This window comes from Bacillus sp. EU55 (assembly GCF_038005925.1).
GTDB classification, from domain to species: Bacteria; Bacillota; Bacilli; order Bacillales; family Bacillaceae; genus Bacillus; species Bacillus velezensis.
In genome coordinates, this window is sequence record NZ_JBBOUE010000001.1 from 3,842,422 (window position 1) to 3,898,635 (window position 56,214).

General features: G+C 46.7%; 65 protein-coding genes and 1 pseudogene (2 of these 66 cut by a window edge). 12 read left to right on the plus strand and 54 right to left on the minus strand.

All coding sequences use genetic code 11. The features are described 5' to 3' along the window. On the minus strand, positions 1 to 263 hold the 5' portion of the coding sequence (locus NYE50_RS19600) for a VanZ family protein (protein ID WP_015418403.1). 160 nt of this gene lie to the left of the window's left edge; only the first 263 of its 423 coding nucleotides appear in the window; its start codon is at positions 261 to 263; its stop codon lies off the left edge, out of view. A 91-nt stretch (positions 264 to 354) separates the two neighbouring features. Then, complete coding sequence (locus tag NYE50_RS19605) at positions 355 to 1,224, minus strand: M23 family metallopeptidase (RefSeq protein ID WP_022553911.1); 870 nt, start codon at positions 1,222 to 1,224, stop codon at positions 355 to 357. Between the two features lie 138 nt (positions 1,225 to 1,362). On the opposite strand from NYE50_RS19605, the gene NYE50_RS19610 reads away from it, so the two are divergent. Together NYE50_RS19610 and NYE50_RS19615 are read left to right on the plus strand one after the other, a co-directional pair. Beyond that, a complete protein-coding gene (locus tag NYE50_RS19610; protein ID WP_089072492.1) occupies positions 1,363 to 1,854 on the plus strand; it encodes a GNAT family N-acetyltransferase in 492 nt (163 codons plus the stop codon). Next, the gene (locus tag NYE50_RS19615) at positions 1,851 to 2,300 is read left to right on the plus strand and encodes a DUF5362 family protein (protein ID WP_007407573.1); all 450 of its coding nucleotides are present in this window, start codon (positions 1,851 to 1,853) and stop codon (positions 2,298 to 2,300) included. Before NYE50_RS19610 ends, NYE50_RS19615 begins: the two co-directional genes overlap by 4 nt. 31 nt (positions 2,301 to 2,331) lie before the next feature. Here the strand turns inward: NYE50_RS19615 and NYE50_RS19620 are convergent, their stop codons facing one another. Beyond that, on the minus strand, positions 2,332 to 2,769 hold the full coding sequence (locus NYE50_RS19620) for a DUF5392 family protein (RefSeq protein ID WP_159353534.1): 438 nt from the start codon (positions 2,767 to 2,769) through the stop codon (positions 2,332 to 2,334). Between the two features lie 220 nt (positions 2,770 to 2,989). Here NYE50_RS19620 and cls (NYE50_RS19625) point away from each other — a divergent pair, with 220 nt between their 5' ends. From cls (NYE50_RS19625) to xynA, 3 genes are all read left to right on the plus strand, one after another. Beyond that, the gene (gene cls, locus NYE50_RS19625) at positions 2,990 to 4,438 is read left to right on the plus strand and encodes a cardiolipin synthase (protein ID WP_003151210.1); all 1,449 of its coding nucleotides are present in this window, start codon (positions 2,990 to 2,992) and stop codon (positions 4,436 to 4,438) included. Positions 4,439 to 4,573: 135 nt separating this feature from the next. Further along, positions 4,574 to 4,960, plus strand: a complete 387-nt coding sequence (locus NYE50_RS19630) for a DUF5362 family protein (RefSeq protein WP_022553912.1) — start codon at positions 4,574 to 4,576, stop codon at positions 4,958 to 4,960. A 442-nt stretch (positions 4,961 to 5,402) separates the two neighbouring features. After that, positions 5,403 to 6,044 (plus strand): endo-1,4-beta-xylanase XynA, encoded by a 642-nt coding sequence (gene xynA / locus NYE50_RS19635; RefSeq protein ID WP_007407578.1) that lies wholly within the window; start codon positions 5,403 to 5,405, stop codon positions 6,042 to 6,044. Between the two features lie 330 nt (positions 6,045 to 6,374). On the opposite strand, the gene NYE50_RS19640 is transcribed toward xynA, so the two are convergent. From NYE50_RS19640 to NYE50_RS19715, 16 genes are all read right to left on the minus strand, one after another. Beyond that, positions 6,375 to 6,779 carry an Rrf2 family transcriptional regulator gene (locus tag NYE50_RS19640; protein WP_014419089.1) on the minus strand — a complete coding sequence of 135 codons (405 nt, stop codon included), beginning with the start codon at positions 6,777 to 6,779 and terminating at the stop codon, positions 6,375 to 6,377. 141 nt (positions 6,780 to 6,920) lie between these two features. Then, the gene (gene ureC, locus NYE50_RS19645) at positions 6,921 to 8,630 is read right to left on the minus strand and encodes an urease subunit alpha (protein WP_115941132.1); all 1,710 of its coding nucleotides are present in this window, start codon (positions 8,628 to 8,630) and stop codon (positions 6,921 to 6,923) included. Beyond that, positions 8,627 to 9,001 (minus strand): urease subunit beta, encoded by a 375-nt coding sequence (gene ureB / locus NYE50_RS19650; RefSeq protein ID WP_061861619.1) that lies wholly within the window; start codon positions 8,999 to 9,001, stop codon positions 8,627 to 8,629. Before ureB ends, ureC begins: the two co-directional genes overlap by 4 nt. After that, positions 8,998 to 9,315, minus strand: coding sequence for an urease subunit gamma (ureA, locus tag NYE50_RS19655; protein ID WP_003151198.1), 318 nt, complete (start codon positions 9,313 to 9,315; stop codon positions 8,998 to 9,000). Before ureA ends, ureB begins: the two co-directional genes overlap by 4 nt. Positions 9,316 to 9,668: 353 nt before the next feature. Further along, on the minus strand, positions 9,669 to 9,857 hold the full coding sequence (locus tag NYE50_RS19660) for a CsbD family protein (protein ID WP_032863869.1): 189 nt from the start codon (positions 9,855 to 9,857) through the stop codon (positions 9,669 to 9,671). Between the two features lie 74 nt (positions 9,858 to 9,931). Next, on the minus strand, positions 9,932 to 10,411 hold the full coding sequence (locus NYE50_RS19665) for a hypothetical protein (RefSeq protein ID WP_007407583.1): 480 nt from the start codon (positions 10,409 to 10,411) through the stop codon (positions 9,932 to 9,934). A gap of 121 nt (positions 10,412 to 10,532) precedes the next feature. Beyond that, the gene (locus NYE50_RS19670) at positions 10,533 to 11,663 is read right to left on the minus strand and encodes a response regulator aspartate phosphatase (protein WP_017418744.1); all 1,131 of its coding nucleotides are present in this window, start codon (positions 11,661 to 11,663) and stop codon (positions 10,533 to 10,535) included. Between the two features lie 190 nt (positions 11,664 to 11,853). After that, complete coding sequence (moaA, locus tag NYE50_RS19675; protein ID WP_172869783.1) at positions 11,854 to 12,879, minus strand: GTP 3',8-cyclase MoaA; 1,026 nt, start codon at positions 12,877 to 12,879, stop codon at positions 11,854 to 11,856. A gap of 17 nt (positions 12,880 to 12,896) precedes the next feature. Further along, positions 12,897 to 13,685 (minus strand): formate dehydrogenase accessory sulfurtransferase FdhD, encoded by a 789-nt coding sequence (fdhD, locus tag NYE50_RS19680; protein ID WP_007407586.1) that lies wholly within the window; start codon positions 13,683 to 13,685, stop codon positions 12,897 to 12,899. Positions 13,686 to 13,779: 94 nt separating this feature from the next. Continuing rightward, the gene (locus NYE50_RS19685) at positions 13,780 to 13,944 is read right to left on the minus strand and encodes a hypothetical protein (protein ID WP_007407587.1); all 165 of its coding nucleotides are present in this window, start codon (positions 13,942 to 13,944) and stop codon (positions 13,780 to 13,782) included. A gap of 86 nt (positions 13,945 to 14,030) precedes the next feature. Beyond that, positions 14,031 to 14,711 (minus strand): VWA domain-containing protein, encoded by a 681-nt coding sequence (locus NYE50_RS19690; protein WP_015240755.1) that lies wholly within the window; start codon positions 14,709 to 14,711, stop codon positions 14,031 to 14,033. A gap of 309 nt (positions 14,712 to 15,020) precedes the next feature. Next, positions 15,021 to 15,707, minus strand: coding sequence for a VWA domain-containing protein (locus NYE50_RS19695; protein ID WP_007407590.1), 687 nt, complete (start codon positions 15,705 to 15,707; stop codon positions 15,021 to 15,023). Positions 15,708 to 15,972: 265 nt separating this feature from the next. Continuing rightward, positions 15,973 to 17,004, minus strand: coding sequence for a stage II sporulation protein D (gene spoIID / locus NYE50_RS19700; protein WP_159353535.1), 1,032 nt, complete (start codon positions 17,002 to 17,004; stop codon positions 15,973 to 15,975). A 199-nt stretch (positions 17,005 to 17,203) separates the two neighbouring features. Beyond that, positions 17,204 to 18,514 (minus strand): UDP-N-acetylglucosamine 1-carboxyvinyltransferase, encoded by a 1,311-nt coding sequence (gene murA / locus NYE50_RS19705; protein WP_159353536.1) that lies wholly within the window; start codon positions 18,512 to 18,514, stop codon positions 17,204 to 17,206. Between the two features lie 33 nt (positions 18,515 to 18,547). Then, positions 18,548 to 19,288: a YwmB family TATA-box binding protein gene (locus NYE50_RS19710; protein WP_032875952.1), complete on the minus strand. Its 741-nt coding sequence runs from the start codon at positions 19,286 to 19,288 to the stop codon at positions 18,548 to 18,550. A 141-nt stretch (positions 19,289 to 19,429) separates the two neighbouring features. Continuing rightward, the gene (locus NYE50_RS19715; protein ID WP_007614366.1) at positions 19,430 to 19,660 is read right to left on the minus strand and encodes a DUF1146 family protein; all 231 of its coding nucleotides are present in this window, start codon (positions 19,658 to 19,660) and stop codon (positions 19,430 to 19,432) included. A gap of 172 nt (positions 19,661 to 19,832) precedes the next feature. On the opposite strand from NYE50_RS19715, the gene NYE50_RS19720 reads away from it, so the two are divergent. Next, positions 19,833 to 20,303, plus strand: a complete 471-nt coding sequence (locus NYE50_RS19720; protein WP_014419098.1) for a hypothetical protein — start codon at positions 19,833 to 19,835, stop codon at positions 20,301 to 20,303. Between the two features lie 44 nt (positions 20,304 to 20,347). Here NYE50_RS19720 and NYE50_RS19725 read toward each other — a convergent pair whose 3' ends face one another. From NYE50_RS19725 to spoIIR, 18 genes are all read right to left on the minus strand, one after another. After that, the gene (locus NYE50_RS19725) at positions 20,348 to 20,746 is read right to left on the minus strand and encodes a F0F1 ATP synthase subunit epsilon (protein ID WP_013353907.1); all 399 of its coding nucleotides are present in this window, start codon (positions 20,744 to 20,746) and stop codon (positions 20,348 to 20,350) included. 23 nt (positions 20,747 to 20,769) lie between these two features. After that, complete coding sequence (gene atpD / locus NYE50_RS19730; RefSeq protein ID WP_016937646.1) at positions 20,770 to 22,191, minus strand: F0F1 ATP synthase subunit beta; 1,422 nt, start codon at positions 22,189 to 22,191, stop codon at positions 20,770 to 20,772. A gap of 25 nt (positions 22,192 to 22,216) precedes the next feature. Next, on the minus strand, positions 22,217 to 23,080 hold the full coding sequence (gene atpG, locus NYE50_RS19735) for an ATP synthase F1 subunit gamma (RefSeq protein WP_003151172.1): 864 nt from the start codon (positions 23,078 to 23,080) through the stop codon (positions 22,217 to 22,219). Between the two features lie 75 nt (positions 23,081 to 23,155). Next, complete coding sequence (gene atpA / locus NYE50_RS19740) at positions 23,156 to 24,664, minus strand: F0F1 ATP synthase subunit alpha (RefSeq protein ID WP_224988323.1); 1,509 nt, start codon at positions 24,662 to 24,664, stop codon at positions 23,156 to 23,158. A gap of 16 nt (positions 24,665 to 24,680) precedes the next feature. Then, complete coding sequence (locus NYE50_RS19745; protein ID WP_003151169.1) at positions 24,681 to 25,226, minus strand: F0F1 ATP synthase subunit delta; 546 nt, start codon at positions 25,224 to 25,226, stop codon at positions 24,681 to 24,683. After that, complete coding sequence (atpF, locus tag NYE50_RS19750) at positions 25,223 to 25,735, minus strand: F0F1 ATP synthase subunit B (protein ID WP_003151168.1); 513 nt, start codon at positions 25,733 to 25,735, stop codon at positions 25,223 to 25,225. Before atpF ends, NYE50_RS19745 begins: the two co-directional genes overlap by 4 nt. Before the next feature lie 142 nt (positions 25,736 to 25,877). Further along, on the minus strand, positions 25,878 to 26,090 hold the full coding sequence (gene atpE, locus NYE50_RS19755; protein WP_003151167.1) for a F0F1 ATP synthase subunit C: 213 nt from the start codon (positions 26,088 to 26,090) through the stop codon (positions 25,878 to 25,880). A gap of 45 nt (positions 26,091 to 26,135) precedes the next feature. After that, positions 26,136 to 26,870: a F0F1 ATP synthase subunit A gene (gene atpB / locus NYE50_RS19760; RefSeq protein ID WP_014419099.1), complete on the minus strand. Its 735-nt coding sequence runs from the start codon at positions 26,868 to 26,870 to the stop codon at positions 26,136 to 26,138. 7 nt (positions 26,871 to 26,877) lie between these two features. Then, entirely contained in the window at positions 26,878 to 27,261 is a 384-nt protein-coding gene (gene atpI / locus NYE50_RS19765) for an ATP synthase subunit I (RefSeq protein WP_003151155.1), read from the minus strand. 419 nt (positions 27,262 to 27,680) lie between these two features. After that, complete coding sequence (gene upp, locus NYE50_RS19770) at positions 27,681 to 28,310, minus strand: uracil phosphoribosyltransferase (protein ID WP_014419100.1); 630 nt, start codon at positions 28,308 to 28,310, stop codon at positions 27,681 to 27,683. A 134-nt stretch (positions 28,311 to 28,444) separates the two neighbouring features. Then, positions 28,445 to 29,692 carry a serine hydroxymethyltransferase gene (gene glyA, locus NYE50_RS19775; protein WP_060964057.1) on the minus strand — a complete coding sequence of 416 codons (1,248 nt, stop codon included), beginning with the start codon at positions 29,690 to 29,692 and terminating at the stop codon, positions 28,445 to 28,447. Between the two features lie 147 nt (positions 29,693 to 29,839). Next, positions 29,840 to 30,382 (minus strand): TIGR01440 family protein, encoded by a 543-nt coding sequence (locus tag NYE50_RS19780; RefSeq protein WP_224988325.1) that lies wholly within the window; start codon positions 30,380 to 30,382, stop codon positions 29,840 to 29,842. 13 nt (positions 30,383 to 30,395) lie between these two features. Continuing rightward, positions 30,396 to 30,845, minus strand: a complete 450-nt coding sequence (gene rpiB / locus NYE50_RS19785; protein ID WP_016937637.1) for a ribose 5-phosphate isomerase B — start codon at positions 30,843 to 30,845, stop codon at positions 30,396 to 30,398. A gap of 133 nt (positions 30,846 to 30,978) precedes the next feature. Continuing rightward, a complete protein-coding gene (locus NYE50_RS19790) occupies positions 30,979 to 31,434 on the minus strand; it encodes a low molecular weight protein arginine phosphatase (protein WP_003151148.1) in 456 nt (151 codons plus the stop codon). Between the two features lie 73 nt (positions 31,435 to 31,507). Beyond that, positions 31,508 to 32,065 (minus strand): manganese efflux pump MntP, encoded by a 558-nt coding sequence (locus tag NYE50_RS19795; RefSeq protein ID WP_015418417.1) that lies wholly within the window; start codon positions 32,063 to 32,065, stop codon positions 31,508 to 31,510. A 68-nt stretch (positions 32,066 to 32,133) separates the two neighbouring features. Further along, positions 32,134 to 33,174, minus strand: a complete 1,041-nt coding sequence (locus NYE50_RS19800; RefSeq protein ID WP_110124401.1) for an L-threonylcarbamoyladenylate synthase — start codon at positions 33,172 to 33,174, stop codon at positions 32,134 to 32,136. A gap of 156 nt (positions 33,175 to 33,330) precedes the next feature. Beyond that, entirely contained in the window at positions 33,331 to 33,774 is a 444-nt protein-coding gene (locus NYE50_RS19805; protein ID WP_224988327.1) for a hypothetical protein, read from the minus strand. A gap of 70 nt (positions 33,775 to 33,844) precedes the next feature. Further along, entirely contained in the window at positions 33,845 to 34,525 is a 681-nt protein-coding gene (gene spoIIR, locus NYE50_RS19810; protein ID WP_224988329.1) for a stage II sporulation protein R, read from the minus strand. A gap of 159 nt (positions 34,526 to 34,684) precedes the next feature. Between spoIIR and NYE50_RS19815 the strand changes: the two genes are divergently transcribed. Beyond that, complete coding sequence (locus NYE50_RS19815) at positions 34,685 to 35,059, plus strand: UPF0715 family protein (RefSeq protein WP_003151143.1); 375 nt, start codon at positions 34,685 to 34,687, stop codon at positions 35,057 to 35,059. Here NYE50_RS19815 and NYE50_RS19820 read toward each other — a convergent pair. From NYE50_RS19820 to prfA, 3 genes are all read right to left on the minus strand, one after another. Next, positions 35,046 to 35,324, minus strand: coding sequence for a DUF5316 family protein (locus NYE50_RS19820; RefSeq protein WP_060562578.1), 279 nt, complete (start codon positions 35,322 to 35,324; stop codon positions 35,046 to 35,048). The two genes, NYE50_RS19815 and NYE50_RS19820, sit on opposite strands and share 14 nt — an antisense overlap. Before the next feature lie 70 nt (positions 35,325 to 35,394). Continuing rightward, positions 35,395 to 36,255 carry a peptide chain release factor N(5)-glutamine methyltransferase gene (gene prmC, locus NYE50_RS19825; protein WP_015240760.1) on the minus strand — a complete coding sequence of 287 codons (861 nt, stop codon included), beginning with the start codon at positions 36,253 to 36,255 and terminating at the stop codon, positions 35,395 to 35,397. Position 36,256: 1 nt separating this feature from the next. Continuing rightward, on the minus strand, positions 36,257 to 37,327 hold the full coding sequence (gene prfA, locus NYE50_RS19830; protein WP_003151139.1) for a peptide chain release factor 1: 1,071 nt from the start codon (positions 37,325 to 37,327) through the stop codon (positions 36,257 to 36,259). Between the two features lie 111 nt (positions 37,328 to 37,438). On the opposite strand from prfA, the gene gloA2 reads away from it, so the two are divergent. Further along, positions 37,439 to 37,822, plus strand: coding sequence for an SMU1112c/YaeR family gloxylase I-like metalloprotein (gene gloA2, locus NYE50_RS19835; RefSeq protein ID WP_007614387.1), 384 nt, complete (start codon positions 37,439 to 37,441; stop codon positions 37,820 to 37,822). A gap of 110 nt (positions 37,823 to 37,932) precedes the next feature. After that, a complete protein-coding gene (racA, locus tag NYE50_RS19840) occupies positions 37,933 to 38,496 on the plus strand; it encodes a chromosome-anchoring protein RacA (protein ID WP_159353540.1) in 564 nt (187 codons plus the stop codon). A gap of 33 nt (positions 38,497 to 38,529) precedes the next feature. Here racA and NYE50_RS19845 read toward each other — a convergent pair whose 3' ends face one another. The 11 genes and pseudogenes from NYE50_RS19845 to spo0F form a co-directional block, all read right to left on the minus strand. Then, entirely contained in the window at positions 38,530 to 39,486 is a 957-nt protein-coding gene (locus tag NYE50_RS19845; RefSeq protein ID WP_060562433.1) for an AEC family transporter, read from the minus strand. Positions 39,487 to 39,565: 79 nt separating this feature from the next. Continuing rightward, on the minus strand, positions 39,566 to 41,263 hold the full coding sequence (gene malS / locus NYE50_RS19850) for an oxaloacetate-decarboxylating malate dehydrogenase (RefSeq protein WP_021494804.1): 1,698 nt from the start codon (positions 41,261 to 41,263) through the stop codon (positions 39,566 to 39,568). 283 nt (positions 41,264 to 41,546) lie between these two features. Then, positions 41,547 to 42,131: a thymidine kinase gene (locus tag NYE50_RS19855; RefSeq protein WP_007614390.1), complete on the minus strand. Its 585-nt coding sequence runs from the start codon at positions 42,129 to 42,131 to the stop codon at positions 41,547 to 41,549. Positions 42,132 to 42,213: 82 nt separating this feature from the next. Further along, positions 42,214 to 42,414, minus strand: a complete 201-nt coding sequence (gene rpmE / locus NYE50_RS19860) for a 50S ribosomal protein L31 (RefSeq protein ID WP_003151132.1) — start codon at positions 42,412 to 42,414, stop codon at positions 42,214 to 42,216. Between the two features lie 122 nt (positions 42,415 to 42,536). Continuing rightward, on the minus strand, positions 42,537 to 43,823 hold the full coding sequence (gene rho, locus NYE50_RS19865; protein ID WP_003151107.1) for a transcription termination factor Rho: 1,287 nt from the start codon (positions 43,821 to 43,823) through the stop codon (positions 42,537 to 42,539). Continuing rightward, positions 43,820 to 44,028: pseudogene (locus NYE50_RS22015) on the minus strand (hypothetical protein). Before NYE50_RS22015 ends, rho begins: the two are co-directional and overlap by 4 nt. Before the next feature lie 201 nt (positions 44,029 to 44,229). Then, a complete protein-coding gene (gene glpX / locus NYE50_RS19875; protein WP_003151105.1) occupies positions 44,230 to 45,195 on the minus strand; it encodes a class II fructose-bisphosphatase in 966 nt (321 codons plus the stop codon). Positions 45,196 to 45,228: 33 nt separating this feature from the next. Next, a complete protein-coding gene (locus NYE50_RS19880; RefSeq protein ID WP_007407612.1) occupies positions 45,229 to 46,518 on the minus strand; it encodes a UDP-N-acetylglucosamine 1-carboxyvinyltransferase in 1,290 nt (429 codons plus the stop codon). A gap of 308 nt (positions 46,519 to 46,826) precedes the next feature. Continuing rightward, positions 46,827 to 47,465: a fructose-6-phosphate aldolase gene (gene fsa / locus NYE50_RS19885; protein WP_003151103.1), complete on the minus strand. Its 639-nt coding sequence runs from the start codon at positions 47,463 to 47,465 to the stop codon at positions 46,827 to 46,829. A gap of 118 nt (positions 47,466 to 47,583) precedes the next feature. Continuing rightward, a complete protein-coding gene (locus tag NYE50_RS19890; RefSeq protein ID WP_003151102.1) occupies positions 47,584 to 48,441 on the minus strand; it encodes a class II fructose-bisphosphate aldolase in 858 nt (285 codons plus the stop codon). A gap of 175 nt (positions 48,442 to 48,616) precedes the next feature. Beyond that, complete coding sequence (gene spo0F, locus NYE50_RS19895) at positions 48,617 to 48,991, minus strand: sporulation initiation phosphotransferase Spo0F (protein ID WP_012118670.1); 375 nt, start codon at positions 48,989 to 48,991, stop codon at positions 48,617 to 48,619. A gap of 164 nt (positions 48,992 to 49,155) precedes the next feature. Here spo0F and NYE50_RS19900 point away from each other — a divergent pair, with 164 nt between their 5' ends. Next, on the plus strand, positions 49,156 to 49,677 hold the full coding sequence (locus NYE50_RS19900) for a DUF2529 domain-containing protein (RefSeq protein WP_014419112.1): 522 nt from the start codon (positions 49,156 to 49,158) through the stop codon (positions 49,675 to 49,677). Between the two features lie 47 nt (positions 49,678 to 49,724). Here the strand turns inward: NYE50_RS19900 and pyrG are convergent, their stop codons facing one another. The 3 genes from pyrG to NYE50_RS19915 all read right to left on the minus strand — a co-directional run bounded on the left by pyrG (position 49,725) and on the right by NYE50_RS19915 (position 54,430). After that, positions 49,725 to 51,332 (minus strand): glutamine hydrolyzing CTP synthase, encoded by a 1,608-nt coding sequence (gene pyrG / locus NYE50_RS19905; protein WP_003151098.1) that lies wholly within the window; start codon positions 51,330 to 51,332, stop codon positions 49,725 to 49,727. 240 nt (positions 51,333 to 51,572) lie between these two features. Then, positions 51,573 to 52,094 carry a DNA-directed RNA polymerase subunit delta gene (rpoE, locus tag NYE50_RS19910; protein WP_159353542.1) on the minus strand — a complete coding sequence of 174 codons (522 nt, stop codon included), beginning with the start codon at positions 52,092 to 52,094 and terminating at the stop codon, positions 51,573 to 51,575. A 227-nt stretch (positions 52,095 to 52,321) separates the two neighbouring features. Next, a complete protein-coding gene (locus tag NYE50_RS19915; RefSeq protein ID WP_159353543.1) occupies positions 52,322 to 54,430 on the minus strand; it encodes a heterodisulfide reductase-related iron-sulfur binding cluster in 2,109 nt (702 codons plus the stop codon). Positions 54,431 to 54,568: 138 nt separating this feature from the next. On the opposite strand from NYE50_RS19915, the gene cls (NYE50_RS19920) reads away from it, so the two are divergent. After that, the gene (gene cls, locus NYE50_RS19920) at positions 54,569 to 55,768 is read left to right on the plus strand and encodes a cardiolipin synthase (protein WP_060964038.1); all 1,200 of its coding nucleotides are present in this window, start codon (positions 54,569 to 54,571) and stop codon (positions 55,766 to 55,768) included. A gap of 12 nt (positions 55,769 to 55,780) precedes the next feature. Continuing rightward, positions 55,781 to 56,214 carry the beginning of a UV DNA damage repair endonuclease UvsE gene (gene uvsE, locus NYE50_RS19925; protein WP_159353544.1) on the plus strand. The gene runs 529 nt beyond the window's last position, so 434 of the gene's 963 nt are visible here — the first part of the coding sequence; its start codon is at positions 55,781 to 55,783; its stop codon lies off the right edge, out of view.

The window sequence follows — 56,214 nt, forward strand, 5'->3', positions numbered from 1 at the left end:
TACAGCACCGCCCTCTTCATGCGCCTGCGCTCTCTGAAAAACAAATAGGCGAGCACAAAAAATGAAAACGCGTGCCCGAGCTTTTGAATCGCCGCTTCCGGTATGGCGAGCTCCGCCATATCGAACACAAAGAAACCGGACACATCCGGATGGGGCGTGAAACGGAAGGACACCGTCTGCGACACAACCATATCGTGAAAGCTTTCAGTCAAAGCAGAAACGAAAACAAAGACGAGCCACCCGGCCGCCAGACATTTATTCATTCAGCATCTCCTTCGTTTTCTACTAGTATAAAGGCACATGCGGCAATATGAAAAGCGCCTATCAGAGCTGATAGGCGCTTTGGGATCAAGATTACTTGCCCGAATCTTTCATTGAGCCGTCATCTTTACCATCTGTCTTGTCTTTTGTGCCGTCCTCTTTGTCACCCGGTTTTTCTTCGGTTTCTTTTTTAGGCGTCACATCTTTTTTCTCGGAAGACTGCTGAATTGACCCTTCCGTTTCTTCTGTCAAAGCGTTTTTCTCTTCAGCCGCCGCTTTTTCAATAGATGTTACCGGCTTGTCCATAAAATTGAGCGGGTTCATCGCTACGCCGTCCTTGCGGATTTCAAAGTGCACGTGATTTCCGCTTTCTTCACTGTAAAGGTTTTTTCCGGATTTACCGATGACCTGGTTCTGCTTTACTTTGTCGCCCTGATCGACGCTGACTTCAGATAAAGACTGATAGACAGTAGACAGGCCGTCTGAGTGTTCAATTTCAACCACATGCCCCAGTACCGGGTCTTTAGCAGCTTTAACAACCGTACCGCTCAGAGAAGCAGAAACATCAAATGATTTTCCGTCTTTCTCAGCTAAGTCAATTCCTTTACTGAGGCTGTACGTGTTATTATAGTTAACAAGTGCTGCTTCTTTCTCTTTTTTTGCGGCATCAGTTTCATAAAACTTTTTCACAACAGAAACATTTTCAGAATGAGCAGCCGGCATTGCGACGTTTTCCATTGACTTGCCTACTTCGACGGCATCGTCTTTGCCGCTGTCATACGCGGAGTTTCCGCCGTTGTTCGTCAGATTGTCCTTCACATCATTCGAAACGGATTGATACCAAAGGACAGCTGTTAAAATGACGGCCGCACTGACTAAGTAGATTGCAGGGAATATCCAGCGTTTGCGAAAAAACCGCTGAAGTTTTTTGACTTGAGAAGTTTTCTTTTCTTCCTCTCTCATTTGTTCATCACCTCAGCAACATTCTGAACACTTTTCTGAAAATATATACACATCCATAAAAAACTTTTTTGGAAATAGTATGTGCAGATTGCACTTATTTATGTAATGAAATGTGAAGGGAGATCCCGGAATATGAATTTGACCCTGCGCAAAGCCGTATTGGAGGATTTAGATGCGGTGGTGGCCATTTACAACTCGACGATTGCCTCACGGATGGTAACGGCTGATACGGAAGAAGTGACGCCCGAAGACCGGATGGATTGGTTTCTGCGGCACACGGACCGGCGCCCGCTGATGGTCGCGGAAGATGAAACCGGCAAAGTGGCGGCCTGGATCAGCTTTGAAACGTTTTACGGCCGTCCGGCCTATGACAAAACGGCGGAGATCAGCATCTATCTGCATCAGGATTGCCGCGGCAAAGGAGCAGGAAGCTTTCTGCTGAAAGAAGCCCTGGCACTCGCTCCGGCAATCGGCATCCGCAGCCTGATGGCTTTTATCTTCGGACATAATGTGCCGAGCATTAAGCTGTTTGAAAAATTCGGTTTTACCGAATGGGGCGTATTCCCGGGTATCGCCGAAATGGACGGAAAACGATATGACTTGAACATTTTAGGGAGAGAACTGTCATGATCACCATCGATAAAGACAAAGACGAAAACCAGCCGCTCAATAAAAAAGCCCGTTCCCTTGCCGACATCGCCAAATGGGGAAAGATCACCGCCGTGTTTCTGATCATCACAGGCTCTCTTTCCGCTCTGTCAGCCATTGTGACGCTGCTCGGAGCCATTCCGGGGGTTCTGCTCATCATTTCCGGCGTCATGCTGATGCGCTCGGCAAAAGCGGCGGCCGCCCTTCAGGAAGGACTAGAAGAAAACGCGGAAGAAAATATGCTTGCACATTACGCGTCATTTATCAAAATGCAGTTTTTTTACGCGGCTTCCAGTGTGGTATTGGGCATTCTCGCTTTTATTTTAGTCGTCATTTTCGCTGTCATCGGAATTATCGCTTATCACAGCACTGATACGTATGACACGCCTGATTCATATTACTATGAGAACGACCCTGTGTTTGAATGACAAAAAGAGCTGATCGCGCGTCAGCTCTTTTTTAATAAAGCATTTCTTTTTTCCGGTCTTCTTCCGTTAAAAATTCAATAAAGCTCTTCATCGCAGACGGCTCCTCGGCAATCAGCCGGGTATAGGCGCTTTTCCGTTCCTCGGACAGAATATCGCTTTTTCTGATTCTGTTCAGCATATAAAGGCGGATCGTTTTTTGCACCTGTTTCCGCTGATAGCCGGCTTCCTTAAAAAACGCAAGACCCAGAGCCGCAAGGAGGGCAAAAATGCCGGCCGATACGAAAGCTCCTCTCCCGGAAGGGGCCTGAATCAAAAGCGATGCCAGATGAAACAGACTAAAAGCGGCGAGCGGGAAAGCAAGAAAACGGTAAATGATGCTTTTTTTCATCAGCGGCGCGATGGCGATTTGTATTTTCTGAATTTCTTTTTTTATGAATCCCGGCAATTGTTCCGCATGCTCCAGCTTCATGCCCTCTCCCCTTTGCTGTCATTTTTGTCTTCTTTTTCATATATGCATATTTTACCGCACCCGGAACTTTCTTTGAAAGAAAACTGCATTCATCTTTGATTCCGGCTCTTTATTCTTTCAAAATGTCAATGTTATAATTTGAAATGGGAATCAGATTGCTGCACTTGTCGGAATACTAATGGGCACAGTCTTGATAAATATGATATAGCGGGGTTGCAAAGTGAGCATTTCATTTATTTTATTCGGATTTTTTTTCGTTTTAAATATACTTTTGGCCGTCATCATGATTTTTAAAGAAAGACGCGATGCCAGCGCTTCATGGGCTTGGCTCTTGGTTCTTTTTTTTATTCCCATTTTAGGGTTTATTTTATACCTGTTATTCGGCCATAACCTGAGACGCAAGCATCTGTTTCAATGGGAAGACCGTAAAAAAATCGGGATAGAAAAGCTGCTGAAGTTTCAGCTGAAAGATCTGAAGTCGAGGCAATTCCAATTTAACAACCGAGCGACTGTGGATAATAAAGACCTCATCTATATGCTTGTTATGAACAACCACGCAGTCTTTACAGAGGATAATTCGGTGGAGATTTTGACGGACGGGCGCGATAAGTTCAAACGCTTAATGAAGGACATTTCCAACGCAAAAGATCACATTCACCTTCAATACTATATTTATAAAGGTGATGAACTGGGAAAAAAATTGCGCGATGCCTTAGTAAAAAAAGCACGGGAAGGCGTAAAAGTCAGAGTGTTATATGATGAACTCGGTTCAAGATCACTCAGAAAAAAATTCTTCAAACCGCTGCGGGACGCCGGCGGCCATGTGGAAGTCTTTTTTCCTTCCAGGCTTCGTCCGATTAATTTGCGGCTCAATTATCGGAATCACCGCAAGCTCGTCATCATTGACGGCGAAACCGGCTATGTCGGCGGCTTTAACGTCGGAGATGAATATCTCGGCCTGAATCCGAAATTCGGCTACTGGCGCGATACGCACCTCAGGCTTCAAGGCACGGCGGTACACGCCATTCAGACACGGTTTATCCTCGATTGGAACCAAGCCTCCCATCATCATACGCTCACATACGTTCCGAATCATTTTCCGGAATGCGAGCCGAAGGGCAATGTCGGGATGCAGATTGTCACGAGCGGACCGGACTCAGAATGGGAACAAATTAAAAACGGCTATATCAAGATGATCTCAACGGCCAAACGGTCGATCCTGATTCAGACGCCTTACTTTATTCCTGACTCAAGTCTTTTAGATGCCCTCAGGATCGCCTGTCTGTCAGGCATCGACGTCAAAATCATGATTCCGAACAAGCCGGATCACGCTTTCGTTTACTGGGCGACTTTATCTTACATCGGCGATCTTTTGAAAGCCGGAGCCTCAGTCTACATTTACGATAACGGCTTTATTCATGCAAAAACGATTGTCGTCGATGATGAGACGGCTTCCGTCGGTACGGCGAATATCGACGTCAGAAGCTTCAGACTTAATTTTGAAGTCAACGCCTTTATTTATGACGTCACCATCGCGAAAAAACTCATTTCCTCATTTAAAGAAGATCTGCTCGTCTCCAGAAAATATACGTATGAAGAATATCAGGAGCGTTCGCTGCGGATCCGCATTAAAGAATCGATTTCAAGACTTCTGTCGCCGATTTTGTAATTCCCGGGGTGTTTCTCGGGAATTTTCTGATATAAAAACGGACACGGCACGAAAAAACACATTTTATATTCAAAAGAATGACCGAATAGTGTATAAATGAAAAGTGAGTATTTTTTTGTAAAGGAGTGCCATAGTTTGAAACCTGAATCAGTGAATCGTTCGCTTATTTCTATTTCGAAGTGGGGAAAAGCGACAGGTATTTTATTTATTATTATAGGCGCGTTTGCGGCGCTTTCGGGCGCGTTTTTCTTTTTAATCGGAGCCATTCCCGGCGTTTTGCAGATCATTGCCGGCATTTTTCTGATGCGCTCGGCAAATGAAGCGGGACAGATGGCGGAGCAGTTCAATGAACTGACAGAGGAACATATGCTGGAGAATTATGCAAAGTTCGTGAAAATGCAGGGGATCTACCTGATTGTGACGGTCGGCTTGTCCGTTCTCGGCATCGTTCTTTTCGTTATCCTCATGACGCTCGGCATCGTGGACGACGCGTTTAATAATATTGATGCCAATACATATTAAAAAGAAAATCCCGGCGCATCCGCCCGGGATTTTTTCTTATTCCGCTTCTTCGGTAACGGTAAAGTTTTTCTGCTTTGGATTTTCCAATAACGCTGTCTGCAGATATTTTTTCGGACATTCCGGCTTCAGCTCAAAAAAGTTTTTTCAAATAAAACTTTTCCTCAGAGTTTCAACTGAAATCACTCAATTGTTCGACTGTTCCTGATCAGGTTTAGAAGCAAGAATTGTGATTCTGCAAAATAAGGATAAAAGCCATGGCGGAACAAGACCGCTTATAATACATTTTTTGGGTCTTTGTAATTAAATTACAATTGTTCTTAATATTCACTCATGTATTCATGCTATTATATTGAAAGGAACGATCAAAAGCGTTGGCGTTCGTTAAATATTTACGAGTGCTGCCTCATGTCAAAGTCAGAAAAAATAGTATAGGAGGTAACATATGTTTAAGTTTAAAAAGAAATTCTTAGTTGGATTAACGGCAGCTTTCATGAGTATCAGCATGTTTTCGGCAACCGCCTCTGCAGCCGGCACAGATTACTGGCAAAATTGGACTGATGGGGGCGGAACAGTCAACGCAGTCAATGGATCTGGCGGGAATTACAGTGTTAATTGGTCTAATACCGGAAATTTCGTTGTTGGTAAAGGCTGGACTACAGGCTCGCCATTTAGAACAATAAACTATAATGCCGGAGTCTGGGCGCCGAATGGCAATGGATATTTGACTTTATATGGCTGGACGAGAGCACCTCTCATCGAATATTATGTAGTGGATTCATGGGGTACTTACAGACCTACCGGAACGTATAAAGGTACTGTAAAGAGTGATGGAGGTACATATGACATATATACAACGACACGTTATAACGCACCTTCCATTGATGGCGATAACACTACTTTTACGCAGTACTGGAGTGTTCGCCAGTCGAAGAGACCGACCGGAAGCAACGCTGCAATCACTTTCAGCAATCATGTTAACGCATGGAAGAGCCATGGAATGAATCTGGGCAGTAATTGGGCTTATCAAGTCTTAGCGACAGAAGGATATAAAAGCAGCGGAAGTTCTAATGTAACAGTGTGGTAACAGCTCATCTTTAATTAGGGGCAGCTAACGGGCTGCTGATCGTTCCTAGAGACATTTTATAATGATTGTGAAGAGGCGAACGGTTTTGGCATTGCTGGAGGCAGGATATCATTTTTTGTTTAACTTGCTCACAGCTGACACCTTCACATAAGCCTTAAGCAAAATAAAAATATCCCGGTAACCGCCTCCTTTAGTTTCGGAGGATTTTTTCATTAAACAGATCGCAATCCCGCATCCAGGCTTGTCTGAATATGGAGCCAATACCGTGATTTCCTCATTACCTCTTGTAACCATTTTTGTTACACCGATAGCGGGATGAACCATCTCTTTTTAACAAAAGAGATGATTCATTACATCATAAAGGGACTTGCTCGCAAGTTCATTCTCCATTGCCCGCTGTACGCTTCCGAACGTCTCATCGAGCGCGCGCTGCATATTTTTGCCGACCGGACAGTCGGGGTTCGGATTGTCGTGAACCGCAAAAAGCTCTTCCTTATTCTGCACAGCCCTGTAAACCTCTAAGAGGGTGATCTCCGACGGATCTTTTTTCAGGCTGGCTCCCGGAACACCCGCCCGGGATGTCAGAATACCCGCTTTTTTCAGCTGGCTGATCGTTCTCCGCACGACGACGGGATTGGTGTTTACGCTGCCCGCAATCATGTCCGATGACGCCCGTTCATCCGTTGAGATCAGCGATAGAATGTGAATGGCCACAGCAAGACGGCTGTTAATCATGTTTTTCACCACCGTTGTAACCGTAATAGTTACATTTCATTTGTTTGTCAACTACTAATATACACTAAAACGGGCGGCAGGATGAAATCAAGTTGGCAATAGAGGTGTAAACAGGCCGGCGGGAAACCGGCCTGAGAGGGATTAAAATAAGAAATAACGCTGTCCGAGCGGAACATAGCTGACGGGCTGGCATGCCAGCTCTTCTCCGTCGGCGAACACCTGATAGGTTTTCGGATCGACTTGTATATTCGGCATCGCGTCATTCAGCTTCATGTCGAGCTTACTCAGCTTACGGATATTCCGTACGGGAGAAATCATTTTTTCAAGGCCGAGCTTTTCCGGCACACTGTTTGCGATACCGGCCTGGGACATAAATGTAATAGAGGTATTTCGGTTTGCTTTACCGTATGATGCGTACATCTGCCGCATAAACACGGGCTCAGGCGTCGGAATGGAAGCATTCGGATCTCCCATTTGGGCGCGGGCGATCATGCCGCCTTTGAGCACAAGTTCAGGTTTGACGCCGAAGAAAACCGGGTCCCATAGTACGAGGTCGGCGAGCTTTCCTTTTTCAACGGAACCGACTTCATGGCTCAGGCCGTGAGTGACGGCCGGGTTGATCGTGTATTTGGCGATATAGCGTTTGGCGCGCACATTGTCATTGCCGTTTTCTCCTGATAGAGCGCCGCGCTGCTTTTTCATTTTATCGGCCACCTGCCATGTCCGGATAATCACTTCTCCCACCCTGCCCATCGCCTGCGAGTCAGATGACGTCATGCTGATCGCGCCGATATCGTGCAGAATATCCTCCGCCGCAATGGTGGCCGCTCTGATGCGTGAATGACTGAACGCCACGTCTTCAGGCACTTTTGAATCTAAATGATGGCAGACCATCATCATATCAAGATGCTCGTCCATCGTGTTGACGGTATACGGAATCGTCGGCGTCGTAGAGGACGGCAGGATATTGGCGTAAGATGCGAGTTTCATAATATCCGGTGCGTGGCCTCCGCCGGCTCCCTCTATGTGATATGTATGGATAACCCGGTCGCCGATCGCATCAAGCGTATTTTCTAAAAAGCCCGCTTCATTTATCGTGTCTGTATGGATCGCCACCTGAATGTCCGCCTCATCCGCCGCTTCCATGCAAGCTTTAATGGCGCTTGGCGTTGATCCCCAATCTTCATGCAGCTTCAGGCCGATCGCGCCTGCTTCCACCTGCTCGATCAGCGGCGCTTTATCGGATGCATTCCCTTTTCCTAAGAAACCGACGTTGATCGGAAACTCCTCGGCCGCTTCCAGCATTCTCGACATGTACCATGCACCGGATGTACAAGTCGTCGCTTTACTTCCCGTCGCAGGACCCGTTCCGCCGCCGAGAAGCGTGGTCACGCCTGAAGAAAGCGCGACTTCCATCTGCTGCGGGCAGATAAAGTGGATATGCGTATCCACCCCGCCGGCCGTTACGATTTTCCCTTCGCCGGAAATGACTTCTGTTCCGGCACCGATAATCATGTGCGGGTCCACCCCATCCATAATATCCGGGTTGCCGCTTTTCCCGACGCCGACAATCCGGCCGTCCTTCACCCCGATATCCGCCTTGACGATCCCGGTATAATCCAGAATGACGGCGTTTGTAATAACCAGATCAAGCGCTCCGTCTTTCCCGGTGATACGCCCGTTCTGCCCCATGCCGTCCCGGATTGTTTTCCCTCCGCCGAAAATCATTTCTTCACCGTAATTCGTGAAATCTTTTTCGACTTCAATCCATAAATCCGTATCTCCGAGTCTGACTTTGTCTCCCGTTGTCGGTCCGAATAGTTCTGCGTATTGCTCACGTGACATTTTCATCGGATCGCCTCCTCCATCCATCCGGCTTTTTTAAGATTTGACAGAGTCTTCTCTTTTCCCCGCTCATCCATATACGTATCGGCCATGCCGTTGAGACCTCTGACCGTTTTTCGCCCTCCGATTTCCACGAGCGTGACGGTTTTCTTTTCTCCCGGTTCAAAACGGACAGATGTGCCTGACGGGATATCAAGGCGCATGCCGATTGCTTTGTCCCGATTGAAGGAAAGGGCGCCGTTGGCTTCGGCAAAATGAAAATGCGATCCTACCTGCACTGACCGCGTTCCGTTATTGGTGACTGACACCTCCAGCGTCTTCCGGCCTTCGTTAATGGTGATGGTCCCCTTTGCGACTTGAATCGCTCCCGGCTTCATGACTTCACCTCCGCTTTGATCGGCTGATGAACGGTGACAAGCTTAACCCCGTCCGGGAACGTCGCTTCCACCTGAATGCTGTCCAGCATTTCCGCAACGCCTTCCATAACGTCTTTTTCCGTCAATACATTGCGGCCGGATTCCATCAGCTCAGCAACGCTTTTTCCGTCTCTCGCGCCTTCCATCAGATAACAGGTCAAATATGCGGCGGCTTCGGGATAATTCAGCAGAACGCCGCGCGCCTTCCGCTGCTTAGCGAGCTCTCCCGCCGTAAAAATAAGCAATTTTTCTTGTTCAACCGGTGTCAGTTTCATCTGTATTCCCCCTTAGTGATAGTCAAACACAATCCGCATGGTCATACCGAAACGATGCAGGCGGCCGTCACCCCCTTCACCTCATGAAATGTTAAGTGATAAAAGTTATTCGACGGTGAACGGCCCGATTCCTTTTGCAGAAATTACCGATTTCTGATTTTTTTCTTCAACAAACGTTTAATTAAATGTGAAGAAAGGTTACATTCTATGTGAATATTATAAAGAAATTACCGGTGAATTTATAGAATATTTAAAAATTTAGTGAATATTAACCAAATGAACTGGAATTTTTGTCATTTCTCATAACAAAAAGCCCAAAATATTTTGGGCTTTTGCTGTGTTTCACTATCAAATTAATCATCACTGAGTTTATCTTTCGTTTTACCGACACCCTTTTGCAGGCTGCCTTTCGCTTTGTCTTTTTTACCTTCCGCTTTTAAGTCGGACTTGTCTGCCATGTCGCCTGCTTTGTCCTTTGCTTCCCCTTTCACTTTGTTCATGCCGCCTTTTACTTTGTCTTTTAAACCGTTATCTTGACTCATGATCTCTTCAGCTCCTTTTTTGTTATGTGTACTTGTTTTCTTCCCTTTCAGCCTGAACACAAACATGTAAACTCTCAATTATTGATTTCACAGCGTTCCCCGTAGCGGAGCACTTTGTAAACGGCCAATCCGTCTGACAGCTTATTATCCCCGTATTGCACCGGCAGAAGGGCAAAGAAAACATAATAAGTTGAAAAATAGACAAATTGGTAAAAAAATAAGTTTGGCTCGAGGACATCTTTTATGATCAGCAGATTTATTAAAAAGATAGAAGCGAGATTAAACAGACAGCCTCCGGAATAGACGAGCGCGCTCGTCAGGCGGTTATCTATCCGCAATTCGCCGAACTTGCAGAAAGAATCTATGAAGTAGATACGCCGAACCTGAATCGGCCCTACTTTTAAAAGACGTTTCCCCATTCCGATATCCAATGATGCCTTGCCTCCGAACAGCATGGCCATAAAGCTGTGTCCCGACACATGGATGACAGACACCATCGGCAGAATGATGAGAAATGATACGAAAAACTTTATCATATCATTGAATCCGAACAACAAATCCCTCCTTCCCCTTGTACTTTTTTCTCTCTTTTGCGATTTTTCCGTTTTTTTCTATGGTCAAACGTTATGATGTGCATAAAAAAATAACCATCTGCTGATCAGATGGTTAAGAAAATTATATATCGTATAAACACTGTTCTTTTTGAATGTTTTCTCTCATGCGAATCGCTTTTTCATAAAAATACGCCGCTTCTTTATATTGCCCATGTCCGCTTGTGTAAATGGCGGCCTCCAAGGCGAAATCTTCAATATACACATACAGCGATTTTTCATTCATATAGTCAAACACTTCATGGATTAAATCCATATTGAGTGACTCCAAATAAAGCGCTTGTAAAAACTTATACTTCTCTAAACTGAATCGGTCGCCCCGTTCTTTCGCGATCATGACCCCTCTTTCATAATAGGTAAGGGCCGCTTGGTCATCATGCAGCCTGAAAAGGGTGTGCGTTAAGCTGAACAGTGCCTTCGGAAGCTGTTCAAGCTGATGCTCTTCAAAAACGGGAACCGCTTTTCTAAAGTACCGGGCCGCTTCATCCAGATCGCGCTTTTCAGAATAACAATTCCCCAGATTGTAAAGCGAAGACCCGATCAGGCGGGGCTGTCCTTCAAGCAAAGAAAGGCGGAGGGCTTCGTCTAAATGCTCAAGCGCTTTGTCGTAGTTTTTGCAGTCGATGTAGTTTCCTGAGATGACGAAATGGCATTGAATTCTCCGCACTCTGTAGAAATCGTGTTTCATATACGTATCCAGCGCCTGAATCCCGTGATTCATGGAAAAATGAGTCTGCTTCATGACATAAAACACTTCAGACATCTTGAAATGGAATTCCGCCCTCTCTATATCATCCTCGACAAATGAAAGGAGTTTTTCCGCTTTCCGGTAAAAAGAAATAGCCGCAACATAGTTATTGTGATCGAATTCATACATCCCTCTGAACAAATGGAAATAATACTCAGACAGTCCCGATATGCTGTCCGTGCTTTCGATCGTCTTTTGCAGCTCGCTGTACTGAATCTGTGATTGTTCGGTGCATTCCGGCTTGACGTAATCAAGCATAATATGATGGCGGTAGCTGATCAGCTGATAATATAACAGCAGCAGCTGGTCTTCCTCCATACGTTGTATATCCTCATCAATTTCCTCTTTCAGCTTTATGGCATCAGCCGCTTGAAACGCTAAAATGTGCTTGTACCATTTGTTGATCTTAACTCCAACTTGAGATGACGGAATCTCGTATGCGGTCATGCCCCTTTCACAACCTTTTCTAATTTCTATTGGTTATATTTTAACATATTGTATGGCTTTGGAATTGCATAACTTGATTGTCCTGCATCAAAATTCCTATCATATATTTCGGCTGTCACCGGTATTTTTTGAACAGACCGCTCTCATATTGTGAATAAAAAAGCCTGCCCTTGTCCGGGCAAGCTTTTCTTCATCCGCCTATATAAGACATTTCCACTTTCTTTTTCCCATCCGTTTTAGAAAGCGTGCGGTCAATTGAATACTGATCCGTGCGATTTCTCCAGACAGAAGCGATGGATTCCGTCAATTCGTCATCGGTCAGACCGCCGCGCACGAGCTTCCGAACATCATAGCCGCTTGACGCAAACAGGCACGTAAACAGCTCGCCTCTCGCCGACAGGCGCGCTCTGTTGCAGGAGGCGCAGAATGCATCCGAGACGGAGGAAATTACGCCGATTTCGCCGGAACCGTCAAGATAGCGGAACCTGGAAGCGACCTCTCCTTTATAATTCGCTTCTATCGGCTCCGTCGGCATGTGCTGGTTGATCAGATCAATAATCTCGGCCTTCGTGATCACGTCTTTTTTATTCCATTGATTCGTATTGCCTACATCCATAAATTCAATAAACCGGAGAATATGACCCTTTTCTTTAAAATAGCGGGCCATCGGCAGGATATCTTTTTCATTGACGCCCTTTTGAACAACCATGTTGATTTTCACACCGAGTCCGGCCGCTTTTGCCGCCTCAATGCCCTCAAGCACCTTGTTCACCGAAACCCCGCGGCCGTTAATGGCCTTAAACCGCTCATCCTCTAAAGAATCGAGGCTGACTGTCACGCGATGCAGCCCCGCCTGCTTCAGTTTTTCCGCATACACGGGAAGAAGAGAGCCGTTTGTCGTCATCGCGATATCTTTAAGTCCGGGGATGCGCGCAAGTTTTTTGATCAATTCAGGCATATCTTTTCTCATGAGCGGCTCTCCGCCCGTCAGCCTGATTTTTTCAACGCCGAAGCGGCCGACAAACAGCTTCGCAAGCCGCTCAAGCTCCTCGAAGGAGAGCAATTCCGTCTTTTGTAAAAATGGATAATCCGGTCCGAATAATTCGGCTGGCATACAGTACGTGCATCTGAAGTTGCAGCGGTCGGTTACAGAGATACGAAGATCCCTGAGCGGCCTTTCCCTTTTGTCTGTCACCCGGCGCGTTTCTGTATTCATAAGCCCAAGACCCCTTTCTATTGTTCAACCCGTTCAGGATGTGTGTATACGTTAAATGATCCGTTTCTGACAAAACCTATCGCGGTTATGTTCAGCTCTTCCGCCATTTGCAGCGCGAGCTCCGTCGGCGCCGATTTTGAAATGACAATCGACACGCCGATTTTTGCGGCTTTTAATAAAACCTCTGAGGAAATCCGGCCGCTGAAGACGATCAGCTTGTCACGGACCGGCATTCCGTTTTTCAAACAGCAGCCGTACAGCTTATCCAGCGCGTTGTGGCGCCCGATGTCCGTCCTCATGAAGAGCAGCTTTTCCGTATCGCACAGCGCTGCATTATGGACGCCGCCCGTTTCCTGGAAGGTGCCGCTTCCTCTTTGCATCTCCTTCATCAGGCGAAGGCACGTCTCAGGAGTTATGGTGATACGGCTGACGGCGGTTTTGGCCGTTTTCACATCCTGCTGAAAGTAAAAATGGCGGCCTTTCCCGCAGCATGAACCGATGACCCTCTTCGTATAGTCTTTTTGCTCAAGCACTCCGGGATTCGTCAGTTCAACATATGCAAACCCGAGACTTTCATCTATAGTAAAGCTTTTGATTTCTTTTTCAAAACGAATGACGCCTTCTGATGCGAGAAATCCGATGACGAGTTCCTCTAAATGGTCAGGCGTGCAGACGAGCGTAACAAATTCCTGCCCGTTCACCATGACGGTCAGCGGATACTCTGAAACCATCCGATCTGCCGTCTTTGTTAATACCCCTTTTTCATAGCGGTATATGTCTCTTACCGCTGTTGTTTTTTCATCCACTGTTTTCCCCTCCGCAGTATCCTTCTCTTTTATTCTTCCACAATCCCTGTATTTTGTCGAATTTGCGGTTTAAAAAAAGAGCCCTCTTCGGACTCTATGTTTCATTGCGATGATGTCTGCTCAGAATGGTGAATAAAATAACTGCGGCGATAATGGCCAATATACTGACGAATATGAAGGCGGCAAGCTTCAGAAAAATTCCCATCAGAACAAAAACGACTGCCGCCAGCACTAATATAATGCCTGCTCCTTTTAACAACAGCGTTCATCTCCTTTTATCCGTATCATTCCCGCGGTTTTTGTTTTCTAAACAAAAAAGACGCCGCGCGGGCGTCCTTTTTTAACCTATTCTTTTGCTAAATCCTTTGCAGCGTCTTCCCAAGCCTGTTTGAACTCGTCCGCGCTGTCAGCTGAGACATATGTGCCGCCTCCCGCTTCCGCCGCTTTTTCAAGGCTTTCGCTTCCTTTCATGCCGAAGTTGAAGCCGATGATATTGACGATCGTGTTGACGTTCGCTTTACGGAGCTTTTGAATTTCGGCCTGAGGATTACCGCCGCATGTTTCTTCACCGTCTGTGATCAGATATACGACGTTTTTCCCCGCGGCGCCGGCCCGCTCAAATTCTTCACGCGTATCAGAAAGCGCTTTCGCAATCGGTGTCCAGCCGGTCGGTTTAATCTTGCTGAGTGATTGCTCAAATGGAGTCACGGCGTACGGCTGAAGGCCGTATAACGTTTCTGTCGCATTACATGATACGGCTTTGCCTGAGTTTTTATTATTCCCCTTATGTCCGAATACCCGAAGCATCAGATTCGTGTCTTCAGGAAGAACTTCCGCAAAAGAAGTGACAGACTCTTTCGCAACATCTATTTTACGCTCTCCCCCTGTTTTTTGTATCATGCTTCCGCTTGCATCAAACAGCACGGCAACGTTTGTTTCTTCGTGCTTTTTCTCAGCTGCAAAAACAGGTGATCCGAGTGAAAGCGTCAAAAGTCCGACAATCCCCGCAGTGAACATTTTTTTCATTTCCTTCATTCCTCTCCGTTTGTTTTTGGCCGATGGGCCCCCGGCTCTTCTCTATGCTAGATGACGAGTATGCAAAAAGATATAGGGCGGGATTCCTTTTGTATAAGCGGCTGTACGCCGTTAAAAATGAACAGAATTATGCGCATCATCCTAAAAAGATTGCATAAATGATGACAGATTTAATGCCTTTTTCGCCCTTTTTGTAATATAAGTCCGGAATCTGATTCTTTTTACAGTTTTCTCTTCATCTTTTCTTGAAATTTTTGTTAAATAAAAATAAAAAAAAGGGCCGATAAACGGCACCTTTTCTTATTCCGCTAATGAACTCGCTGCCATTGTAAAGATGCGGTTCATATCCTTTTGGCTGTGAGCTTCGTAATATTTTCCTCCGCCCGCTTTGGCAATCTCGTGAAGCTGGCCGTTGAAGCCTTCCTTAAAGTCAAAGCCGATCACGTTGACTTTAATATGCTGTTTGCGGAGTTCTTTCGCTGTCTTAACAGGATCTCCTCCGCATGTCTCCTCGCCGTCCGTCAACAGGAAAACGGATTTACTGCCAAGTTTGTGCAAACCGGTAAAGGAAGCCTTCGCATCCTCTAATGCTTTTGCAATCGGTGTCCAGCCCGTAGGCCCGATTCCGTTAAGAGAGTTAAGGAAGCTCTGTCTGTCAAACCTTTGGAATCCGTACACACCGCGAATGGATTCACAAGATTGAACCTTTCCGGAGTTTTTATTATTGCCTTCCGAACCGAAAACCGTCATTCTGACCTGTGATTTAGATTTAATTTGATCCGCAAAACGGACAATTTCTTCTTTTGCCATGTTGTATTTAGAAACACCGTCAATCCGTTTTGCCATACTGCCGCTCGCATCAAGTAAAATGGCGGTATTGTTTTTAAATGAAAGAGTCTTCTCGTTTGCATTCTCGGCAGCAAAAGCAGGAGATGCAGCAGTCAGCATCAATCCGAGCATGAGTATGAGTGAAAATGTTTTTTTCATTGCTTTTTCCCCTTTTCAATAGATTTACGTTCAACGCCGAACAATATTTATCGTAAATGAGATGAAAAGGGAAATAAATAGGACGGCGTTCCTCATTATTTTTGCGTATATTCACATAGAAGCGGCATTTTTATCAGTGATTTACACCCGGCGCTCAGCCTTCAATCGACATTTGTCAGCCTTTAGGCTTTCGTTATATGAGTCTGTTGGTTGCTTTACCGTTTATGGAATAGTTTTCAAAAAAAACAGACGCTCATGAAAGCGTCTATTTTTTCGCCATATATTTGTTTAAAAATGAATCTGCTTCGGAAATGTCCACTCCCTGATAATAATGCTTGACGATGTCTGCCACGGATTTCCCCTGCTGCGCCATGTAATTGGCCCCGTACTGGCTCATGCCGACGCCGTGGCCGAATCCTTTTGTCGTAATGGTGATGCTGCCGCCGTTTCGTTTCCATTCAAAGTCGGCAGAACGGAGTCCGAGTTTTTCCCGGATGTCTCTTCCCTTCAGCTTTTTACCGTTGATGAAGGCCGTCGCCACTTGATGGCCCGGCGTTCTGGCTGTAATCTGTCCCACTGTGTTTTGTCCCGAGAGCTGTACGCCGAGCTTTTGCTGAAACTCCGGCACACTGAAGGTCTGGGTGGCGAGATATTTCGGCGATTGCTTATCCCACGGACTTTTCACGCTTTTTAAATAAGGAATGGCGCTTGTCCAATAGGCTTCCGCATTTTCCGTATACCCGTTGCTCGTAGAGAAGAAAGATGCCTCAATCGGCTTGTTGTCGTACGTTAAAATCTTTCCTTGCGTGCCGGCGACCGCGTTTGTGATTTTCTTGAGGTTGTGTGCGTACTTAGAACCCCATTCTTTTTTCAGCTGGCTTTTGCTTTGATAGACTTGGAACATTTGCGTATCATCCACCAGTGATCCTTTCGGCGCCTGAACGGCTGAGTCAGCGACCATCAGTCTGACGATGAATGTCCGGGCGGCGAGCGCCTGGGCTTTTAAGGCCTCCGGTTTAAAATCTGCGGGCATTTCGGAAGCCACGACACCGATCACGTACTCTTCAAGCGGAATGTTTTCTACAGAATGATTGGATGTCCGATAAACCGGAATGGATACAGGTGATTCTTTCAATGTTTCTGCTCCTTTTGTTTCTCGTGTGGTGTGTGCTGTTTTGTGTCCGGGCTCTCTGTTTACGGCTGCGCCTTTTTCTGCCTGAAACGGAAGGACGAGAATGGTGGGGACTAGAAGAATAAGTATACACAGCCCGGATAGTAGACATACAATCGGTTTCATATATCAGCTGCCTCCTGCTTGGGATTCGACTCTACTTCATCTTATGGGCAGGGACAAGCTAATATGACTTCCTTTTGGACAGAATCTTTATTCCATTTTTCACGCGAAAAACGTATTCTTTTTTGGAAATCAGAGCATAATAATGATGATAAACCATAAAAAAACAGTATGCCAGATTGACATACTGTTTTTACAGCCATTATGCGTTTAGGTCAGTTACGACTTCTTTGCTTTCTTGTTCAGCGGCCGTTTCATCAACGACACGCTCGATGTCAGCGCCGAGAGCCGCAAGTTTTTGATGGAAATTCACATAACCGCGATCCAAGTGCTTCAGTTCCGTGACGCGTGTATGACCTTCAGCCACTAATCCCGCAAGAATCAGCGCCGCGCCCGCACGCAGGTCCGTAGCGGCAACTTCTGCGCCTTGCAGCTGTACAGGACCGTTAATGATCACAGAACGTCCTTCAATTTTAATGTCGCCATTCATCCGGCGGAATTCTTCAGCATGCATAAAACGGTTTTCAAACACAGTTTCAGTAATCATGCTTGTTCCGCTCGCACGGAGAAGCAGCGCCATCATTTGCGACTGCATATCAGTCGGGAATCCTGGGTGAGGCATCGTTTTAATGTCGATCGGCTTCAGCTGGGCAGGAGCGATGACACGAAGGCCTTCTCCTTCATCCGTAATTTTGACTCCCATTTCTTCCATCTTCGCAATTAAAGACGTAAGATGCTCTGGAACCGCACCTTTGACTAATACATTTCCTTCCGTGATAGCCGCAGCCACCATGAAAGTACCCGCTTCAATACGGTCAGGAATGATGTTGTGTCTTACGCCGTGAAGTTTTTCGACACCTTCAATTTTAATGGTGCCTGTGCCGGCTCCGCGGATTTTTCCGCCCATCGCATTGATATAGTTCGCTAAGTCAACGATTTCAGGCTCTTTTGCCACGTTTTCAAGCGTTGTTGTTCCTTCAGCTAAAGCAGCTGCCATAATCAAGTTTTCTGTCGCACCCACACTTGGGAAATCTAAATAGATTTTTGCGCCCTGCAGACGGCCTTCCACTTCTGCTTCAATAAAGCCGTTGCCTACTTTGATTTTTGCACCCATTGCTTCAAAGCCTTTTAAATGCTGATCAATCGGTCTTGAGCCGATTGCGCAGCCGCCCGGAAGCGCTACTCTTGAATGACCCGTACGGGCTAACAGAGGGCCCATAACAAGCACTGACGCGCGCATTTTACGCACATATTCAAAAGGTGCTTCTGTTTCTAAAGCGTAAGAAGCGTTTACGGTAACTTCATTATTCTCAAAATGCACATCTGCTCCTAAATGACGCAACACTTCGTTGATTGTATATACATCGGAGAGCGTAGGTACATCACATATTACGCTTTTTTCTTCACTTGCTAATAAAGATGCAGCGATAACTGGTAAAACGGCATTTTTTGCTCCTTCAACTTTCACTGTGCCGTTTAACTTCTGACCGCCGCGGACGATGATTTTTTCCAAGGTATTCCCCTCCGCGTCCCTATATTCTCTATATTAATATTCAGTCGTCACGATTGGTGTGCCAACCGTAACGGTATGTTTTTCGCCCATTCCCGCACTTCTAAGCGCAACTTGCACATTCATCTTATGTTTCGATGTCATGATGTAATCTGTCCACTTATATGTAAATGCAGAAACAGAAACGAAATGAGGCTCAACTACATGTTCAACTGGACTTGCTTCAAATTCTTTCATGAGCTGTTCTGCTTTTTTTTGCAAAACAATACTCATATTATCATTTAAATGACCCTTTAGACAAGTAAAAATAAATACTTTATTTTGAAATATGTCGTGTGCCTGCCGTTCAAACTGTTCATATGTATCATTCCAGTTTTTCGGTTGCTCCGGGCTCATTTGCTCATATAATAAATACGAAGTTGGGTTCTGGTTTTTGAGGGTAGTGACGAGCTGCAGTTTAAAAGTTGTGTGATTTTTTTTGTCAGAATACGTGCCGACGGCCTTTACGATTTTATCTTCCCGCGCGGATTCCCAATGATATTGCGGATACTGCGTCTTCAGTTCTTTTACCTTGTCATCAAATTCACTCAGTGACAGGTTCAGATTTTTTTTCGCATGAAGCGTCCATTCATCTACAGTGACCTGCTGCCGCTCCATTCCTTCGGCAATCTGGGCGAGCGGAGACAGCTCACTTGCATGAATGGAATGAAATACCGCTATTAAGGCGCTTAAAAAAACAAAAAATAAGATGATGCGGCCTGCTCTTTTTTTCTTCATACCGATCTCTCCCCCTTACTCCCATTTTTGCCGGAGCCGGGGAAAGCAATACATGGAAAACTTCGTCAAAACTCGCCAAGCGGGTGAAGAAAAATTGGTGTCTCACCCAGCGATTCCCTTCATTTCAACAGACGAAACATCTTAAAATAAGTATGGAAGCTGTTTCGAATAGGTAAGATAATCTAAAAAGAAGTCAGCGACTGCCGTACCGATCGCAATGGTAAGAAGAATGATCAGCAGCCTCGCCTGCACTATTTTTCCTTTTCGGATCAGCGGATCAAAGTTGACGGCCTGAAGCGCCCACCATGTCACCGCAATGCATACCAGGTGAACCAGGATGCTGATTGCGGCCTGCTGCCCCAATACATTCACAAATCCCATCTCCTTTCACTTTTTCCGCCCCTCATATCCTCTCTTATTATATAAGAAGAAGAGAGAAAGATGATCATTTTTACATCAGAATTTTTATCCAAAATTAGGGGCAATCCCCGCTTAAATGTCCGTTCTCCGGCATGATATACTTTTTTGGAAAGGAGATGGGAATATGAATCATTCCTTTTTTCATCCGGAAAAGCAGTATGGAGAAACACTTCCCGTATTTGACCACGAGTGGGAAGCGATAGCATTCTACTATGATTATAGACAGTCTCAAACAGAGGAACTGAAAGAATTATGTCAGTTTTTCAACATTTCTCTTGATTATTCACGCGGCAGCCTGCTGGAAGTGGAAGCTCTTTACTTCCGCAGCATAAAAGAGCTGCTTTTGGCGGATTGGAACCTGCCGATTGACGAATTTGAGAAAATGCTCAGCGTGTATGTCATCGATTGCGCCATCCGACACCATGACGATGCCGAATGGGTCGTCAAACCTTATCCGTATACGGACGGCGCCTATACGACGGGTGTGCGGAGAGGAAACAAAACGTGGCACACCGACAACTGCTGCGAACATTTATATCTGCAAAAAGAAGAGGATCATCCGCTTATCGGCGTCTATGAATCTCTTATGCGTTAATATAGAAAAAGAATCCTTCTCAGACAGCCGAGAAGGATTCTTTTTTAGTTTCCTGCAACATCCAATCTGTTTACAGCCCGCTGTAACGCAAGCTCAGCCCGACGAATGTCAGTATCATCTGATCGTTTGTTCAAACGGTCTTCCGCCCGCTTTTTCGCAGCAAGGGCGCGCTCTTTATCAATGCTGTCCGCAGTTTCAGCGGCTTGTGCAAGGATAGTGACCTGATCAGGACGGACTTCTAAAAATCCGCCGCTGACAGCCGCCAAGTCGGTCTGTCCGTCTTTTTTAAGACGGACAGCGCCGATTTTAAGCGGAGCCACGGTCGGAATATGGCCCGGCAAGATACCGAGATCACCGCTCTCGGCTCTTACGCTTACCATTTCAATATCAGCATCATATACTGGGCCGTCGGGAGTAACGATATTGACTTTAACGGTCTTCATGCTTTTACCCTCCTAGGACCAGATTAAACTTCTACACCCATCTCTTTTGCATTCTCAATAACTTCTTCAATGCGTCCCACAAGACGGAATGCATCTTCCGGAAGATGGTCATATTTACCGGAAAGGATTTCTTTAAAGCCTTTAACTGTTTCTTTAACAGGCACGTAAGAACCCTTTTGTCCCGTAAACTGCTCAGCTACGTGGAAGTTTTGAGAAAGGAAGAACTGGATACGGCGTGCGCGGTGAACGACAAGCTTGTCTTCTTCACCCAATTCATCCATACCGAGAATTGCGATAATATCCTGCAGTTCTTTGTAACGCTGAAGCGTTGACTGAACTTCACGCGCCACCGCATAATGCTCTTCTCCGACAATTTCCGGAGCAAGCGCGCGGGAAGTGGAAGCCAGCGGATCAACCGCAGGGTAGATACCCATTTCAGTTAATTTACGCTCAAGGTTAGTCGTTGCATCCAAGTGAGCGAACGTCGTCGCCGGAGCCGGGTCAGTGTAGTCATCGGCAGGCACGTAGATCGCCTGGATAGATGTAACTGAACCAACGTTTGTAGACGTAATACGCTCTTGAAGCTGACCCATTTCTGTCGCAAGCGTCGGCTGATAACCAACCGCAGAAGGCATACGGCCGAGAAGCGCGGAAACCTCTGAACCCGCTTGTGTGAAACGGAAAATGTTATCGATAAAGAACAGTACGTCCTGTCCTTGTTTATCACGGAAATGTTCAGCCATTGTAAGACCAGTCAGTGCTACACGCATACGTGCGCCCGGCGGCTCGTTCATTTGTCCGAAGACCATGGCTGTTTTCTTGATAACGCCTGAATCGCTCATTTCGTAGAAAAGGTCGTTCCCTTCACGAGTACGCTCTCCTACACCGGCGAATACGGAAATACCGCCGTGCTCTTGCGCGATGTTGTTGATTAATTCCTGGATTAATACGGTTTTACCTACACCGGCACCACCGAACAATCCGATTTTACCGCCCTTGATGTAAGGAGCGAGCAGGTCAACGACCTTAATTCCCGTTTCAAGAATTTCAACCTCAGTTGAAAGCTGATCGAATGAAGGAGCTGATCTGTGGATCGGGTCCTTTTGAGCATCCGCAGGCAGCGGTTCATTTAAATCAATTTTATCTCCCAGTACGTTAAATACGCGTCCGAGAGTCACATCACCGACAGGAACGGAAATCGGCGCACCTGTATCAACAGCTTCCATTCCGCGCTGAATTCCGTCCGTAGATGCCATGGCAATTGTACGGACTGTATCATCGCCTAAATGAAGAGCAACCTCTAGCGTTAGGTCGATGCCTACTTCATTTTCGCCTGTAGCTGGCTGTGAAACTTTAATCGCATTATAAATCGCAGGCAAGTGGCCGTCCTCGAAACGTACGTCGACAACCGGTCCAAGCACCTGACTTACGCGTCCTTTCTTCATCGCTATCCCTCCTGACAAAATCTTTCTATTCTAAAGCGGCTGCACCGCCGACAATTTCGGTAATTTCTTGTGTAATCGCCGCTTGACGCGCGCGGTTATATGAAAGCGAAAGTGAATCAATGAGTTCTTTCGCATTATCAGTCGCATTTTTCATTGCTGTCATTCTCGCAGCGTGTTCACTTGCTTTACTGTCAAGAAGCGCGCCGTAAATTAAGCTTTCCGCATATTGAGGAAGCAGCACTTCGAGCACCTCTTCTTCATCCGGTTCGAACTCGTAAGAAGCCGTGCGCTTCCCGCCGCTCGTTCCGAAATCCGTTAAAGGCAGCACTTTTTTCTCCGTCACTTCCTGTGAAATCGCACTGACGAAATGGTTATACACCAAATGCAGTTCATCAAAAGCGCCGTCGATAAACATTTGAACCGTCTGACGGGTCAAATCTTTAATCTGAGCAAAAGTGACCTCGTCGCCAAGCCCCACTAACTCAGACAAAATCGGCATTTCCCGTTTTTTGAAGAAATCGCGGCCGACTCTGCCGATTGCAATCACCGTGTATTCATCTTTAGACTGATGGCGTTCTTGAATGGTGCGGTAAGCGTTTCGCAAAACCGAACTGTTAAACGCACCCGCAAGCCCGCGGTCAGACGTAATGACGAGATACGCCGTCTTTTTCACTTCTCTTGAGACAAGCATCGGGTGTTTCGCGTTTTTCGCGCCTTTTCCGACGTTAAACACAACCTCCTGGATCTTATCCATATACGGAGCAAATGACTTCGCGTTGGTTTCCGCACGGTTCAGCTTCGCAGCGGATACCATCTGCATGGCTTTTGTAATCTGGCTTGTTTTTTTCGTTGACGTGATCCTTGACTTAATATCGCGTAATGAGGCCAAAGATTTCACCACCTTTATTCTTCATTTGCGTAAAAAGAGAGAAAAAGAGAACCTTTTTCTCTCATCTTCTAAGGGTTAGTTGCTTGGTGCAAATGTGCGTTTGAAGCCTTCGATTGCAGCTTTGAAGTCTTCATCAGCAGGAAGGTTTCCTGTTTCCGCAATGCCGTCAAGCAGATCTTTATGGTTTTGATCAAGGTACATGTAGTACTCTTCTTCAAAACGTCTGATATCCGCAACCGGAATATCATCAAGATATCCTTTTGTCAGCGCATAAAGAATGGCTACCTGTTTTTCAACCGGAAGCGGTTTATTCAAGTCTTGCTTCAGCACTTCAACTGTACGCGCACCGCGGTTCAGTTTCGCCTGAGTCGCCTGGTCAAGATCAGATCCGAATTGGGCGAACGCTTCAAGTTCACGGTATGAAGCCAGGTCAAGACGCAATGTTCCCGCTACCTTTTTCATCGCTTTGATTTGGGCTGATCCGCCGACACGGGATACGGATAATCCGGCATTGATCGCAGGACGCACGCCTGAGAAGAATAGGTCGGATTGAAGGAAAATCTGTCCGTCAGTAATGGAAATGACGTTTGTCGGGATATAAGCGGAGATATCTCCAGCTTGTGTTTCGACGAACGGCAGCGCCGTAATTGATCCTGCGCCTTTTGCGTCACTCAGCTTGGCTGCGCGCTCAAGCAGACGGGAGTGAAGATAGAATACATCCCCAGGGAATGCTTCACGGCCCGGCGGACGGCGAAGAAGCAATGACAGCTCACGGTAAGCGGCCGCTTGTTTAGATAAATCATCATATACGACGAGAACGTGCTTGCCGTTGTACATGAATTCTTCACCCATTGTCACCCCTGCATACGGTGCAAGGTACAGAAGCGGAGCCGGCTGTGAAGCGGACGCCGTCACGACAATCGTGTAATCAAGCGCGCCATGCTTACGAAGTGTTTCCACTACGCCGCGCACTGTAGATTCTTTCTGGCCGATCGCTACGTACACACAGATCATGTCTTGATCTTTTTGGTTTAAGATTGTATCAATCGCAACAGATGTTTTACCTGTCTGACGGTCACCGATAATCAGCTCACGCTGTCCGCGGCCGATCGGAATTAACGCGTCGATCGCTTTGATACCCGTTTGCAGCGGCTCATGTACCGATTTACGGTCCATTACGCCTGGAGCCTGGCTTTCGATCGGACGTGTTTTGCTTGTCAGAATCGGACCCAGTCCGTCTACCGGCTGTCCGAGCGGGTTGACGATACGTCCGATTAATTCTTCACCTACAGGAACTTCCATGATGCGGCCCGTTCTTTTGACCTCATCACCTTCACGGATATCTCTGTAAGGTCCTAAGATAACGATACCTACGTTGGATTCTTCAAGGTTTTGAGCCATACCCAAAACGCCGTTTGAAAACTCAACAAGTTCACCGGCCATACAATTGTCAAGGCCGTGCACACGCGCAATACCGTCTCCGACTTGGATGACTGTACCTACGTCATGAACTTCAATTTCAGATTGGTAATTTTGAATTTGCTGCTTTATCAGCGTGCTAATCTCTTCAGCTTTGATGCTCACTTAGGTTTCACCCCTTCTATCGATTTCCTCCGGCAAGTTGACGTTCCATGCGCTCAAGCTTTCCGCTCACGCTTCCGTCATAAATCCGGTTTCCAATGCGGACTTTAATGCCGCCTATTAAATCCGTCTGCACTTCATTTCTGATTCTGAGCGAAGCGATTCCGGCTTTTTTTGCAAACACTTGAGACAATGATAACATTTCCGCTTCTGACAGCGGTTTTACTGAATAAACAACCGCGTCCTCTGTCTGACGGGCCTGATTGGCAAGTTTGATAAACTCGTCTGTGAGATCAGGCACAATCGAAGACCGGCGGCGGTCAATCAGAAGAAAAATCGTATGCAGCACAGACTCAGACAGTGCGCCGAACGATTGCTGAATCAGCTCTTTTTTCTTAGCGGCCGATACCTTCGGATGGCTTAACACTTCCTGTAATCCGGCTTCGTTCCGGAACACTTCTTTTAGTACGGTAAGCTCTTCTTCGATTTCATTGATTTGAGAAGTCTCAACGGCAATGTCGAAAAGCGCTGACGCGTATCGTTTAGAGACAGCAGATCCACTCATCGGCTTTCTCCTACCTCTTTAAGATAGTCCTGAATCAGTTGTTCCTGGGCTTGTTCATCAAGCTCTTTTTCAATCACTTTCGATGCGATTAAGACAGAAAGTGATGCGACTTGCTCGCGAAGTGCGGAAACCGCTTGTTCTTTTTCTTTGACAATTTCGGTTCTCGCCGCTTCTTTCAATCTTTCAGACTCGGCACGTGCAGCCTGAATAATGTCTTCCTTCTGCTTTTCACCCAGTTTTTTCGCATTTTCAATGAGTGATTGTGATTCCTGTTTCGCTTCTTTTAAAAGAACGCGCTGCTCTTCAATCAGCTTCTGCGCTTCTTTATTTCTTTCTTCAGCGGACGTAATTTCGCCGGCGATATGATCTTCACGCTGTTTCATTATATTTAATAGCGGTCCAAGAGCGAATTTCTTGAGAAGCGCTAATAAAACTAACATAGCTAACAATTGGAATAGGATATCTCCGCCGTTAAACGACAGTCCTAATTCAAGAGGTAATTGAGACATCTACTACGGCAACTCCCTTCTGCAGGTTTTCTCTGCTGATAAAAAGCCGTTTCGGTACGGCCTGCTTATCAGACATAAAGCAATGGCGAAGGTTCTCTTAGAGTGATCTTCGCCATTTTTAGTTCATATAAGGCTTTTTTGCTTAGCCAAAGAACGCTAAGAACGCGATAACGACAGCGATAATCGGAAGGGCCTCAACCAATGCGATACCCATGAACATAAGAGTTCTAAGTTCTTTTCCTGCTTCCGGCTGACGGGCGATTCCCTCTACCGTACGTGAAACGATCAGACCGTTACCAATACCTGCACCAAGTGCACCTAAACCGATTGCAATTGCAGCTGCTATTAAATTCATGAAAAAGTTCCTCCTTTAAAATGTTATCCGAATGGATATATGATTTTAATGATCATGACTGATTTTGTGTGACATGTACACCATCGTCAGCATCGTAAAGATAAATGCCTGGATGGTCCCGATGAACAAGCTGAACGCCTGCCATGCAAGCATCGGAAGAATGGCTCCGACTGTGCCGACCAAACCGAGAAAGAAGCTGTTTGAGTAGAAATTCGTCGCCAGATTCGCAAGCAGGCCAAGAAGAATTTCCCCGGCGAAAATGTTACCGTAAAGACGAAGTCCGAGTGTCAGCGTATTCGCAAACTCCTCAATGATCTTCATCGGGAACATAAGCGGAACCGGTCTGAGGTAATCCTTAGAGTATTCCTTCAAACCTTTCATCTTCACGCCGTAATAGTGCGTTAACGACACAACCATAACGGCTAGAGTCAGAGTAATAGCCGGATCGGCCGTCGGTGATTTCCACCAAAGCTCGTGTCCGACCGTTACAGAAAACGGCAGCCCCAGCATATTTGATACAAATATGTACATCAGCAAGGTTACACCAAGCGCCAAGAAGTTAGCCCCTGTTTTTAAATCCATTGTACTGCCTATAATATTGCGGACAAAATCAACAATCCATTCCATGAAGTTCTGGGCTTTTCCCGGACGTATAGACAGCGTTCTCGTAGTAAGAATCGCAATCAGCAGCACAATCACACTTGCCACAGTAATCATCAGAATGTTTGTCAGATTAAAAGTAAGACCAAACAAATCAATAGTTCTGTAATCGTGATTCAATGGGTTTTCACCTCTCTTCCATTGATGAACGTTTGAGCTGAATAATGGAATCTATCATAATGACGGGATAAATTGTCATTAATCCAATAATCACACTTGCCACACTGACTTTATCGGGATATTTAAAGGCGACAGCCATCGCAAGTATCGCATTGCACCAACGCGCTGCGCTCCCGAGTGATCGTATGGACTTTCCTTTCGCCACGGCCTTGTCAAAAGCATTCATTCTTCTGGTCAAGAGCCACAAATTAAACAAACTGAAAACAGTTCCCAAAAAGAGGCCTAAAAAAACAGTTTTATACGCCGTAAGACCATATCCCAGCAAATAGATTGCTAAGATCACAAATACATATCTCCGTTGTCTGCTGAATGTAAGATTGGGATCGTCCATCAACTATCTGTCTCCTGATGAAAATGTAATATAATTCCTGGATACGGCAAAACATGCGGTTAACCCTTTGCAGAAGGCCTTTTTTGTCCGCAAAACGGCCTGTTCGAAAAAACCACTCATCCTCCTGATGCCACGGGATGCTGTTTCATTCGCTTAGATAAATCCTCATATAACGGGTTTTTTGGAGGATTTAAAATGAGGATGGATACTAGAAATGAAAGGAATGAAAACCTTCTCATAATACCCTCGTTTAGCATACAATAGCCCCTAACATGTGTCAATCTGTTTAAAGTTAAAAAACTTTTTATACCGGAAGCATACACAGAATGTTCACAAATTCACCTATAAATGTATGAACTCTGCCCATTCAGCAAATATCTGGATAAAAAAAAGAAAACCCCTGAATGAGGTTTTCCGATTTATTTGGTTCCGTACAGTCTGTCACCCGCGTCACCGAGGCCCGGAACGATATAGCCTTTTTCATTCAGTTTTTCATCAAGGGCGGCGATATAAATATCAACGTCAGAATGATGTTTCATCAGCTCTTCCACGCCTTCCGGAGCCGCTACAAGACACATAAAACGAATGTTTCTCGCGCCGCGCTTTTTCAGGCTGTTTATCGCTTCCACCGCAGAGCCTCCCGTAGCAAGCATCGGATCCACGACAATAAATTCGCGTTCTTCTACATCAGAAGGAAGCTTGACATAGTATTCCACCGGTTTTAAGGTTTCCGGATCACGGTATAATCCGACATGTCCCACTTTAGCGGCCGGGATTAATTTCAGCATGCCGTCAACCATTCCGAGACCCGCTCTCAGGATCGGCACGATACCGAGTTTCTTCCCTGAAATCACTTTGGATGTCGCTGTTTGAACAGGTGTTTTCACTTCCACTTCTTTAAGAGGAAGATCACGTGTAATTTCAAACGCCATCAGTGATGCGACTTCGTCCACAAGGTCTCTGAAATCCTTTGTGCCTGTATTTTCATTCCGAATATATGTCAGCTTATGCTGGATTAAAGGATGATCAAATACGTAAACCTTTCCCATACTGTGTTCAGCTCCTTTTTTGTTGTCCGAGTGACTTTTTCACACTTCTATTGATTCTACAGAAAAAGACAAACAGTTTCAAGAAAATCATAAAAAAACCCGCCGGATTAAGGTTCCGGCGGATTTCTTCCTTATTAATAGTCCAGTTCTTTATATAAAGGAAACTTTTCAGTCAAGGCAGATACGCGCTGTCTTGCTTCTTCAAGCTTTGCTTCGTCTTCATGATTTTTCAGCGCAAGGCCGATGATGGCGCCGACTTCTTCAAGTGCGTCACCGTCAAATCCGCGGCTTGTCACAGCTGCCGTACCGAGACGGATTCCGCTTGTGACAAACGGTTTTTCCGGATCATAAGGGATCGCGTTTTTATTAGATGTAATACCGATTTCATCAAGAACATGTTCAGCGACTTTTCCAGTCAGACCGAGAGAACGGAGGTCGACAAGCACGAGGTGGTTATCCGTTCCGCCTGATACGAGCTGAATGCCCTCTTTGGTCAGAGATTCAGCAAGACGCTTCGCGTTCGAGATGACGTTTTGCGCATATGTTTTGAAATCATCTTCAAGCACTTCCCCGAAAGAAACGGCTTTGGCCGCGATGACATGCATAAGCGGTCCGCCTTGGATGCCCGGGAAAATGGATTTATCAATCTTTTTGCCGAACTCTTCACGGCAAAGGATCATTCCTCCGCGCGGTCCGCGAAGTGTTTTGTGAGTCGTTGTCGTTACAAAGTCAGCGTAAGGAACCGGATTCGGATGAAGGCCGGCCGCGACAAGACCCGCGATATGCGCCATGTCGACCATGAAGTAAGCGCCGACTTCATCAGCGATTTCGCGGAATTTTTTAAAGTCGATCGTGCGGGGATACGCGCTCGCTCCGGCAACGATCAGTTTCGGCTTATGCGCCAGCGCTTTTTCACGCACATCTTCATAATCTATATATTGCGTGTCTTTATCGACACCGTATTCAACAAAGTTGTATTGAACGCCGCTGAAATTAACCGGGCTTCCGTGTGTTAAGTGGCCGCCGTGGGAGAGGTTCATCCCGAGCACCGTGTCGCCGTGCTCTAAAATCGTGAAGTAAACAGCCATGTTCGCCTGAGCGCCTGAGTGCGGCTGAACGTTTACATGCTCGGCTCCGAAAATCTCTTTCGCGCGGTCGCGGGCGATGTCCTCAACGACATCAACGTGCTCACAGCCGCCGTAGTAGCGTTTGCCGGGGTAGCCTTCAGCATATTTGTTTGTTAAAACAGAGCCTTGTGCTTCCATTACCGCTTCCGTCACGAAGTTTTCAGAAGCAATTAATTCGATATTAGTCTGTTGACGCTTACGCTCATTTTTAATGGCGTTAAACACTTGTTGATCTTGTGCAGGTAAATGTTTCATCAGCGAAATCCTCTCCTATCCGTTTCCTGTTCTTTATTTTTACCACCCTTATTGTACATGGTTTTTCAGGTGAATGTAACAGCTTATTTAAAAAAATCACAATATTTAATTGGAAAACACGAACATTATATAGGAAAAGTATTTTCATCATTCGCATTCATAAACGGCGCGAATTCCGCCGATCAGCTTCGGCCTTGTCCGGGCCATCGTCACATGCGCTTCTCCGAGCTCACGGCTTGATATCCGGACAGGGACGGCAACGGGTTTTAAATGCATGCCGATGAACGTATCACCGATGTCAATTCCGGCGTCAGCCTGAATCGATTCAGCGAGCACGGGAGACTGCATCTGCCGGTATGCATATGAAGCCATCGCTCCGCCCGCTTTCGGGACGGGGACGGCTGAAACGAGGGGGAGCCTGAACCGCTCGGCCGTTTCCGCCTCAATGACAAGCGCCCTGTTTAAATGCTCGCAGCATTGAAAAGCAAGATGAACACCCGTTTTTTCCTTGAACCGGGCAAGTCCGCCGTAAATCAATTCAGCCCAATCGCCGCTCCCCGCGGTGCCGATCCGGCTTCCGGCGGCTTCACTCGTACTGCACCCGATGACCAGCAGACTGCCGTCCTTAAGTCCGGCCTGCTCTTGAAATTCAGTCAGCATGTCCGTCCATTTTCGCTTCATCTCTTCCATTGTCCAGCACCTCTTACAGATTTTTTTCTTCGTAATCTGCGATTTTGCCGATCCGCCGTTCGTGGCGGCCGCCCGTAAATTCAGTCGTCAGCCAGATTTTTGCGATTTCGCGCGCCAGACCCGGGCCGATGACGCGTTCCCCCATCGCAAGAACATTCGTATCATTGTGTTCCCGCGTCGCTTTTGCGCTGAAGGTGTCATGCGCAAGCGCACAGCGTATCCCTTTTACCTTGTTTGCGGAAATGCTCATGCCGATGCCTGTGCCGCAAATTAAAATTCCCCTGTCAACTTCACCGTTCACCACTTTTTCCGCTACCGGAAAAGCGTAGTCAGAATAATCAACAGAACCGCTGCCGCATTCACAGCCCATATCAATGTATTCAATCTGCAATTCATCCAAAAGACTTTTTATTTCTTCGCGGATATGGACGCCGCCGTGATCTGACGCAATAGCTACTTTCATTCATTTACCTCCTAGGTGTGGCTGGGCGAAGACAGCCCAGTGTGCATGTCCTTTTTATTACGAAATCCGTTGATTTCATTCTACTCTTTCACATTCGTTTTGCAAATGACCTGTTTGCAGATTTTCTGACAGATTACTTACTTTTTCCGTCAAGCAATTGATCAGCCAAAAGGGTCAGCAGCTCCTCCAGTTCGTCCCGCGTCTGTTTATAAACATCAAGCGGACCGCCGAACGGGTCAGAGATATCGCCGTTTTCCCCCGTTACGTATTCTTTAATGGTAAAGACTTTGCCCTGACTGTTTTGATATCGGCCTTCAATCAGCTGTTTATGCTGTTCAGTCATCGCCAGCACCAGATCAGCCGTCTCGATATGTTCTTCCGATAAGGGAGATGAACTGTGATTGAGAGCGATCCGTTTTTCAAACAGCGCTTCTACGGCATGGGCCGACGCTTTTCCGTGCGGAGACGCGAATACGCCGGCCGAGCTTACGCTGACGTCCAGCCCTTTCGTTTCTGCAATGGATTTAAAAAGAGCCTCAGCCATAGGACTGCGGCACGTATTGCCTGTACATACAAAGATTATTTTCATGTCCGTCACCTCTTACTGCCTATTATAAATGAAGAAAAAAGAAACGGCATCTTCGTTTCTTTTTTTACGTATCTTATATCGGTAAAAGCAGTTTCAGCCCGAATCCGATCAAAATGGCTCCGCCAAGCGCTTCGCTGTAGGAGCCGAGCCACGACTGCACCTTTCTTCCAGCCAAAAGGCCCGCCCATGTTAAAACGGTGCTGAAGACACCGAACAGCGTAACGGCCAGAAACGGATTGGAGCCGTTCATCCCGAGACTGAGCCCGACAGAAAAGCTGTCCAGACTGACGCCGACCGCAAACAGCAACAGTCCCGAGCCTGCCGGAGATATGAGCGGCCCGTCTGATTGTTTAAACGCGGCGATGATCATCTGCACCCCTAAAATGAAGAGAAGAGATCCGCCGATGTAAACGGCGAGCATCCCCAGAAAACCGGACAGCAGATGCCCGGCCGCCATTCCCGCAAGCGGCATCATGACATGAAACAGCCCGATGACAACCCCTATATGAAAAATCTGTTTTTTCTTCAGCTGAATCATTCCCATCCCGAGCCCGACGGAAAAGGCATCCGTCCCCAAAGCAAATGCCATGATGCTTAAGGAGACAAGTTCCCCGATGAATAGATTCGACATGAAATAAAAACCCCCTTGGACGTGCCCGCTTGTTTAGCTTATGCATGTCCGATAAAGGGTAGAACAAGTTAATGGATAACGGTGCCGCCTGCGGCTTTCATCAGCCTGTTCATAATGGCGAGCCCCACTCCGGTATCCGGAAAGGACTCAGAAATAATCATGTCCACTTCCGCTTCATCAAAGCTGCGGAGCGCATCGTATAAGGCGGACGCCACTGTTTCAAGGTCGGCGCGTCTGCCGCAGACCTTGATATAATCAGCCTGGTAACTATCGGCGTTCTCTTCTGTTGTCAGAATGCCGATTCGTTTCCCCCGGCTTTTATATGTGTCTGCCAGTTCTTGAATTCTCCGGGCGCCGCCGTCGGCAATAGCCATCGGTGCAGAAGGCGCGTAATGTGTATATTTCATACCCGGAGAAATAGGAACCTCATCTTCTTCGGTCAGCCCTTTATCCACAAGAACCGGACCGGCGGCGGATTCAATCTGCTCTTTTGTCACGCCGCCCGGACGAAGCAGCACGGGCTGTTTCCCCGTACAGGACAGAACGGTTGATTCCACTCCGATTCCCGTCGCGCCGCCGTCCACAATACCGGCAATGCGGCCGTTTAAATCATGAGCTACATGCTCGGCCTTCGTCGGGCTCGGTTTTCCTGATAAATTGGCGCTCGGCGCTGCGATCGGCAGTCCGGCCGAGCTGATGAGGGCTAATGCTGCCGGATGATCAGGCATTCTGACCGCTACCGTCTCAAGTCCCGCGGTGACACGGGGTGACAGCACACCGGGCTTACACGGCAGGACAAGGGTCAGCGCCCCCGGCCAGAATAGCTTCATAAGCTTTTTCGCCGTCTCAGGAATATGGCTGATAAAACGATCAAGCTGGCTGATATGGGATATATGCACAATCAGCGGATTATCGCTCGGCCTTCCTTTCGCCTCATATATTTTCGTCACGGCTTCCGTATTTTCAGCGTTAGCGCCCAGTCCGTAAACGGTTTCTGTCGGAAAAGCCACAACCTCATTCTGCCGGAGCAATTCCGCGGCTTGTGTAATCTGGGGATCGGTTGTGGATAATTCGCGCGAACAATCCACAAACCATCTTCTTGTTTTCATGTATAACCAAACTCCTTATTTTAAAGCGGTAAAACTTTATTTTCTCTCGTGTATTCCTTTTGAAAGTATAAAAGATGTCCTTTAATAAAACAAGTGTTATCCACAAACTGTGGACAACACTTTTTAATAAGTGGATAACCTTGTGTATAAGTTAGATCAGGCAGAGGTTTTCACCATTAAAAACGAACCTTCTGTGCATAACGAATTGCGGAAATGTTCGGACGTATACAGTTCATCAGACGCATCGGCGCACGCTTCAAATCCCATCACATTCAGAAACTCAGCAGATGAGGGCTGATTGGCGACTAAGTAGACATCTTGAATCTCATGTTTTTTGCACAGCACATCCATACTTTGAAACAGTGTAACGATATGGCTTTGATTCAGCCTGTCCGACATGACGAGTGAACGGAGAAGCCCTTTTCCGCCGCTGAATTTTTCGATCCCGAGACAGGCGGCAATCTTTTTTTCACTGTCTTCCAGCACGATAAACCGGCTGATCTGCTGATCGATTTCCGCATGTGCCGTATCAGCCTTTTTCAAAAAGGCCTCCAGCGCCTCCGTATCTTGATCTCTTGCCACTCTCAGCTGATAAAACATATATTTCCCTCCGTTTCGATCAACTCTTTCTTCCAATCTATGAATCGAATCCGGATTTATGCCTTTTGCTTCAGGAAAATAGATCTGAAATCCAATCGACGAGGAAAAACTTCACTTCGGTATCATCGTCATCTTTCTTTTCTTTCTTCGCTTTATCAGCCTTTGCTTTTACGTCATCCAGCACTTTTTTAGTCTGTTTCTGCGTTTCTTCCTGCTTCTGTCCGCCCTCTTCCTGATCTTTCACCGCTTCGCCGTTTGAGAAATCAAGGAAGCACAGCGGCGGAAACAAGACGCACCACCAGTTGGCGCCCTCGCCATTGCCGAGTGTAATTAAAATCGCTTCATATTTTCCGGCCGGATAGACCATATTGCCGTAGAGCTTTGTCGGAAACGAGATTTTATTGAATTGAACTGAAACGGATTGATGCGCACCCTTTTCTTTCATCGTTTGTTTGGCGATTTCTTTAATTTCAGGAAGCTTCGAACGAATGAGCCGCCGCGCTTCTTCAATGGAAGTGATATCTTTCACCCAGTCCGTGATTTGCTTGTTTACAGCATCTCTGATCTGGCGCTTGAGCTTTTGATCCTCATCGTTATCACTGTTGGCCAAAATCCTGAGCCGGATCGCTTCATCCGGTATGACGACGGGCTCATCGGCTGATGCCCGCGCCGTTTCTTCTTTTGTCAAACCCGCAAGCGCTCCTGATAATAAAAGAAAAATATATATGCAGATCATCATCGTCTGTTTCATCGGTCCCCACCGTTCCTCTCCGTGCTTTTTTATCTAGTCCCATTATGGACATGACGGAAAAGGTTTAAACCGGCGAAAAGAAAAAAATCTAGCAAGCTGATAATCTGCATTGACAGATTCAAAATATGGTACGATATTATTTTGATAGGAGGTTTTCAGATGAAATATAATTACACCGTGCTGCTGTCGGCGGCATGTATGTCTGTCATTTATTCTATTTTGTATGTTCATCAATTCATTATCGCGGCTTTCATTTCGATGGCGTTTTATTTTTTGTTTCCTTATTTGATTTTTGCGCTGCCGCTTCAATACTTTCTGAATAAAAAGCCGAAGAGATTTCATCCGCTGTATTTTCTTTATTATTTAGGGGTGTCATTCATTGCAAACGGGATCATCTTCGGTCTTTTGCAGCCGTCAGGCCAATCTCTGTTTTCTAATTCAGCCTTTTATATCTTTGCGGTTTTAACAGCCGTCGTCTATTGGGTATGGGATTCCGTATTGCTGCAAAGACAAAATCCGGCTACAGAAGCGTAATCAGCAGACAGCCGGCTGAAGGGAGAGCGGTGCAAAAGAAAACGGCGGCCATCTTTAAACGGGCGTGCCGTCCTTCTTCTGTTTCAGAATGATAATTGGCCCGCTGCTCCGCTCCGCTTACGGCCAGCCCGGAAACGATGACCGCTGTGACGATAAGAACAGCCGTAACGGCGCCGAAAATGATATCAATGCCAAACGGCAGAACAAACCCCGCCGCATAAGCTGCGGCGGCGAGTATACATCCGAAGGCGAACGCTTTTTTCAAGGCGGATGCCCCTTTCATTTTCTTTCCATTGTAACAAAAGCCCGCCGTGTGCGTCACCGGCAGGCTTTTTTCATGATGTGATGACCGCGGATACGGTTCTGTCTTTTCCATTGATGTCCTGTACGACTTCCACTTCCGCATTCGGAAAGGAATGACGGAACAGGTCTTTCACGGCTTTCCCCTGATTATATCCGATTTCAAAGACGACAAGCGCTTTATCTTTCATGACAAGAGGCAGCTCCTCCATAAACCGCTTGTAGAATTTCAAACCGTCACCGCCGTCCGTAAGAGCATGAAGCGGCTCATGGAAACGGACGATATCCGACAAATCCGCCATTTCTTCTTCAGAAATATACGGCGGATTGGAAACAATAATATCCGCTTTTTTCCCTGATGAAATAAAAGGAGTTAACAGATCTCCCTGCAAAAAACAGACGTCCGCTCCGAGGTTTTGCGCATTTCTTTCCGCCACCTGCAGCGCTTCTTTTGAAATATCCGAAGCCGATACTGAAAAATGTCCGCATTCAAGGGCGAGCGTCACCGCAATGGCACCGCTCCCCGTACCGATATCAATGACGTTCAGTCGTTCTGCCTCGGAAAATGCCCGCTTCTGTCTGTCCAGCAGATGAAAGACGACTTCTTCCGTTTCCGGACGCGGAATGAGAACATCGTCATTCACAAAAAATTCCCTGCCGTAAAACTGTTCTTTCCCGATAATATATTGAATCGGAATACCTTCTTTATGCATCTCCACGTGCCGTCTGAATCGATAAAGCTCGTCCTCGCCGACGGGCTCCTGCAGACTTGCGAGAAGCTTGCTCCGATCCATTCCGGTATCATTTAACAGCAGCAGCTCGGCCGCGTTTTTTTCTCTTCCCGCTTCGGTTAAATAAGAAGAAGCCCAGCTTAGGGCTTCAAAAACGGTCTTCATCTTAATTTTCCGCCTGCTGGAGCTTGCTTGACTGGTCTTCTACGATTAACGCTTCAACCACTTCATCAAGCTTGCCTTCCAGGATTTGATCCAGCTTTTGAATCGTCAGGCCGATGCGGTGATCCGTCACACGGTTTTGCGGGAAATTGTATGTGCGGATACGCTCGGAACGGTCGCCTGAACCGACGGCTGATTTACGGGTCTGATCATATTCAGCCTGAGCTTCCTGCTGGAATTTGTCATAGATTCTGGCGCGGAGCACCTTCATCGCTTTTTCTTTGTTTTTAATCTGAGATTTTTCATCCTGACAGGATACGACGACACCGGTCGGTAAATGCGTCAGGCGTACGGCCGACATCGTCGTGTTTACGCTTTGTCCGCCCGGTCCGCTTGATGCGAATGTATCGACGCGGATGTCTTTTTCGTGGATGTCCACTTCTACTTCTTCCGCTTCAGGAAGACACGCCACCGTCGCCGTGGATGTATGAATACGGCCGCCTGATTCCGTTTCCGGAACACGCTGTACGCGGTGCGCGCCATTTTCATACTTCAGCTTGGAGTATGCGCCTTTTCCCGTAATCATAAAGATGATTTCTTTGTAACCGCCCGTTCCGGTCACGTTTGCTTCCATGACTTCAGTCTTCCAGCCTTGGATTTCGGCGTAACGGGAGTACATTCTGTAGAGATTTCCCGCAAACAGCGCGGCTTCTTCTCCTCCCGCTGCTCCGCGGATCTCCATGATTACGTTTTTGTCATCGTTCGGGTCTTTCGGGATGAGGAGCACTTTCAAACGCTCTGATAAGGTTTCCGTCTCTCCCTGCAGTTCGGAGATTTCTTCCTTCACCATTTCTCTCATATCGGCATCAAGCTTTTCCTCAAGCATCGCTTTCGCATCGGCAAGCTGTTCTGATGCGTCTCTGTATTGTCTATAGACTTCAACGGTTTCTTGTATATCAGATTGCTCTTTCGAATATTCTCTAAGCTTTTTCGGATCGTTGACCACTTCCGGATCACTTAAAAGCTCATTTAATTTTTCGTATCGTTGTTCAATTGACTGTAAACGGTCTAACACGGTCTTCACCTCTGTTTTCCTGTGCGTAACATTCTCATTATAGTATAGGGCTTATCGCCAGTCAAAAGCAATTCGCCTCTGTTATACTGAAGCAAAAAAGGAGGGGCGGATATGCTGAAATCCATCCACCATATAGCAATCATATGCTCTGATTATGAAAAGTCGAAAGCTTTTTACACCGAGATTCTCGGTTTCGGCATTATAAAAGAAACATACCGAAAGGATCGCGGATCTTATAAACTTGATCTGGCGCTGGACGGCGCGTACGCGATTGAATTGTTTTCCTTTCCCGATCCGCCCGAACGGCCGACCAGACCGGAAGCCGCGGGTCTCCGGCATCTCGCCTTCACCGTAAACGATCTTGAAGCAGCCGTCAGGGAGTTAAAGGAAAAGGGCGTCGGCACAGAACCGATCAGAACCGATCCGCTGACGGGGAAACGGTTTACCTTTTTCTTCGATCCCGACAAGCTTCCGCTTGAATTGTATGAAGCGTAACGTTTTTTGAAGAAATGCCGCTTTCTTTGGCGAATTCCTTCTTGTTTTGTCTAACATGAAGGGAACGCCGCCTCATGGTCGAATACCTAGCAAAAAGGAGGTATGTGATCATGAATACAAACATGGCCGCGAAAGAGCTCGGTGTCTCCGCAAAAACGGTGCAAAGGTGGGTCAAGCAGCTGAATCTTCCGGCTGAACGGAATGAGCTCGGACATTATTCCTTTACACCTGAGGATCTTGATGTGCTGAAATCGGTCAAACGGCAAATTTCTGAAGGCACTGCCCTTCTGGATGTTCAAGTGCCCCGGCAGCCGAAAAAACGGACGGGCTTCATTTTGCAGCGTCCGAAAATCAATGGCGGCGCTGAACAAAGATTGGCAGAGCTGGAGCGCAAACTGGACATTCTCACGAAAGAGAAACAAGGTGAGAACCATCTGCTTTCAAGGATAGAGGAGCTTGAACGCCAGCTGAAACAAAAGGCGGATGAAGGGGTGTCTTATCAGCTTCTTCAGCACAGACGGGAAATTGACGACCTCAATTCCGAATTGCGGACATTGGCCTCCCGCATCCAGGAACTTGCCCAGACAGCTCCCCTCTCAGAAACAGCCGCTTCTTCAGAACATAAGAAACCCAGAAAAAAAACAAGATTTTCGCCTTTTAAATTTCAATTCTAATCAAAAAAGCTCCCTGAAACAGGGAGCTTTTCATTATGCAGTCAGCGCAATGATGATCGGCAGTGAGATTAGAGATAAAATCGCACTGATTACAAACGCGGACGCAGTTTCTTCCTCTTGTTTTTCGAAACGTGTGGCAATCATCGCCGCTACCGCAGATCCAGGGAATGCAACGAGCAATACCGCTTTCGTGATCTGGTCAGCCGGAAGTCCGACTGCAAGAGCGATCAAGTACATCAGCGCAGGCTGAACGGCAACTTTTAACAAAGAGATACCGAAAGCCGGCAGACTGAGCTTAATGTTGCGGATACCGACAGTTACACCGACGGCGAAGAGCGCAACACCTGATGTTGTGCTTCCGAGCTGATCAAGCATTTTTTCTCCCAAGCCAGGGAGTGTTACACCGCAGAGTACCAGAATGATACTGATAAGCGGTGCAGCCGCAAGCGGTTCGGAAAGACCGTGAAGAATAGACTTACCAGTCATTTTCCAGAAGTTCTCGTTTTCAGTGTCTTTTTTCTTAGATGACTCACCGACAGTAGCGATAATGATCGCAAGCGGGTCAAGGATGGCGTTAACCACGATACCCGTAACGGCGATAGGAATCGCTACTTCGCTTGCTCCGAATAAGCTTCCTAGTACGGGAATACCCATAAAAGCAAATGTCGGCTGTGCAGAGTTTAAAGAAAATACAGATGAATTCGTTAAATCATACTTGAAGATAAATTTGCAAACCAACAGAATGACGATAAAGAATCCGACAATCCCAATGATCAAAGCGACCATCAAAGGAACCTGTGATAAAAACGCACTTCTTGAAGTGGTTAAAATACTTGCGATAAAATGCGCCGGAAGCGCGTACTTCGTAACTAAGGTGCTTACCCCTTTTGCTGACTTCGCGTCATAACTTCCGAAGCGACCTGCGAACCATCCCAGCACGATCACGAAAAAGATCGGCGCCAGGAGGATTAAAATATCTAAGAAGCTCAAAATGTTCTCCTCCAAATCCTTAATGTCCGTATACTTTAGCCTTTACATAAAAGCTTTCCCTCGGACTGTAAAATTAAAATTATTTAGCGACAACTTGCTTATATTGCGGTTTCCACATTGCATCAAGAACGGCTTGTTCTACATTCTCAGGAATGCGGTTTGCCACGCCTTCTTTAATGGCAGTTTCCGCTACGGCGATCGCAACTTTAATTGAAACTTCTTGTAAGTCGCTCATGCTCGGCAGAAGGCCTGCACCCGGTGTTTCAAAATCAACGCTTTCTGCGATTGCGTCAGCAGTTGCCGCAAACATTGCAGGAGTAATCACTTTCGCTTCTACAACGATTGAACCGAGACCAAGTCCAGGGAACGCGAATGCGTTGTTAGATTGTCCGATTTCATGAGAAACGCCATTGTACTCTACATTGTCAAACGGGCTTCCTGTCGCCACAAGCACTTTGCCGTCAGTCCATTTGAAAAGATCGCTAGGAACGGCTTCAGCAAGCGGTGTCGGGTTAGACATCGGCATGATGACCGGACGCTCAACGTGTTTTGACATTTCTTTGACGATTTCTTCACTGAACGCGCCGCTTTGGCCTGATGTACCGATTAAGATTGTCGGTTTCGCTTGACGGATCACTTCAATGAAAGGAATTTGTCCATTTTCATCGCGTTTCCAATCTTTAATTTCTTCAGCTGTGCGCAGGTACGGCTCTTGGAAATCAAGAATGTTTTCCATACCTTCAATTAACAAGCCTCTGTAGTCCATTGTGTAGAACGCTTTGTTGGCTTCTTCTTCAGAAAGACCGGCAAGCACCATAGTGTCGCGGATTTGGTCAGCGATTCCGATTCCGGCAGATCCCGCACCGAAGACAACCACACGCTGGTCTTTAATAGACGCGCCTGTTTTCTTCATAGCCGCAAGCACACCCGCAAGCGTAATCGCACCTGTTCCTTGAATGTCATCGTTGAATGTAAGAATTTCATGGTTGTATTTCTTCATGATATTGCGCGCGTTTTTGTTTCCAAGGTCTTCCCAGTGAAGAAGAGCTTTAGGGAAATATTTAAGCGCAGCTTTTACATAAGCGTCAACGAAAGCTTCGTAACGTTCGCCTTGGATACGTTCATGGCGGTTACCGATGTATAAAGGATCGTTCAGAAGTTTTTCATTGTTCGTACCGACGTCAAGAACGACAGGAATGACGCGGCTTGGGTCAATACCGGCAGCAGCTGTGTATACCGCTAATTTACCGATGGCGATGTTGATACCGCCTACACCCCAGTCACCGATTCCGAGGATGCTTTCTGAGTCTGTCGCAACGATCAGATCAATATCTCCGGCAGTGGCATGAAGGTTTTCAAATGCCTCTTCGATTCCTTCCACGTTGTCGATAGAAAGGTAAATCCCTTGAGGTCTTCTGTACTCATGACTGTATTCTTGAATCGCTTCACCGACAGTCGGTGTGTAAACAACCGGCAGCATTTCACGAAGATGGTTTTGAAGCAATTTAAAGAAAAGAACTTCGTTACGGTTTTGCAAATCATTCAAATACACGTTTTGGCGAAGGCGGTCCGGCTGAGCTTGAAACTGCTCGTATGCGCGTTTTGCCTGCTCATCAAGAGACAGAATTGTCGGAGGAAGCAGCCCGTCTAATCCAAGGCTTTTTCTTTCTTCTGCTGAAAACGCAACACCTTTATTTAAAGTAGGGATAGATAGAACTTCTTTTCCTCTTAAAGTAGTTTCTAAGTTGCCTTCCTTCGTTACTTTAATATTATTCAAGAAAATCTCCTTCTTTCTTCAAATAGTTAACAAAGTTAAGTAATTACCCATTTTGGCTAGTGTGATCGCGATCTGCTATATCTTTTTTTGACAATTATTCGAACAATGTCTCATAACTATTTACATTACTTAGTCATTTTATGCCTGTAAAAATGAAAATTCAAGAGATGAAAATTACTTAATTTTTTCATACTCTTTTTTAAGTTATTTAACTACAATTTTTGAAAAAACGTCAAAAAAACACCGGATTTTTTACCGATGTTTTCATAAAAAGGGTTATTTATCAGTCTGTTTTTTTCGGCACTTCGTGATGATGTCTGCATCTCGCTTCGTATGACTCCGACGCGCCGACTAAAATGACCGGATCATCATAGGAAGCGGGCTTCCCGTCAATCAAACGCTGCGTACGGCTTGCCGGCGACCCGCAAACAGAGCAGACCGCCTGCAGCTTCGTCACCGATTCGGCAACCGCCATCAGATTCGGCACCACGCCGAAAGGCTCTCCCCGAAAATCCATATCAAGTCCGGCCGCGATGACACGATAGCCTTTATCCGCAAGCGAGGATAAGTCGCCGATGATCGATTCGCCGAAAAACTGCACTTCATCTACCGCGATGACGTCGGTGCTTTCACTGATATGATCCCATATTTCAGCCGAAGACGAGATGACGTGGCTTGTCATGGATGTGCCGTTGTGAGAAACGACGGCTTCCTCACTGTAGCGATTATCAATGGCAGGTTTGAATACCTTAACCTCCTGCTTCGCATATGTCGCTCTTTTCACTCTGCGGATCAGCTCTTCTGATTTCCCAGAGAACATGCTGCCGCATATCAGCTCAAGCCATCCGCTTTGCTTCATTATGTACATAGGCTATCCGCTCCCCTTTTTCCTGTTTATAGACATAAAAAACAGGCAAGAAGCAATTCTTGCCTGCCTGTAAAATCTATTATTACTTAAGACCGTATTTTTTGTTAAAGCGATCAACACGACCATCAGCAGAAGCGAATTTTTGACGTCCAGTGTAGAATGGGTGGCATTCAGAGCAAATCTCAACGCGTACCTCTTCTTTTACTGAGCCTGTTTCAAATTCATTTCCGCAAGCGCATTTAACTGTTGCTTTTTTGAAATTAGGATGAATTCCTGCTTTCATTGTATCCATCTCCTTCCGCCCTGAATCCCGTGTGGAAACAGAGTTATTATTCCGGAGCGAATCCGGAACGCATATGAGAGAATTATATCAGTCATTTACTGCATTTGCAAATACATTTTTTATCAGCGGCGGGCTGATGATGAAAGGTTTGCCTGCTTCCATTCTTGGTTGATCAGATCGAAGAATTCTTGATTCGTTTTTGTTTTTTTCATTTTTCTCATAAACTTCTCTGCGAAGTCCGGAGAATCAGACATCGATTTGCGGATCGCCCATAGACGGTCAAGATGCTCTTTCGGCACGAGCAGCTCTTCCTTCCGTGTGCCGGAGCGGCGGATATCGATCGCCGGGAAAATCCGTCTTTCCGCAAGAGAACGGTCAAGGTGAAGCTCCATGTTGCCCGTTCCTTTAAACTCTTCATAGATGACGTCATCCATCCGGGAGCCCGTGTCTACGAGCGCAGTCGCCAAAATGGTCAGGCTGCCGCCCTCTTCAATGTTTCGCGCGGCACCGAAAAAGCGCTTCGGACGATGGAACGCAGCCGGGTCAATCCCGCCGGAAAGCGTACGTCCGCTTGGCGGGATAACGAGGTTGTAGGCCCGTGCCAGGCGGGTAATGCTGTCCATCAGAATGATAACGTCTTTTTTGTGTTCAACGAGACGCATCGCCCGTTCAAGCACAAGCTCCGCTACCTTAATGTGATTTTCCGGCACTTCATCGAACGTCGAGCTGACGACATCGCCCGCTACGGAACGTTCAATATCCGTTACTTCTTCCGGTCTTTCATCAATTAAGAGAACGATCAATTCAGCGTCAGGCTGATTTGTCGTAATGCTGTTAGCGATTTCTTTCAACAGCATGGTTTTACCGGCTTTCGGCGGCGCCACGATCAGACCGCGCTGGCCGAAACCGACGGGAGCCATCATATCGAGAATTCTTGTTGAGAGATAATTCGGTTTCGTCTCAAGCACCATTTGGCGGTCCGGATAAAGCGGAGTCAGCGCGGGAAAATGAACGCGCTCTTTCGCAGATTCCGGATCATCTCCATTTACCGCTTCAACGTGCAAAAGTCCGTAATAGCGTTCGTTTTCTTTCGGCGGACGCACCTTGCCGGATACTTTGTCACCGTTTCTTAAATCAAAGCGGCGGATCTGGGAAGCAGAAATGTAGATGTCTTCTGAGCTTGGCGAGTAATTAATCGGTCTGAGGAAGCCGAATCCTTCCGATTGGATGATTTCGAGCACGCCTTCCATAAACAGAAGATCCTCCTGCTCGGCGTTGGCTTTCAGAATGGCAAAGATTAATTCTTTTTTAGTCAGTTTGCTGTAGTAGGAGATTTTATAATGTCTGGCCAGTTCATATAGTTCTTTTAATTTCATATTTTCCAAAGAGGAAATAGATACGTCTTTCATAAAAACACCACGCTTTTCATAGTCAATGTATTGCTGTTTTCATTCAAATCGGCTGCTTCGCATGATTCCGCCAAAGCACATTCTTTTATAAAACGTTCAGGAACTTCTATCGGTAACACTTCCACCCATGATCGGCGCTTTTTTAAAAAAGGAATGTCTTAATGAGTTTTGAAGGAAGCGAGGACAAAAACTTGAGAAGATCAATATTTATATCGTCTGTATGCGGTAGAATTTGAAAATTTCCCAGTACTCAAAAGAAGGAATGACACAGAAAAATCGCAGCACTCTTTATTTTTACCTCATTTCAAAAAATTATTCAACTTAAATAATGCTTTGACATATAAATGATAGGGTTGACTCTTTATTGCAAAAGAAAAGCGGGACTTTCCGTCCCGCTTTTCTCTATTTATGGCCGGATCACAAGATTTGGTTTTTTCTTCAGGCTGTGTCTTCCGTCAACGAATCGGACCGTTCCTGATTTCGCCCGGATGACCAGACTTTCAGTCGTGCCGACGGAGCCTTTGAACTGAACGCCTTTCAGCAGCTCTCCGTCCGTGACGCCCGTTGCGGCAAAAATGGCGTCATCCCCTCTCACAAGGTCCTCCATCCGGAGCACTTTGGATACATCAAGGCCCATTCGCTCACAGCGGGCCTGCTCTTCCGCACTTTGCGGCAGAAGCCTGCCGATGATTTCGCCGCCGAGCGCTTTTAACGCAACGGCAGACAGCACGCCTTCAGGAGCCCCGCCTGAACCGAAGAGAATGTCTACTCCCGTATGGTCAAAGGCCGTATTGATGGCGCCCGCGACATCACCGTCGTTGATCAGTTTGATTCTGGCGCCCGCCTCACGCAATTCAGAGATGATTTTTTCATGTCTGTCACGATTTAAAATGGTTGCCACGACATCTTCAATGTCTTTGTTTTTCGCTTTCGCAACGGCTTTTAAGTTATCAATGACAGGCGCTTCGATATCGATGCAGCCTACCGCTTCGGGACCGACCGCGATTTTTTCCATATACATATCCGGGGCGTTCAGCAATGTTCCATGGTCGGCGACCGCGATCACCGTCAGCGCATTCCAGCCGCCGCTCGCTACGATGTTTGTGCCTTCAAGAGGATCGACGGCGACATCGACGCGCGGGCCGTATCCGTTTCCGAGCTTTTCGCCGATGTAAAGCATCGGCGCTTCATCCATCTCGCCTTCCCCGATCACGACCGTGCCTTTCATCGGCACCGTGTCAAACACGTCACGCATTGCGCTTGTCGCCGCATCATCAGCTTCATCTTTTTTCCCGCGGCCCATCCATCTGGCAGATGCTAAAGCCGCCGCTTCAGTGACTCGAACCAATTCCATCGATAAGCTTCTTTCCATTTCAACACGATCTCCTCTCAAAAGTCCGCATTTCTATGAATTTTGGAGCTGTTCTATCTCTTCGTCCGTCAGCCTTTGCCGCCAGATTGTGGCGCCCAGACCTTCGAGTTTTTTCTCAAGATTGCTGTAGCCGCGGTCTAAATGCTCAAGACCGGTGATTTCGGTTACGCCGTCAGCCATGAGCCCGGCGACGACCAGACAAGCGCCTGCACGCAGATCGCTCGCCTTTACTTTTGCGCCCTGAAGCTCGGCCGGACCGGTGATAATGGCCGACCTGCCTTCCACTTTCATGTTGGCCCCCATCCGTCTCAGCTCATCTATATGTTTAAATCGGGCCGAGTAGATGGTGTCGGTTACGACGCTTGTGCCGCTGGCTCTCGTTAACAGAGATGTCATCGGCTGCTGAAGATCAGTCGGGAATCCCGGGTAAACAAGCGTTTTTACGTCGACCGGTTTTATCTGCTTCTGCCCGCCGAGCATAAGAAGCTGATCGTCACTCGTCTCAATGTGAAAACCCATTTCCCTGAGCTTCGCCGTTAAAGACTCCAGGTGAGTCGGTATGACATTATCAATAATGACTTCTTTCCCCATCGCGGCGCCGGCGATCATAAAGGTGCCCGCCTCAATTCTGTCCGGAATGATCGTATGCCTGCATCCGTGCAGCTCTTTTACGCCGTCGATTCTGATTACATTGGTTCCCGCGCCTTTGATCTTTGCGCCCATGCTGGTGAGCAATGTGGCCACATCAATAATCTCAGGTTCCTTGGCGGCGTTTTCTATCACGGTTTTACCTTCAGCCAGTACAGCGGCAAGCATGATATTGATCGTCGCTCCGACGCTGACGACATCTAAATAAATCCGTGCGCCTCTCAGCCTTTCGGCGCGCAGATAAATCGCGCCTTGTTCATTGGTGACTTCCGCCCCAAGCGCTTCAAATCCTTTGATGTGCTGGTCAATCGGCCGCGGCCCGAGATGGCATCCGCCCGGCAGTCCGATGACCGCCTGTTTGAAGCGGCCCAGCATCGCGCCCATTAAGTAATAGGAAGCGCGGAGTTTTTTCACTTTGCCGTTGGGAAGCGGCATGCTGATCATCGGGGAAGGGTCGACGACCATTTCTCCTTTTTCAAAATGGACGTTTCCGCCGATTTCTTTCAGCAGGTCACGCAGCGTTTCAATATCTGAGATCTCCGGAAGCCCTTCGATCGTTACTTCGGAATTTGCCAGAATGGTTGCGGGTATCAATGCGACGGCGCTGTTTTTCGCACCGCTGATATGTACGGTTCCGTTTAACGGATCGCCGCCGGCAATATTCAACTTTTCCATGATAGTCTCCTTCCATAAGAAGATAGCTGCGGAGCGTAAATAAAATGGCATTTTATTCTGTCTCTGCAAATAAAGCTCTTGTCCAAAATGTAGCCAATTCGAAGAGAAAGAATACAAGGACATTATAAAATAACAGGAAGAAAATAGCGAAGCTTTGCGGGGCATTTTTAACACAGGATGCACAGAGGCCCGCCGGGTTCACATTCCGGGGAAACACACTCTTCACTTTGATACTGAAGGCCCGCTGCCAAAAGGAAAACATAAGGGTGCGGCAAACGGATGCAACCGGTTTGCCGCCCTATTTATCTTTATTTATTCCAGTCTGCCAAGAATTGCTCGATGCCTTTATCCGTTAACGGATGTTTCGTCAGCTGGTGAATGACTTTCAGCGGCATCGTACCGATATGCGCACCGCGTAAAGCGGCTTCAGTCACGTGCTGTGCATGACGGATGGAAGCTGCGATGATTTGTGTATCAATGTCATGAATGTCAAAAATCTGTCTTATTTCTGAAATCAGTTCAAGACCGTTATGGCCGATGTCATCCAGACGGCCTAAGAACGGAGATACATAAGTCGCTCCGGCTCTTGCCGCCAAAAGCGCCTGGTTGGCGCTGAAGATGAGCGTTACGTTTGTTTTAATGTTCAGGTCGCTCAGCGCTTTTACGGCTTTTAACCCTTCAGACGTCATCGGGATTTTCACCGTGATATTCGGTGCGATTTTCGCAAGTTCTTTACCTTCTTCAATCATCTCTTCAGCATTCAGGGAAATGACTTCCGCGCTTACTGATCCGCTCACGACTTCCGTAATCTCACGAAGTCTGTCATGGAAAGACACGTCAGCTTCTTTCGCCACTAAACTAGGGTTTGTCGTAACTCCGGCAAGAACGCCAAGTTCATAAGCTTCTTTAATCTCGTCAATGTTTGCTGTATCAATGAAAAATAACATAAGGAAAGCCTCCCCAGTAATAAATTTTCAGAACTGTAAAACATGATTGCGCTTTCTAAAGGTAAGACATAAAACCGCCTGTCAATGCTGTCAGGCGGTTTATGGATGTTACATTGGATTAAGCTTGGTTTGAAGAACCGAACTCACGCATTTTGCCGATAACCGTTTCTTTGATCGCTTCACGAGCAGGTCCAAGATATTTACGAGGATCGTATTCGTTCGGCTTAGCTGCCAATGTTTCGCGGACAGCTTTTGCAGAAGAAATTTGGTTTTCAGTGTTTACGTTGATTTTAGCCGTACCAAGTGAGATTGATTTTTTAATGTCGGCAGTCGGAATTCCTGTACCGCCGTGAAGTACTAACGGAAGGCCGGTTGATTTTCCGATATCTTCCATTTCTTTGAAACCGAGGTTCGGCTCGCCTTTGTAAGGGCCGTGAACAGAACCCAGTGCAGGTGCAAGGCAGTCGATGCCAGTGCGCTCTACAAGTTCTTGACACTCTTTAGGGTCAGCATAGATTACGCCTTCAGCGATCACGTCATCTTCCTGTCCGCCTACAGTTCCAAGCTCAGCTTCAACTGAAACGCCGTGGAAATGAGCAAGCTCAACCACTTTAGCTGTAGTTGCTACGTTTTCCTCAAACGGGTGGTGAGATGCGTCGATCATTACAGAAGTGAAACCTGCATGAATCGCTTTCGCACAAGATTCAAAGCTTGAACCGTGGTCTAAGTGAATGGCGACAGGAACTGTCACTTTGTATTCTTCCATAAGAGCTTTAACCATGGCAACCACTGTTTTGAAGCCGCCCATGTAGCGTCCCGCGCCTTCTGAAACACCAAGAATAACCGGGGATTTTTCCTCTTCTGCTGCTTGTAAAATAGCTTGAGTGAACTCAAGGTTATTTAAGTTAAATTGTCCAACAGCATATCCTTTTTCTTTAGCTGTATTCAACATTTCCGTCATTGAAACTAAAGGCATGTCGAAAGTCCTCCTTATGTAGCCTGATTTGCTTCTTCTCGAAAAAAGCTTTCCACCTATAGCATGACCATAAAAACCTGTCATATGTAAAACAACAGATCGCTTTTTCTCCATCTCTAGGATACCAACTTTTCGACAAATCGGCAACACAATGACATAATTGTTTCTAATTTTATTAATTCGATTTTAGAGGTAAATATTTTTTCACCGCGTCTCTGATCTCATCAATGTCAAAAGGTTTCGCAAAATGGGTCAGCGCTCCGAGCTCTTTTGATTCCTTAATCATATCGAGTTCTCCGTAAGCGGTCATGATAATGACGCGGATGGATTCGTCAATCATCTTCATGCGCTTGAGAATTTCGATTCCGTCCATGCCGGGGATTTTCATATCTAAAAGCACGAGATCGGGCCGTTCTTTCGTTACGATGTCCAGCGCCTGTATGCCGTTGGCGGCCTGAAACGTCTGGTACCCTTCTTTATGAAACACTTCATTGAGCAATATGCGTATACCGTATTGGTCATCTACGATTAAAATCTTTTCATTCATCATTTTACACCCCAATATTATCATTTTCGTCAAAAGGAAGCAGTTGTTTATGTATTCTGTTTGATTTTCACATTTCCTTTAATTATAATAGTCTACTTTCCGACATTTTCTGAGCATTTTCTCTTTTGTTGTATACTGTTCTTGTATGTGTAAAGGAGGTTTCACTCATGTTAAAGATATTTACGACACAGCTTGCAGGCATTTTTTCCCGCATTCAGGATAAGGAATCCGAAGCAATAGAAGACGGCGCGCGCCTGCTGGCGCAGGCAGCCGTCAGCGGTCATACCATTTATTTATACGGCGCAAATGAGATGCAGGGCATTTTGTGCGAGGCGGAACTCGGCTCAGAACCGATGCCTTCCGTCAAAGCGTTTCCGGATACAGCTGATTCGATTACAGAAAGCGACAGGGTGCTGATGTTTTGTTCAGGTCCGGGCACGGCTGAAGAACAGGCGCTGGCTCAAAAGCTTTATGAAAAAGGGATCGGCCTCGTTGGCGTATCTCCTGTCATCAAAGATCAAACCGGGATTGAGGAATTTTGTGATGTTCATATTGACAGCAAATTAAAAATGCCGCTTCTGCCTGATGAAGACGGGACAAGATACGGCTTTCCTTCATTAATGACAGGCCTGTATGTCTATCACGCACTGTCCTTTACATTAAAGGAAATGATGCAGGAATATACCTGATGCAGAAAAAAGACTTGCCGCTTTTAAAGGAGGCAAGTCTTTTTTTATTACTTCTGTTCTGCAGCTTGTACGGAAGCGCCGATAAAGTCTTTGAATAAAGGCTGAGGTCTTGTCGGTCTTGATTTGAACTCAGGGTGGAACTGGCAAGCGACATACCAAGGATGGTCTTTCAGCTCGATGATTTCCACAAGACGGCCGTCAGGGCTTGTGCCTGAGAACACAAAACCGTTCTCTTCCATTTGCTGTCTGTATTCGTTGTTGAATTCATAACGGTGGCGGTGGCGTTCGTATACCACTTCATCCGCATACGCTTCGAAGGCTTTCGTGTCTTCCTGAAGCTTACAAGGGTACAGTCCGAGACGAAGCGTTCCTCCAAGATCCTCGACATCTTTTTGTTCTGGCAGAAGGTCGATGATCGGATAAGGAGTGGACGGATCGATCTCCGCAGAATGAGCCCCTTCCAGACCTAATACGTTTCGCGCATATTCAATGGATGCAATCTGCATACCGAGGCAGATGCCGAAGAACGGAATTTTATTCTCACGCGCATACTTGGCGGCGATGATTTTCCCTTCTACGCCGCGGTCTCCGAAACCGCCGGGCACGATGATTCCGTCTGTGCCGCCAGTCAGCTCTTGAATATTGCTTTCTGTCACTTCTTCGGCGTTAATCCATTTGATCTTCACATCAGCGTCAAACGCATAGCCGGCGTGGCGCAGTGATTCAACGACTGAAATGTAAGCGTCCTGAAGCTCGACGTATTTACCGACGAGGCTGATTGTAATGGTTTTAGACAAGTTTTTCACTTTCGTGACAAGGTCTTTCCATTCCGTCATATCCGGGTCTTTGCATTCTAATTTCATATGATCGCAGACAAGCTTATCGAGTCCCTGCTCCTGAAGGTTAAGCGGGATGGAGTAAAGGTTGTCCGCATCTTCGCACTCGATGACCGCTTTCGTGTCAATATCGCAGAAGAGCGCGATTTTATCTTTCATATCTTGAGAAATCGGCATTTCCGTGCGCACGACGATGATATTAGGCTGAATACCGAGGCTTCTCAGCTCTTTTACGCTGTGCTGCGTCGGTTTTGTTTTCAGCTCGCCCGCCGCTTTGATGTACGGAACAAGCGTACAGTGAATGTACATCACGTTTTCATGGCCGATGTCGCTTTTCATTTGACGGATGGCTTCAAGGAACGGAAGGGATTCGATGTCTCCCACTGTTCCGCCGATCTCAGTAATGACTACATCTGCGTTTGTTTCTTTGCCTGCACGGTACACGCGGTCTTTCAGTTCATTTGTGATGTGCGGAATGACCTGAACCGTTCCGCCGAGGTAGTCCCCGCGGCGCTCTTTTTTCAATACGGCAGAATAGATTTTACCGGTCGTCACGTTGCTGAATCTGTTCAGATTAATGTCAATGAAACGCTCATAATGCCCTAAGTCAAGGTCAGTCTCAGCGCCGTCATCGGTAACGAATACCTCACCGTGCTGGTACGGACTCATCGTTCCCGGGTCAACGTTGATATAAGGGTCAAATTTTTGGATAGTGACGCTCATGCCTCTGTTTTTCAAAAGGCGGCCAAGTGATGCAGCCACAATTCCTTTTCCGAGTGATGATACAACTCCCCCGGTTACAAAAATATATTTCGTCATTTCGTTTGCTCCTCTCTTCGGTCTGCGCTACATTCCTTAAAATGTGCCGTTTTATAGAAAATCATTTCACTAAAAACAAATGATGTGTAAAAGAATTTGGGAGATGAAAATAAGAAAGCTCCCTTTCAATTTCTTGAAAGGGAGCGTAGCACTCTTATGAATTCTCTTCTTTTTGAAGAGCCCAAAATACATACTACATAGTTCGACAATGAAAGTCAAGATCGTTTTGCCGATATAAAATCAGTCTTTGCGATCCTCATCATCATAATCTTCCTCATCTTCTTCAATCATCTCGTCTTCGATCTCAAGCTCGTCGTCATCTTCTTCATCGACATCTTCGTCGTCAAAGCTGTCTGCGTCAAGGTCAATATCTTCTTCCATTTCATCGAGATCGATGTCATCTTCATCAACTTCCTCGAATTCATCAAGGTCGAGATCTTCCTCAACGACTTTTTTCGCTTTTTTCTTTTTCGCTTTTACAGTCGGCTGTGTTTCTTCGTCCAGCTGATCGTACGGATACCAGCTGCGAAGCCCCCACGTCTGGTCTGACAGAGCAATAAAGCGGCCGTCAATGTTCAGGTCTGTATAAAATTGGGCGATACGGTCGCCCAGTTCCTCTTTCGTAACACCGAGCAAGGAGATCATTTCATTCAGCAGCTCCTGGAACGGAACCGGTTTTTTATGTTCTGAGAAAATTTCGTGAGCGATTTCAACTAAAGCCATCTGCTTCAGCTGTTCCTGAGAATATTGTTTGATACTCAAGGTCGGACACTCCCTTTCTATTACTTATATGTATCTGTTTCTATCCTATAATAAGAACGAATTTGTATTGTTTTGTTCATAAACCATACCTCTCATTATAAACAAATTAAAACAGAATATGCTACCCTTAACAGCGTAATTTAAGAAATTTTAGAGCCGTCCCTTCATAAATCGGCTGATGTGCGAAAACAAAGCCGCCGGCATATGCGCCGGCGGCCCGCTTCTTTCTATAAAGACTCTTGTTTTTCAGCGCCGAATACAGACATGGCGAGCAATTCACTGACATCATAAGTGCCGATCGCGTCTTCGGCTTCTTTCGCTTTCGTACCGTCACCGAGCATAGTCAGACAGTAAGGACATCCGGAGCTGATGACCGTCGGACTGACAGAAAGCGCCTGCTCAGTCCGGGCCGTGTTGATTCTCGCTCCCGTTTCTTCTTCCATCCACATGAGCCCTCCCCCGGCGCCGCAGCACATCCCGTTTTCGCGGCTGCGCTCCATTTCCTTCAATTGAACGCCCGGTATGGCTTTTAAGATCGCTCTCGGCGGCTCATACACTTCATTGTATCTTCCTAAATAGCACGAGTCATGGAAGGTAATCGTTTCATTCACCGGGTGAAGCGGTTTTAGTTTCCCCTGTGACACAAGCTCGGCTAATAATTCAGTATGGTGATAGACTTCGGCCCGGAATCCGAAATCAGGATATTCATTTTTGAACATATTATAGGCGTGCGGATCAATCGTGACGATTTTTTTGATTCCGTGTTTTTCAAATTCGCCGATGTTGTGTTCCGCCAGCTCTTGGAACAGAAACTCGTTGCCCAAACGGCGCGGCGTATCGCCTGAGTTTTTTTCCTTATTGCCGAGAATCGCAAAGGATACGCCCGCTTCATTAAGCAGCTTTGCAAATGAGACGGCAATCTTTTGGCTCCTGTTATCGTAGGAACCCATTGAGCCTACCCAAAACAAATAGTCGAACTCTTTGTCTTGTTTTTTCATTTCTTTCACTGTCGGAATCTCTGTATCAGCCTGCTCCCGCCAGTTCTCCCGCTCTTTCCGGTTTAAGCCCCACGGGTTTCCCTGTCTTTCAATGCTTGTCATGGCCCGCTGCGCGTCGCTGTCCATCTTCCCTTCCGTAAGCACAAGATAGCGGCGCAGATCGATAATTTTATCAACGTGTTCATTCATGACCGGACATTGATCTTCACAGTTGCGGCAAGTGGTGCACGCCCAAATCTCCTCTTCCGTGATGACCTCGCCGATTAAGCTCGGGTTGTAATCAATGGATGCCGCCGCTTCACGTGATCCTCCCCCTGAGGAAGCCGCGGCGAGCTGATTCGCTTTCGTGTGCTGAAAAACGGGCGCGGGCACCCACGGAGATTTTGACGTCACGGCAGCGCCTTTTTCCGTCAAATGGTCTCTGAGCTTTAAAATGAGGTCCATCGGCGAGAGCATCTTGCCCGTACCGGAGGCCGGACACATATTTGTACAGCGGCCGCATTCGACGCAGGCGTAAAGATCGACAAGCTGAGAACGGCGGAAGTCTTCAATCTTTCCGACGCCGTAGCTTTCTTTCGTCTCATCGGTGAAATCGATTTTTTCCAGCTTTCCTTTTGAATCAAGCCTGCTGAGGAACACATTCGCCGGACCCGCAATTAAGTGCGCATGCTTTGATTGCGGCACGTACACTAAAAAGCTGAGCAAAAACAACAGATGAAGCCACCATGAAACATAAAACACGGCGGCGGCCGCCGGCGCTGAAAGACCGCCGAGCACAAACGCAATGGAGGAAGCGATCGGTTCCGTCCAAGACAGAGAATGATCGTGCCATAAAAGGTTCATGGCGTTCCCGAGAAGCACCGTCACCATCAGTCCGCCGATAAACAGCAGGACAAGCCCCGCTTTAAACCCGCGTTTCAGTCTGACGAGTTTTTCAATGTAGCGCCGGTAAAACGCCCAGACTACGGCGATTAAAATAAGAAACGTGACGATTTCCTGAAAAAAGGTAAACGCCGGATAAACCGGACCGAACGGCAGATGACGGTCAGGAAGCAGCCCTTTCAGAATAAAATCAATTGCGCCGAACTGAACGAGTATAAAACCGTAAAAAAACAGAACGTGGATGATGCCGCTCTTTTTATCTTTCAGCAGTTTTTTCTGTCCGAACACATTCACCCATATCTTCTGAAGACGTTCTTTCAGGCGTTTATCAAATTCTTCCCTTTGGCCGAGCTTAATATAAGCGATCCTCGTTCTGATCAGGTAAACGAATAAATAAACGGCGTAAGCGGTTACAGCTAAGAACAGCAGCGCGTTTACCATGAGAAAAGCGTTCATCTTGTCTCCCCCTTTGTTCTGATTCCCCTCTTCATTGTCATATCTTTACTTTATCATAAATAATGAATGAGTGTTCAGTCAATGGTTAAATTCGCATTCTCAGGGCACACTATGGATACTTAGGAAAGGAGTGTCGATATGAAGATCTTTGTTGTATTGCTTGTCATTTTTATCATATTAATCGCACTTATGCTGCTTGATATGCTGCTTGGCCGGGCGGCGTACAAAAAACAGGCGTATGAGCCCGTTTTTGATCCGAAAAAGAGTGATATCAGACTCATTCACTGCGGCGGCGAGCTGGTGCAGCAAATGACGGCCGATATCCGCCAAGCCGTCTCTTCTATTCATATGATGTTTTTTATTATGAAGAACGACCAAGTCTGCCATGATATGTTTCATTTATTGAAAGAAAAGGCGCAGGCCGGCGTCTCCGTATATCTGCTGCTTGATTGGGCGGGCAGCCGCCAAGTGAAAAAGCCTTCTATTCAAACGATGGAAAAAGCCGGCGTTCACGTTCATTTTCTGAACAAACCCGGATTTCCGTTTCTTTTTTTCAAGCTGCAAAAACGGAATCACCGGAAAATAACCGTCATTGACGGCAAAATCGGCTATGTAGGCGGATTCAACATCGCGGAAGAGTATCTCGGCAAAAAAGCGAAGTTCGGAAACTGGGAGGATTATCATCTGCGGATGACCGGCGAAGGCACGGCGGATCTCCAGACTCTTTTTTTAAGCGACCTGAAACGAAACACCGGAAAAACACCCGAGTCACCCGAGGTTTATCCGCCGTTGCCGGAAGGGAATATCTCTCATAGGACATATGCGTCGGACGGTTTTTCGCTTGAATCGCATTATGAAACCTGCATCCTTAAAGCAGAAAAAAACATCGTGATCGGCACGCCTTATTATGTACCGAGCAAAAGGCTTCAGGCAGCGCTTATTGCAGCCTGCCGAAAAGGCGTCAAAGTCACTTTGATCGTGCCGATGAAGTCAGACCATCCGCTCGTTCGGGAAACGGCGTTTACCTATTATCCCGAGCTTTTGAAAGCCGGCTGTCTCATCTACCGGTATTATCAAGGCTTTTATCACGTCAAAGCCTTCATTATAGACGACCGCATCAGCATTATCGGTACGCCGAATTTTGATAAACGGAGCCTGTTCTTGAATGAGGAAGTGAATGTCATCATTAATGATGAGGCCTTTACGGAAGAAGTGCTCTCAACCATAAAGCAGGACATCGAAAAATCCGAGCTTCTCACATTAGAAAAAGTGAAACAGCGCTCCGTCAGACAGCTTCCTGCAGCATGGCTGGGAAAAGCCATATCTTATTTTTTATAAAGGAGAAACCATATGCTGTTCAGATTCGGTTTCGTTTCAAACGCCATGTGCCTTTGGGACGCATCCCCCGCCAAAACCTTAACATATGCGCGCTATACAAAACTTTCACCCGGCGAGCGGAAAGAGGCCCTGCTTTCTGTGACGAAAGCAAATCTTACCAATACGCTGCGCACCCTCCACTATGCGGTCGGACACGGCATCCCTTTGTACAGGTTCTCAAGCTCGATTGTGCCGCTCGCCACGCACCCGGATGTACTGTGGGATTTTGTCACGCCGTTTCGCCAGGAGTTCCGTGAGATCGGCGGGCTGGTCAGAAAATATGATCTCAGAACGAGCTTTCACCCGAACCAATTCACCCTTTTCACAAGCCCGAAACGGGACATTACCGCTAATGCGGTCAAGGATATGGCCTATCATTATGACATGCTGGACGCCATGGGCATCGC

Coding starts and splice junctions, on each gene's coding strand:
- NYE50_RS19605 (WP_022553911.1), bottom strand. CDS start 1,224: ATGAGAGAGGAAGAAAAGAAAACTTCTCAAGTCAAAAAACTTCAGCGG.
- NYE50_RS19615 (WP_007407573.1), top strand. CDS start 1,851: ATGATCACCATCGATAAAGACAAAGACGAAAACCAGCCGCTCAATAAA.
- NYE50_RS19620 (WP_159353534.1), bottom strand. CDS start 2,769: ATGAAGCTGGAGCATGCGGAACAATTGCCGGGATTCATAAAAAAAGAA.
- xynA (WP_007407578.1), top strand. CDS start 5,403: ATGTTTAAGTTTAAAAAGAAATTCTTAGTTGGATTAACGGCAGCTTTC.
- NYE50_RS19640 (WP_014419089.1), bottom strand. CDS start 6,779: ATGATTAACAGCCGTCTTGCTGTGGCCATTCACATTCTATCGCTGATC.
- ureC (WP_115941132.1), bottom strand. CDS start 8,630: ATGAAAATGTCACGTGAGCAATACGCAGAACTATTCGGACCGACAACG.
- ureB (WP_061861619.1), bottom strand. CDS start 9,001: ATGAAGCCGGGAGCGATTCAAGTCGCAAAGGGGACCATCACCATTAAC.
- ureA (WP_003151198.1), bottom strand. CDS start 9,315: ATGAAACTGACACCGGTTGAACAAGAAAAATTGCTTATTTTTACGGCG.
- NYE50_RS19660 (WP_032863869.1), bottom strand. CDS start 9,857: ATGAGTCAAGATAACGGTTTAAAAGACAAAGTAAAAGGCGGCATGAAC.
- NYE50_RS19670 (WP_017418744.1), bottom strand. CDS start 11,663: ATGACCGCATACGAGATTCCGTCATCTCAAGTTGGAGTTAAGATCAAC.
- moaA (WP_172869783.1), bottom strand. CDS start 12,879: ATGAATACAGAAACGCGCCGGGTGACAGACAAAAGGGAAAGGCCGCTC.
- NYE50_RS19690 (WP_015240755.1), bottom strand. CDS start 14,711: ATGAAAAAAATGTTCACTGCGGGGATTGTCGGACTTTTGACGCTTTCA.
- NYE50_RS19695 (WP_007407590.1), bottom strand. CDS start 15,707: ATGAAAAAAACATTTTCACTCATACTCATGCTCGGATTGATGCTGACT.
- spoIID (WP_159353535.1), bottom strand. CDS start 17,004: ATGAAACCGATTGTATGTCTACTATCCGGGCTGTGTATACTTATTCTT.
- NYE50_RS19710 (WP_032875952.1), bottom strand. CDS start 19,288: ATGAAGAAAAAAAGAGCAGGCCGCATCATCTTATTTTTTGTTTTTTTA.
- NYE50_RS19720 (WP_014419098.1), top strand. CDS start 19,833: ATGAATCATTCCTTTTTTCATCCGGAAAAGCAGTATGGAGAAACACTT.
- NYE50_RS19725 (WP_013353907.1), bottom strand. CDS start 20,746: ATGAAGACCGTTAAAGTCAATATCGTTACTCCCGACGGCCCAGTATAT.
- atpD (WP_016937646.1), bottom strand. CDS start 22,191: ATGAAGAAAGGACGCGTAAGTCAGGTGCTTGGACCGGTTGTCGACGTA.
- NYE50_RS19745 (WP_003151169.1), bottom strand. CDS start 25,226: ATGAGTGGATCTGCTGTCTCTAAACGATACGCGTCAGCGCTTTTCGAC.
- atpF (WP_003151168.1), bottom strand. CDS start 25,735: ATGTCTCAATTACCTCTTGAATTAGGACTGTCGTTTAACGGCGGAGAT.
- atpE (WP_003151167.1), bottom strand. CDS start 26,090: ATGAATTTAATAGCAGCTGCAATTGCAATCGGTTTAGGTGCACTTGGT.
- atpI (WP_003151155.1), bottom strand. CDS start 27,261: ATGGACGATCCCAATCTTACATTCAGCAGACAACGGAGATATGTATTT.
- upp (WP_014419100.1), bottom strand. CDS start 28,310: ATGGGAAAGGTTTACGTATTTGATCATCCTTTAATCCAGCATAAGCTG.
- glyA (WP_060964057.1), bottom strand. CDS start 29,692: ATGAAACATTTACCTGCACAAGATCAACAAGTGTTTAACGCCATTAAA.
- NYE50_RS19780 (WP_224988325.1), bottom strand. CDS start 30,382: ATGGAAGAGATGAAGCGAAAATGGACGGACATGCTGACTGAATTTCAA.
- rpiB (WP_016937637.1), bottom strand. CDS start 30,845: ATGAAAGTAGCTATTGCGTCAGATCACGGCGGCGTCCATATCCGCGAA.
- NYE50_RS19790 (WP_003151148.1), bottom strand. CDS start 31,434: ATGAAAATAATCTTTGTATGTACAGGCAATACGTGCCGCAGTCCTATG.
- NYE50_RS19795 (WP_015418417.1), bottom strand. CDS start 32,065: ATGTCGAATCTATTCATCGGGGAACTTGTCTCCTTAAGCATCATGGCA.
- NYE50_RS19800 (WP_110124401.1), bottom strand. CDS start 33,174: ATGAAAACAAGAAGATGGTTTGTGGATTGTTCGCGCGAATTATCCACA.
- NYE50_RS19805 (WP_224988327.1), bottom strand. CDS start 33,774: ATGTTTTATCAGCTGAGAGTGGCAAGAGATCAAGATACGGAGGCGCTG.
- spoIIR (WP_224988329.1), bottom strand. CDS start 34,525: ATGAAACAGACGATGATGATCTGCATATATATTTTTCTTTTATTATCA.
- NYE50_RS19815 (WP_003151143.1), top strand. CDS start 34,685: ATGAAATATAATTACACCGTGCTGCTGTCGGCGGCATGTATGTCTGTC.
- prmC (WP_015240760.1), bottom strand. CDS start 36,255: ATGAAGACCGTTTTTGAAGCCCTAAGCTGGGCTTCTTCTTATTTAACC.
- gloA2 (WP_007614387.1), top strand. CDS start 37,439: ATGCTGAAATCCATCCACCATATAGCAATCATATGCTCTGATTATGAA.
- racA (WP_159353540.1), top strand. CDS start 37,933: ATGAATACAAACATGGCCGCGAAAGAGCTCGGTGTCTCCGCAAAAACG.
- NYE50_RS19855 (WP_007614390.1), bottom strand. CDS start 42,131: ATGTACATAATGAAGCAAAGCGGATGGCTTGAGCTGATATGCGGCAGC.
- rpmE (WP_003151132.1), bottom strand. CDS start 42,414: ATGAAAGCAGGAATTCATCCTAATTTCAAAAAAGCAACAGTTAAATGC.
- rho (WP_003151107.1), bottom strand. CDS start 43,823: ATGAAAGACGTATCTATTTCCTCTTTGGAAAATATGAAATTAAAAGAA.
- glpX (WP_003151105.1), bottom strand. CDS start 45,195: ATGGAAAGAAGCTTATCGATGGAATTGGTTCGAGTCACTGAAGCGGCG.
- NYE50_RS19880 (WP_007407612.1), bottom strand. CDS start 46,518: ATGGAAAAGTTGAATATTGCCGGCGGCGATCCGTTAAACGGAACCGTA.
- fsa (WP_003151103.1), bottom strand. CDS start 47,465: ATGTTATTTTTCATTGATACAGCAAACATTGACGAGATTAAAGAAGCT.
- NYE50_RS19890 (WP_003151102.1), bottom strand. CDS start 48,441: ATGCCTTTAGTTTCAATGACGGAAATGTTGAATACAGCTAAAGAAAAA.
- spo0F (WP_012118670.1), bottom strand. CDS start 48,991: ATGATGAATGAAAAGATTTTAATCGTAGATGACCAATACGGTATACGC.
- NYE50_RS19900 (WP_014419112.1), top strand. CDS start 49,156: ATGTTAAAGATATTTACGACACAGCTTGCAGGCATTTTTTCCCGCATT.
- pyrG (WP_003151098.1), bottom strand. CDS start 51,332: ATGACGAAATATATTTTTGTAACCGGGGGAGTTGTATCATCACTCGGA.
- NYE50_RS19915 (WP_159353543.1), bottom strand. CDS start 54,430: ATGAACGCTTTTCTCATGGTAAACGCGCTGCTGTTCTTAGCTGTAACC.
- cls (WP_060964038.1), top strand. CDS start 54,569: ATGAAGATCTTTGTTGTATTGCTTGTCATTTTTATCATATTAATCGCA.